Genomic DNA, 57,671 nt, shown 5'->3' on the forward strand with positions numbered 1-57,671 from the left:
TTACTAATATCAACTTCATATAAGCCTTGTACAGCACCCACTAATAGCTGATTGTTTTCACCTAGTGCAAACGACTTTACGTTATTTTGATATATGTGCTCAGCCTCACCTCTAAGATGCTGTAGAGGCCTAACTTGCTCTGTAGCAATATCAAATACATAAGCACCATGGCTTGTGCCTATAAATATGTAGCCATTATAGGCAAATAGTTTTCTTACTAAGGTGTTTTTAAATTTTTCAGGAAGCTCAAAAATAGTGGTAATTTTACCCGTAGCTATATCAAGCTTTGCAAAATCTCGCCCCCGGCCAATCCAAAGCGTTTTTTTATCAACTGCAATCATGCTAAAAACAGACTGATTGATTATCTCTTCTTCACTGGTGGGTTTTTCTAAAAATTGTTGGTAAGAGTCGGTAACGGGATCGTATCTAAATAAGCCCGCTAGTAAGGAGGCTATCCAAATGTGGCCTTGGGGGTCTTGGTAAATACGGTCAATTATGGCTTCTTCTAATTCGCCATTAGGGCCATTAATTGGAATAACTTGATAGCCATCGTAACGATTAAGCCCAGCCTCTGTAGAAAGCCAAAGATAACCGTTATTATCAATGAGCATCGTATTTACGTAGCTTTGTGATAAACCTTCGCTAGGAGATAAACGTTTTACTTGTGCGCCAACTTGGCAACTTAAAATAGTTATTAAAACTATAAAGCAACTAATGATCCCATTAACGCATTTGCTCATGCTTATTCCATATTATTATTTTATTACTATGGGTACTCTAGGGCGATAATATTTCGGTGCTTGTAAGTATCAAAAAGTACTTGTAAAGCAAGAGTATATGTTAACACCTGGTTAAATCCAATAGCACAATATAAATCGGCTACGTTTTTATATGCGAAGGTATAAATTACTTTATTCTGCTGTTTTATAAGAGCAGATATTAATTGCTTAGCCACACCTTTACCGCGGTGCTTTGGAGCGACATAAACGGTAGATAAAAACAAAAAATCAGCCTTGTTTTGTAACCTACATGCCGCGACTATTTCATTATTATAGTAATTAACCCAGAGCTTATCTTGTTTGTTTGCTCGCCCTCTTACGTTATATTTTTTATAAAACTTATTAACGAGTGGGGTTTTTAACTCATCGAGCACATAAACGCTATACATTGCTTAACCTAAACTCTCATTAAGAGATTAACTAAAATAAAATCATTTAAATCTATTATTCTCTAGCTAAGCATTAATGCTAAGTACTGCTCAAACTTTTGCTTTAGTACCATTTGCTCTGCCATCGGGCGGCTATGAATAGTATTGTATACTTGCTCACGTGTTTTTTTATTTCGCTTAATTTGATAAGCCCAAAAAGACGCTTCGTAATCGAGCTGAATTTGGTATTTTTCTTCACGTGGTAATAGGCATAGATTAAAACTCACAATACTTCCTTATTCATATATTAAATTGATAGCTCACCCACTAAACTGGGCAAGCGGTAATCAGCTTGCTATTATACGCGTCTTATTTTATTTATTTCTGTAGTTATTGGAACTGATAATGAACAGATGTTTTAGTGCCTTGTTATTATTGGTAAATTTATTTTTTAGCGCTTCTTGCTTTAGCCATCAATATAGTCTGACCTTCAACCGCCCACAAAGTACTCCTCAAGCCGATTATGCATTAGAACTATTAAAATTAGCGTACGCCGATATTGGCTTTAAAATACATATAATCGATTTTAGCCGTAAGAATGCTTTGTTAGCGGCAAATAATGGCGTATTAGATGGCCAATTAGGAAGAGATATAAGCGTTGAACAAGATTACAAAAATTTAGTTAGGGTTAACTACGAGCTATTTAAATTCGACTTAATTCTTTATAAAACATGCCTACCCAATAAATTAGAACAACTTGAGAGCATTGCTATTGTTGATGCTTACCCTGTTCAAGAGCGCTATTTAGCGAGCACTAAATTTGCAGGCTCTATCATTAAAGTAAAAAGTATAAGCACACAACTAAACTTACTTGCTCAGCAAAAGGTTCAAAGTGCTTTGATGGTTGACTTTCTGCCTGAAAATAACTCTGCGGTTAAACCAAAAAGCTGCTTCGAAAAAGAAGTACTAACCACTTACCCGCTTTATCATTACTTAAATAAAAATAATAAAAACTTGGTAGATAAGCTCGAAAAATCGCTAATTAATTTAACTAATAACGGCACTGTTTACGCACTTAAAGCCAAATACGGATTAAACTTTTAAAAGTCGAACCCTTGCTGCTCAGCCTGTGTGTTTCGAGCTGCAGCTTGCTGCTTTTTCTGCAAATAGCGTTTATAACGCTGCTGACACAAACTAAGCACCTTCTTTTTTTGGGCATTAGTAAGTGTGTTCCATGCAAAGCGCTCATCACGACTTCGATAACACCCCTTACAATATCCCCTGTTATTTACTAAGCAAATGCTTTTGCAAGGGCTTGGAATATCAAATATTTCAATTTGTTGCATGGCATTCGCACCGTTAAATAAGAGGTACTTAGTATAGCGTTATTTTTGCACAAAAAAAAAGCAGCAATTAAATTGCTGCTTTTATCTATTTGATCTGAAGTTAGCTTAAAAAACTGACCAAAATAACAACTATTAATGCTCGCAGCTATTCGTATTTATTTCTGTTTTACGGTGAAATGGCTTAGCGTACATAGCCAGTACTAACGGCTTTAACTCCTCAGGTACCAGTGCTAAACGCTGCTCAAACTTAGCCGTATCTGGGGAGTCAATAACTGCCTTTTTACAGCCACCAGCAATATAGTTACCTGGGTGCAGGTAAAATGAATCCACTATTTGCTGATCAATTGTTTTAGCAAGCTCTTCTGCGCTATCGCACTGCTCTTTGATTGGTTGCCCAAAGGCTAAATGTACATGCCCTTTCGCGGTGCTAAAACCTTCAACAATACTTGCAATGTCTTCACCGGCCGATTTTATATACTCACCATGGTGCTGCTTATGATAAAGCTCTTTGGCTTTAGCAATAGCACATGGTTCATACTGATACGAAATAGACACAGGAACAATTTTAAGCTCTTTAATATATTCGCCAAACTCTTTCTTTTGCTTACGACCATTTAGTTGCAGCATTTTTAAAAGTGCCGGATCAGTTTGATCAAAGCCATCTTTTGCACGCCCTTCTTTTTGCGCAATCCAAATAGAATTACCGCCAACTAAAGAGTCGTAAATATAAGATGAAAGCTGGGTGAGCGCTTTAAGCATTTCTTTTGGCGCTTTTGCTGAGCGTTTAACAATAAAGCTTTTGTTTAGGCGCATTAGCTCAGTGATGTAAGGTATTTGCAATAAATTATCGCCAATAGCAATACGCACTGTTTTCATTTTATGCTGATATAAACCCCAGTTGACTAAAGCAGGGTCGAGCACTATGTCGCGATGATTTGAAATAAATAAATAAGCTTGGTTTGGATCTAATTGATCTAACCCAGAAAAAGTGACTTTAGAAGTCGTACGTTTTACTAATTTATCTAAGTATTGCGCCACTTCGTTTTGTACGTCTTCAACCGTGCTTACTTTGCCCCACTTTTTACGTAACTGACTTTTTACCAGCGGGCGGGTAATAAAAGGCATTGATGATAAAAATCGCGGTAAATTATACTTTGCTATTACATCAATAAACGCATTATCGTTAATTAAACGTGTTAGTGAAGCCGCAACTTCGCTGTCATTGTATGGGCGTATATCTGCGTATTTATCTTCTAATTCACTCATTACTACATCTATAATGTTAAAAAACGGCACGCCAAGGCGCACCGTTTATGTCTAAGTTCGATTATAACTCAGGCGATCTAAAATGCGAAATAACCAAAAAACGATTTTGATCTAATTTATTCTGAGCCTAAATAATAAATCTCTTAACCAAATTTAGCTAAGTAACTACTCTTATGACCATGAGGAGGCTCATAAGTGCAAAAAATCTGATCAGTTAACCAAAATACCATGTTATCAATGTGCTAGTGGGCAGACCACTATAAATAACGCATTAAGGCCTTATAGGCTTTCAGGGCCAGAACTGCTTTAAACAAGAGTGGTTTTATAAAGCAAAGAGCAGCGTATATTTAGCCTCAAAATATAGCCTAGTCATTTGGTAGTAATACCATTTTCAAAGGCTTCCTTTCGTAGTACCTTAACTTCACATTTTCAGTTTCTATAAATCGCTAACACTTTCACGATTGAAACTATTCTAGATCTACTAATTAAAGGCTCATAATGAACATTACTATTCTTGATAACGCCACATTAGCTAACACATCTCTTGCTTGTATTGAGCAACTTGGTAATTTAACAACGTATGAACTTACCAGCCCAGAACAAGTTATTGAGCATTGCCAAGGTGCAGATGTACTTATTACCAATAAAGCAGTATTAAATCGCGATACGATTAGCCAGTTAAAACAACTTAAGCTAATTTGCGTTAGTGCCACTGGCACTAATAATGTTGATTTAGACGCTGCAAAAGAGTTTGGTATTGCAGTTACTAATGTTGCTGGTTACTCAACACCTTCTGTTGTTCAGCATACATTTTCGTTAGTGACTAACTTACTAGGTAATACTCATCGCTATCAAGCCGATTGCCAACAAGGCGCTTGGCAAAAAAGTGAAATGTTTTGCCGACTAGATTACAGTTTTAATGACCTTCAAGGTAAAACATTTGCCATTATAGGTGGTGGAACACTGGGTAAAGGCGTAGCAAAAGTAGCTGAGGCGTTTGGTGCAAAAGTAATTATTGCTGAGCGCAAGGGCGTAAAGTGCAGAGACGGACGCACCCCATTTGAAGAAGTACTAAAAACGGCTGACATAATCAGTGTTCACTGCCCTCTTACTGACGAAACTCGTGATTTAATAGCACTACAAGAGCTTAAAATGATGAAGCCAAGTAGTATTATTATTAATACTGCACGTGGTGGGATTATTAACGAAGCTGACTTAGCCAAAGCACTTGAACAAAACTTAATTGCTGGCGCTGGCGTAGATGTACTAACAAAAGAGCCTGCGGAGCTAACTAATCCCCTCGCTAATTACACTGGTAATAACTTATTACTTACACCACACATTGCATGGGCAAGCACTGAGTCAATCGTACGACTAATCAATGAGGTCAGCCTAAATATTACTGCATTTAATAACGGCGAATCTCGTAACCGCTTGGTATAACTGCATTGCTGACAAATAGTTAAAAAAACTAAAATGTGGCTGTTTTTACTAATTATTTTTGTAAATTATTAGTTAAATACAGCCCTGAAAATCTAACCAACTGAATTTAAATAACTTTTAAACTTGGCCTACTAATTGCCTTATATGATCAAAATATTAAAAACTCATTTAAGGAATATCACAATGAAAAAATCTCTATTAGCAGCGGCTCTTATTGCACCATTTTTAACCGGCTGTGTTATCGCCGTATCTGATGGTGAAGCTGAGACTCATTGGGCAGGGAAAAACTCATCAAGCTGGCAAGCACACCATAAGAATAACCGTGAGGCTATTTCAGAACTGACGATGGATAGCAGCTATCAATCTGTTTTAACGCAATTAAAAACGCCTAATTTCACAGAGCTATTAAAAAAAGATGACGATGTATACCAAGTACTTTTTTATGTCACTCATAGTAAGCATTCTGATTCTAAAACAACGAAAGATGAATGTACGCCGCCTGTATTTAAAAATGATAAGTTGGTAGGTATTGGTGACACTGCTTTAAGTATGATCGCGAACTAAACAGCAAAAAGTCTAACCTCAAAAGTCATTAGATACTAAAAACGCCAATATAAATATTGGCGTTTTGCATTTAAAAATATTCTTTTTAACGCGCTATTATTCTATCTCTACCTTCATCTTTGGCAGCATATAAGCCTAAATCAGCTTCTTCTAATAGGGCTTGCTCAGCGTATATTTGCCCGCTTTCGGTTGTTGCTATACCAATACTAATTGTTATGTGATCCGCATTTAACGATGCTTTATGCTCTATATCCAAAGCATTAACCGCACTACGTATTTTATTGGCAAATTCAATTGCGTCAGCTTTACCCACCCCAGGCAGTACTGCGGCAAATTCTTCACCACCATAACGCGCTATAAAATCACTTCCTCGCTCGCATTGAGCTGCAAGAACTTGAGCAACTTCTTTCAAGCACTCGTCGCCAGCTCGGTGTCCATAGCAGTCGTTGTAACGTTTAAAATGGTCTATATCCATAAGTAATACCGACAATGGCGTTCCACTGCGTTTACTTCTGCGCCATTCGCGAGATAAGTTTTCATCAAGGTAGCGTCTGTTAGGTATTTCAGTTAACCCATCAATAGAGGCCAACATTTCAAGCAAGTCATTTTTTTGCTTTATAAGTAGCTGATTGCGAACTCTTACTCTTACAATAGAGGGACTAAATGGCTTAGTAATATAATCCATTGCGCCTAATTCAAGGCCTTTAGCCTCGTCGTCATGACTACGGTTTGCTGATATAAATATGATAGGCACGGATTGAGTTATAGGGTTTTCTTTAAGCTGCACTAAAACTTCATAGCCATCAATACCAGGCATAATTACATCGAGGATAATTAAATCAACTTGTGTTGTTTTTACAAATGTCAGCGCTTTTTCACCACTATCAACTAAGAACACGTCGTGCTCGTCTTTAAGTGTTTTTTCAAGTACTAATCTGTTTAGCGGATCATCATCCACTATTAATACTTTAGCTCTTTTCGACATCCTTCTCCCCTAAACCATTTATAAAAACAATTACTTGCTCTAATTGCATAATAAGCTCTTTAAGTGTTGTTTCAACTGGCTCGTTAGTCGTTTTAAGGTTTCGCTCGCATACTAATGCACAATGCGATAATCGCCTAAAACCCAAATTACCAGCCACACCTTTTATGCTATGCACTAAGCGTACCAAATCATCTTTACTGGTGGTTTCTGCTATTTGCGCTAATTGAGTTTCGCACAAGTTAGCAAACTTACCAATCATGGTATTAAGCAATGTCTCGTCTAAGCTAAATTGACTAAGTGCAAACGAGCGTTCAAAAAAGCTTGGTTTTACTAAGTTTAAATCAGCTATTGCATCAATAAGTACCTTAGCAACTACAGGCTTTGTTAAATGCTTATTCATGCCGCACTTTAAAGAGCGCTCAATATCAGCGGGTTCACAATGCGCGGTTAACGCAAAAATAGGTAACTGTTTTGCGTCAAACTGTTGACGAATCAAAGTCGTTGCTTGGCAGCCATCTATGTGTGGCATTTGCACATCCATCAATATTAGATCCGGTTTTAATACTTGTAATAGCTCCATACCAATAGATGCGCTTAAAGCTGTTACTACGTTTATGTTAGCTTGACGAAGGACACTACTAATAATCTCTAAATTAAGCTGATTATCATCAATTGCTAATACAAGTAGACCTGATATATCTGCTTTTAGTTCTGGTACATTTTGCAATACCGTATTTATATCTGTTTTAGGCTCAATCAATGAGCTTAAGCTAAATAACCTTTGCCCAAGTGCAGAAGCCTTTACATGCTTAGCAGCTAAATGCTCACTGGTAGGAAGGTTAAGCGTGTGCTGATGATTAACTATAATCACTGATACTTCTTTCGCTGATAGTGAATCGTTAATCACTTCAACTTTTAATAGCTCAGGTAAATCATTTGCATCCACGATTATTTGTTGAGTGTTAGATAGCTTAATTGGGTATTTTAATACCTCATCTAAACTAATATTAGCCAGCTCACTATAAGCATTAGTAACGTGCTCAAGCTCTTTGCTTTGCTCTGATAAAATAGCGAGAGCATTACGTGGTAGCATTTTATTTTTACTGGAATCAACTAATAAGCTAATACTGAAGCTAAATTCACAACCATGACCTTTTTTGCTTTTAAGTGCTATTTCACCGCCCATTAACGACACTGCATGTTTAACAATAGCTAAACCAAGGCCAACTCCTTGGTGTATTCGTGTAGATGACTCATCACCTTGCGTGAAGGCATCAAACAAGCGCCTCTGATCGGCCTCATCTATACCCATACCTGTATCAATGACTTTAAAGCAAATATATTGCTGATCTAGGCTATCGCTCTCTATGAGCTCCATTTTAAGTGTAATCGACCCTGTATGAGTAAATTTAACCGCATTGGTTAATAAGTTACCTAATATTTGCTGAAGGCGGATACTGTCGCAAATTAAATCTGGGGCTATTAGCGGGTCAATATCAATTATAAACTCAATACCTTTGCCTTCACATAATGGTCCCGTTAGGCTTTCGCAAATATCAACGAGTTCAATAACACTAAATGGTGCTAGCTTTAAATCAGTTTGAGCGCTTTCAATACGTGCAAAATCAAGCATTCTGTTTAGCATTAATAATAAGCTTTGTGCTGCGTTTTTAGCCTGGTCAGTATGTTGCAATTGCTTTTGATTTAGCCCTTGCTCAATAAGCATATCGAGTAAACCTAATACAGCGTTAAGAGGGGTGCGAATTTCGTGGCTTAAGTTTGCAATAAAGCGGCTCTTAGCTAATGTTGCACGCTCTGCATCGTGCTTTGCCTTAGTTAAAGCACTAACATCCTGAATGTGAATAACATAATAAGCAGGGTCTCGATTTTCATCCCACACAAGCGACATACTCAACTGCAGCCAGCTAGCCAGCTTTCCTTGAGATAACGTTAAGTGATACACCCTTTTTTTATCATCAAGCAACTGCGCTAAAGCGTCTTTAATTTGCTGCCATTGAGACTCATCAAATAATGTTTTTAATGGCTCGCCCACTAAGGTGTTTTGCTCAGAAAACTGCTTTCTAGTCGCTTTATTTACTTGCACTATTGTATGTTCAAGTGAAAGTAGCACTACACAGTTGGCCGCAAATTCAATAGCGCTTCTAAATTTAGATTCTGAAGCTTTTAATGCATGAAGCGTTTGCTGCTGCTCGGTAATATCTCGTCCAATGCCCATTGTGCCTAACAAATGCTGATGTTCGTTATAAAAAGGTGCAATTGTTAACTGATATGATTTTGTATCAGTGTCTATTCGTTGCTCTACGCTATTTCTATTTTGCAGCACTTGTTTTTCTAATGTATTTATTTGCTGATCGTTTTCACCAAAGTCATCTACACGCATTCCAATGAGTGAAGTTTGGTCTTTACCTATGTAGGCTTCAAATGCCCTGTTACAACCTAAAAATGTGCCATCAATATTTTTAAAGTAAATAAGATCAGGCACGCTATTTAACATGGTATTTAATAGAGCTAAATGGCGCTCTTTTGCCTCGTAACTTCGATTGAGCTTTTCAGACTGACGCTGTACTTGTTCATCAAGCGCTTTGTTGGCATTTTTTAACGAATCTACTAGCTGCTCATTTTTGCTAAATACAGTTTTGACTTTAGAAAACCAAGGTTGCCAACTTAGCGGCACGTTATAATTTAATTTATTATTAAGCTGGGCATTATTACTTTCCAAAAAGTGCATTAAATGCGTCATGGGTTTTACAAAAATACGTTGGCTTAACCAAAAAAATACGGCAAACATCATGCTTAAAAACAGAGTTAAAAATACAAATTCTAATAATATTTCGTATTTAATTGAGCTTACAAATTGAGGTTTTGGTTCGTAATATGCTGCATGAATAGGTAATTCAGCCATTGGTTGCATAAAAAAATTACTGTCGCTGGCTAATACTGTCGCTTCTTTTGTATGCTCTACTAAATTAGGCCAATAAGACTCAAGCTGCACCGCTTTTTCTATTACGTTTTTTGAACTGGCGATAATTTGATGCGACTGATTCATAAATACATATTCACCACTACTTGGTGAAACTTTACTTAGCCATGCAGAAATAGCCTGAACGTCATAAATTAAAATAATATAATCACTTGAGCCTATATATCGTTGCCTACCAATAGCAAAATAGGACTTATCGTTTATTTTAATTATAGGGCTTGAGGTTAGCCTATTTGGAGAAAATTTGGGTTTAAACTTACCGTTTAATATTTCACTAAGCATTAAGCTTTGGCTTTTATTACGTCTACTCACATAAGCAAAATCGTTTTCATCTACATACGCTACAGCCGATAGCGACTGCATAAGTGCAAGCGTTGTATTAAAGGAAGGTCCAAGTGAAAAAACTTGCTGCCACTGTAAAAGTGCCTCAGCAGATAGCGAAAATTCCCCTTTACCTATAATTTCTGTTCCTTGCACATTAAAGTGTCGATAGTAATAACCACTGTACTGATTAATACCTTCTAGTAAAGTTTGATTTATTTGAGCAGATATAGGTCGTTGATATAAATTAAACATAGAGCTGAGTAAGCCATTTACCGAGTCCATGCCATGATTAACTTGAGCTGATACATTAGCAAAATCGGCTTCGCGTTTTTCTACCGCTCGCTCAAGCTTTATATTGTATAAATGCAGGCACAGTAAAAAAGCGACAATTAATGGCACTAACAGCGCAATAAATAATGAGCGGTAATAGTATTTTAGAGGTAAAAAATTCAACGTATTGCCTGTAATTTGGCTCGAAAATCAACAGTTAGACTAACGAGCCAATTTGTTAAGCGCAAGCTATAAATTCTCTTCCGCAAAAGAGGCTAAACGGCTGCGTACTACACCATTTAAATTAATCGTTGCGCTGCCTTCAAAATCTTTAAAACGCTCAACTATATACGTTAAGCCAGAAGTAACAGGGGTTAGGTAATTACTGTCTATTTGCGCTAAGTTACCGCTACAAATAAGCTTTGTGCCTTCTCCGCAACGTGTAATAATTGTTTTTAGCTGAGAAGCCGTTAAATTTTGGCTTTCATCTAAAATTACCACCGCATTTTGAATGCTGCGCCCACGCATAAAGTTAACCGACTTAAATTGTATATTGGCTTTTTCCATAATGTAGTTACGGCTAGAAATTGGGTTTTCATCGCCTTTGTGTAATACCTCAAGCGTATCGGTAATGGCAGCTAACCACGGCGCCATTTTCTCCTCCTCAGTGCCAGGTAAAAAACCAATAGACTCAGCAATTTCTGGAGTGTTACGCGTTACAATTACCTTATCGTAAATACCTTTTTCAATAACCATTTCAAGTGCACTGGCAAGCGCTAGCAATGTTTTACCGCACCCTGCAGGCCCGGTTAAAATAACAAGTTCAATACTTGGATCTAGCAACGCATCAAGCGCCATACCCTGATAAATATTTTTAGGTTTAACACCCCACGCGTGTTGATGCATTAGTCGCTCAACGCTTATGTCTTTTAATGTAATATGTTCATCGTCGTACGATTTTACCCGCGCTGCAAAGTGCTCACCGCCATCGAGCAAATACTCGTTACAAAACACATCCGGTATTAAATTTTTAGAAACATGATGATAGGTATCACGACCGCTTTGCTCGGTATTACATTGCCCCACATGCTGCCAAAAATCCCCTTCTATTTTTTTATAGCCACTAGTTAGTAATGCAATATCGTCAATTAGTTGGTCGGTTCTATAATCTTCAACATATTTAAGGCCAGCCCCTTTAGCTTTAAGGCGCATATTGATGTCTTTTGTTACTAATACAATTTTTGAATCGCTGTGCTGCTTTTGTAAATGTACGGCGCAGTTAATAATACGGTGGTCGTTTTCGTTACCCGGTAGGCCAGAGATTGAATCGGCAAATAAATGATCATTTACAATTATAAGGGTGCCTGTTGAGCTTTCTTTGGCCTTTTTGTTACTTGGTAATGCTACGCCTTGCAGCATTTGTTCGGGAGTTGCGTTTTTTAATACCTCATCTAAGCCTCTAATAGCTACACGTGCATCGCGGCTTACGTCGTGTTTTCTGTCTTTAATGTGGTCGAGCTCTTCAAGTACCGTCATGGGAATTACAACGTTATGTTCTTGAAATGACAAATAAGCGAGGGGTTCGTGCAACAGTACATTGGTGTCTAGCACATACATTTTACTTTCAAGGTTCGAAGCTTTTTCCATAGCACTTTCCTTACGTTTTATGATTTTTATGCTATACCAAAATAACTAAGTAAAACGGGCCAAAACTCAAACCTGCAATACTTAATTGCTAAGGCATAATGTAAGTTTAGTCTATTTGTCATAAAAGTCCGTTTTATTACAAACTAGATATAGTTTTTATTTACCTAAAAAAGAGCCACAAACAAGCGGTTTTAATAGTAATAATTAACACTTACAAAATTAATTAAAAGTGAGCCAAATAGCGCCTTGCAGTGGTGTTATGTAACAGGTAACATAGCCGCCTTTTTCTTCATAGACGAGACATACATGAATTTTTCCTTAGGTCAGCGTTGGATCAGTGATACAGAGTCAGATTTAGGATTAGGCACCGTAGTTGCCATTGAAGGCCGTCAGGTCAGCATTTTATTTCCTGCTAGTGGTGAAAACCGTGTTTATTCTAGTGCAGAAGCACCTGTTACCCGTGTGGCATTTAATCCTGGCGATGTGATCAAAAGCGTTGAAGAATGGGAATTAGAAGTAGAGTCTATTGAAGTTCAGGGGGAACTACTTTGTTACGTAGGGTCGCGTGTTGATACCGGCGAAGAAGCAAAGTTAAAAGAAACCTTTTTAGATCATTTTATTAAGTTTAATAAACCACAAGATCGTTTATTTGCAGGCCAAATAGATCGCTTTGATCGTTATACACTTCGCTACCAAACTTGGCAGCACCAGTTTGAACGCCAGCAATCACCTATTAAGGGCTTAATTGGCCAGCGTGCTAACCTTATTCCGCATCAGCTTTATATTGCACAAGAAGTAGGTAAACGTTTTGCACCACGCGTATTACTGTCTGATGAAGTAGGCCTAGGTAAAACGATTGAAGCAGGCATGATTTTACACCAACAAATCATTAGTGGCCGTGCAAGCCGCGTACTTATTGTTGTGCCTGAAAACCTACAGCACCAATGGTTAGTAGAAATGCTACGTCGCTTTAACTTACGTTTTTCTATTTTTGATGAAGAGCGGTGTGACGAAGCCTTTGCCGATTCGCCAAACGTATTTGATACAGAGCAGCTAGTGCTTACAAGCCTTGAGTTTTTAACTAAGAAAAAACGCTGGTTTGAACAAGCAACACTTGCTGACTGGGACTTATTAGTTGTTGATGAAGCGCACCACTTAAGCATTAATAACGGAAAACCAAGTACTGAATATCAACGAATGGCTGAACTTAGCCAAGATATTCCAGGCCTTATTTTACTTACCGCTACACCTGATCAACTAGGTCATAGCAGTCACTTTGCGCGCTTACAACTACTCGACCCAGACCGTTTTTACGACTACGACGTATTTAAAGAAGAAGAAGCAAATTATAAAGACGTAGCGCAAGCGGCAAATCAGTTATTGCAAGAGCAAGCACTAGACGATACAGCTAAAGCGACACTTATCGAGCTATTAAAAGAAACGGACATTACCGATATTCTTGCAAAAGCACAGCAAGGTGATTTACCAGCACGTAAAGAAATACTCAACATGCTGCTCGATCGTCACGGTACTGGCCGTATATTATTCAGAAACAGCCGTAGTGGCATTGATGGCTACCCTAGCCGTAAACTGCACGCCTACCCAATGGCATTACCAAAGCAGTACAAAACAGCTATGTCGGTACTAGGTAACATGGGTGGTATTCAAAACGCTGAACTAAGTGCACATCGCGCTCTTTTCCCAGAAAAAATATTTCAAGAATTTGAAGGCGAAAGTGCAAGCTGGGGATTATTTGACCCACGTGTAGATTGGTTAATCGAAACACTTAAAACGCTTAAACACGAAAAAGTACTCCTTATTTGTGCCAAAGCCGAAACCGCTATTAGCCTTGAGCAAATACTTCGTGAACGCGAAGCGATTAAAGCCTCGGTTTTCCACGAAGATATGTCGATTATAGAGCGTGACCGCGCGGCTGCATTTTTTGCCGACGAATACGACAATGCACAAATACTATTGTGTTCAGAAATTGGCTCAGAAGGTCGTAACTTCCAGTTCTCGCATCATTTAGTGTTATTTGATTTACCACTAAACCCTGATTTACTTGAGCAACGTATTGGCCGACTTGACCGCATAGGTCAAACACAAGACGTGAATATTCACGTGCCATATTTTGAAAACACAGCTCAAGAAGTATTACTGCGTTGGTACAACGAAGGCCTAGATGCCTTTGAAACTACATCAACCACAGGTCAGTTATTATATAAAGAGTTTCGCGAAGATTTACTTGAATACATTTCAGCACATAACTGTGATGAAGACGAGCTAGATCCAATGCTAGAACAAGTGGCGCAACAAAATGCCGTGCTACGTAAAAAAATGGAAAGTGGACGAGACCGTTTATTAGAGCTACATTCTTCTGGCCAAGGTGCTGCTGACTCTCTGGTTACCGACATTGAAAAGCTCGACAATCAGTTTGAGCTTCCAAGTTACATGATCAACGTATTCGACACCTTCGGCGTAAGCCAAGAAGACAAAGGCGAAAACACGATTATATTAAAGCCAACAGAGCATATGCTAAACGCCTCGTTCCCAAGCTTAAAAGAAGACGGTATGACAGTCACATTCGACCGTGACACTGCACTTTCACAAGAAGATGTACATTTTATTAGCTGGGATCACCCAATGGTGCAAGGCACTATGGACATGATTTGTGACGACGACTTTGGTAGCGCATCGGTTGCACTGCTTAAAAACAAAAAATTACCACCGGGTACCTTTTTTGTTGAGTTGATATTTGTTGCCGAAGCAATGGCCCCAAAAGTATTGCAAGTTGGTCGCTTTTTACCGCCAACACCTATTCGTATATTACTTGATAAAGCAGGTAATAACTTAGGTGAAAACGTAGCGTTTGATGGCTTTAACCAACAACTTTCAGCCGTGGGTCGCCAAACAGCAAGTAAACTTGCTGGTGCACTGCAAAGTGCTATTCACCCAATGATCAACAATGCAAAAGACATGGCGCAAGAAAAACTAGAAGTGATTCGTGAAGCCTCTTTAACTAAAATGCAAAGTACGCTAGGTGAAGAGCAATCTCGTTTAGAAGCCCTTAAACAAATTAACCCGAATATTCGCCAAGAGGAAATTACTTTCTTCGATAAGCAGCGCAGCGAGCTGAGCACGCATATTGAAAAAGCGCAGTTACAACTTGATGCAATTCGCTTAATTGTGGTTTCGCACTAAGGTTTTTTGAGCTTTAAGTTTATAGCTGTCAGTCGTTAGTAAAAAATTAAAAATGACAGCTTAATAAAGCGCGGTATTTATACCGCGCTTTTTTATGCATCAGAAAACTGCATATAAGTTAGGAGCCTTTGTACAGGCTGAGAATGTTTTCCTTGAGCCTTTTCCTTCGCTCCCCTAAAATAGCGCCCTGCAAAATTACTGAGGTCGGCCGTGTTAGTTAATTACAATCCCCCAATGAGTCCGTATTTAACCATACTCTATCAAGATGACGACTTACTCATTGTTAATAAGCCAAGTGAGTTATTAACGGTTCCGGGTAAAGATCCAAAACATGCCGATAGTTTAATTAACCGCGTTAATCGCGTTTTTCCAACAGCTAAAATAGTTCATCGTTTAGATATGGCTACCTCAGGTATATTGTGTTTGGCAATGAATAAGGCGGCGCATAGGCATTTAAGTATGCAGTTTCAAGAACGCGAAACCGCAAAACGTTACATTGCACGCGTCTACGGACTGCTTGAACACCCTAACGGTTCAGTAGATTTACCGCTTATTTGCGACTGGCCTAATCGCCCTAAACAAATGGTTGACCATGAAAGAGGTAAACCTTCGCTTACACATTATAAAATACTCACGCGCGAAGCTAATGCTACCCGCGTAGAGCTCACTCCAATAACAGGGCGTTCGCATCAATTGCGTGTGCATATGTTAAGCCTTGGCCACCCTATTTTAGGTGATAGGTTATACGCCCATAAAGATGCACTCGCTGCTGCACCTCGCTTACAATTGCATGCACAAATGCTTACATTAAAGCACCCAGTTACTGAGCAAGTACTTACTTTTGAAGTTGAGCCTGAATTTTAATAAGCTCAATGACCAGGGCGTGTTGATCTTTGCGGATTGAAATTTGTTCAATCTAGGGGCGATTAAATCGCGGCGCGAGGTTTGTAACCTAGTGGCTCGGTAACTGCTCCTGCGTTACCCTACTGGCTTACATCCATGTAAGAATAAGTAAAAACCGAGTAAAGCTTCCGCGTCCTGCTCACGCCCCTTACCTACATCCATGTAGGCAACAAAGAGTTTATCGCCCCTAGGCAGAACCCGAAGGGCAGCGCATGTTTGGCATTTATGCTGCGTTATCGCCTATTTATGGGGAGTAACCACACTTCATAGGCTCTGCCTTGCCTAAAAACCAAACATACTGCTGTAAATTTAACCATCAAAGATCAACACGCCCTAACTAAATTATTAAACTTTTAGTTAACTAGGCCGATACTTAACTAATGACTATTAGTTGAGTGTGTTATGGTTTTTTTGCAATTATTTAAAAAGATTTTGTGTTGCTTAGCGTTTAGCTACTCAGTTTTTTTAGCTCTACCTGCAACTGCGGTTGAGCATATTGCTCCTCCTGCACTTTCAAGTATTGAAAACAGCGATATCGAACGCCTACTCCCCAACGCTGAAATAAAACCAATTCTTGCTGGCGATACCGAATTTTTGAGCCTTTATAGCGAATATATGAGCAGCAATTTTAGAGGGGTTGTTTTACTTATTCCGGATTGGCATTCAGTCCCTACGAATAACTCAGGTATGAGCTTTCTTCGTAAAGAGCTTAACAACTTAGGTTACACAACCTACGCTATGACTGTGCCAGATATAGATTGGCAAGCAAAAAAAATGAAACCTGTTACGCCAACTGACGCTGTAGAAACCTCAACCAGCGATGAGTCTAAAAGTGATGCTAATGAACCTGAGAAACAAAGCGCAGAGCCACACTATGTTAGTGCAATTGAGCCTGTAAATAATGATGTGCTTGAAGACTACAAAACTAATCTAATACTACGCTACGAAGCGCTCTATCAAACAGCGATGGCTGAGCCCAGTAATATTGTTGTAATAGCCCAAGGAGCGAGTGCAGGCATGTTACTTGAGTATTATGCAGATTTCCCAGAGTCTAAAATTAATGCTTTTGTTAGTTTAAGCAGCTACTTACCGAATGCTCAACGCAATGAAGAGTTAAGCCAAGCAACATCGTTAGTAGCCCCTGCGTTACTTGATATTTACTACACAAACGACAGTACTGACATTTTGCTTAGCCTTAAAAACCGCAAGCGCTGGGTTAACCGAAACGCTAAGTTTGATTACCGTCAGCGCCAGCTTTTTGGTATGCGAAACGCCCCACAGCAGCACGCACGTTTAAGCAAAGAAATAGACGGATTTTTACGCCGCCTTTTTTAAGTACTCGTAAGCTGCCTGTATGTCTTGGCTTTTTTTAACCGCAACTTCCATCATGTGCTTTGGTAACCCTTGCGACACAAGTTTATCAGGATGATGCTGCGCCATTAATTTTCGATATGCGACTTTAATATCTCGCGCAGTAGCGTCGCTATTTAACCCTAGTAACGCAAGTGCTTGTGAGCGGTTCATACTATTATCTGGCGGTACGTGATGCCCAGAACCTTCACGGTAACTACTACTTTGACCTTGTTGCTGTTGCTTGTAACGCTGCTGTTGCTGCCTAAAATTAAACTCAGCTTGGTAACGTTTTAAAACAAATGCAAAATGAGGTTTAGAAATACCTAACTGCTTACTTACCTGTGCTAATAACTGTTTTTCTTGCTCAGCTAATACACCATCAGAAAACGCCATTTGAATTTGTATCTCTAAAAACAGCTGCAATAAATCGTGGCGAGTGGTAAAGCGCTCCTTAAAATCGCTTACGGTTTCTTTTAAAGAGAAATCACTTTCTTTACCCGCTTGAAATGCATGTTGAGCTTCGCGACGTTCATCGCCTTTTAAGCCCATTTCATCCATAAATAAATTAGCTGCTTTTATATGTACTTCGCTTACACGGCCATTCGATTTTGCAATGTGCCCCATAACCGCAAAGCAACTTGAGAAAAATAATGCTTGGCGTTCATGTACATCATCACCTTTAAATAAGCTTGAAAAGCCACCGGCTTTGTCAAAATCGTTTTTAAGGCTTTTATCAAATAAATGACCTAGGTATAAACCTAATATGGCACCAAAAATTTTGCCAAACATAAAGCCAAAACAAAAACCGAGAATTTTTCCCCACATTTATAATACTGCCTTTTTAAAATTAATATTTACTGCGCTTTTAAACGTTTGTTTAATTCATCCAAACGCGCTGGCGTGCCAATGTCATCCCATTGTCCAATATAGAGCTCAGTAGAGACTAAATGTTCATTTAACTTTTCTCGTAATATTGGCCCTAAAGGCCGAACTCCTTGGGCTAACCCTTTAAAAAAGTCAGCGTGGTATCTACTGATCCCTGAAAACGTATATTTTTGGCTCTCATCCGATAAATGACTTAATGTAAAATCGCCATCAAGATTATGTGGCGGGTTTTCTATTAGTACTATATGCGCTTCGCCTGATTGTAAATGTAGCTGCATAAGCGCACTTACATCGTAATCAGTATATACATCGCCATTTATAACAATGAACGAATCACCTAACAGCGGTAACGCTTCAATAATACCGCCAGCAGTTTCAAGGCCGCCTTCAACCTCTTGGCTATAATTGATAGATACGCCAAATTGGCTACCATCTTTAAAATAATCTTTTATTTTATCACCTTGCCACGCGAGGTTTATTACAATATCAGTAATGCCCGCCGCCTTTAGATTATTTATATGATGCTCAATAAGTGGTTTTTCAGCCACTTTTAACATTGGCTTTGGCATATTTTGCGTAAGTGGCATCATTCGCTTGCCGCGCCCTGCAGCTAAAATCATTGCTTTCATGTACGCTCCACAGCAAGTTGCTTTGTAACTTTTAGCACAATTGTGTTCTTTATCCACTCACTTAAATCACTAAGCTCTGAGTAATGTGCGGCTACTTCAACAATGTAATCGAGTGTTGGTAGAATATTATCTAAATAACCTGTTTTTGAATCCCGCAAATATAGCCGACAAAATATGCCCGCGGCTTTTAAATGGCGCTGAATACCGGTTAAATCAAACCAATATTTAAATTCACTAAAAGAGGTATTTTTTACTAACCCTTGAGCGATAAATTCTTTATAAGCAAAATCAAGTAAGCTTGATAACTCACTTTCAGGTAGTTTGTAGTAGCAATCGCGCAATAGCGATACTAGGTCATAGCAAAGTGGGCCTTGTACGGCGTCTTGATAATCAATAATGGCCCACTGGCCGTTGCTATACATAATATTGCGACTGTGATAATCGCGGTGAACTGTCACGGTTGGCTGTAAAAGCATAGCATTTGTAAGTAACTCGCAGCTTGAGTGCCACATTGCTACTTGCTCAGTAGTGAGTGATTCACTTATAAAATCACTCACTAACCATTGGCTAAATATGCCTAGCTCAAGTTGGATGAAATCTTTGCTATAAGCTTGCATGGCTGAAGCTGATGGCGTTTTTGCCCACTGCGCATTTAAGCTGATTAATGCCTTATAATGCTCTATTTTATTTTTGTCATCGAGCATATCGGCTAAGTGAGTAGACCCTAAATCGCTTAATATAAAAAAGCCTTGTTGCTCATCGCTTGCAATTATAGAAGGGAGCAAAAAGCCTTGCTCTGTAAACACCTTATTTAACGAAATATACGGCTCGTTATTTACTTTTTTTGGATCTGAGTCCATCACTATTAAATGCTTATTATCGTGATTTAGACGGTAATAACGACGAAAGCTCGCATCACCCGTAATGGCATTTAGAGTGTGCGATTTGGCATTAAGCTGTACGTTTATAAATTGTTGTAAATTCTCAAAGCGTGTCATTTTATAGTGATATCTATTTTTATAGGTCAATTACTGTATTTGCCATTATTTTCCTTTATTATGTGTAGATTATATTTAATCACACAGCATTAAGGTCAATAAATGAGCAAAACCTGGGGCATATTGATGCTAAGCGTAGTTAGCGCACCATCGCTTGCCGAAACTGAACTTGCACACAACTTGTGTGGCATTTCAATGCAAACCAGAGCTTGGCAACCACTTGAAGGCCTTAACCTCGGTGAAGTTGACATTCAAGCTGATGATGTCGAGCTACTTGGCACCCAAAGCGCTGAATTTACCGGCAATGTTGATATTAACACCCTTAAGATGAGTTTGTCCGCACAAACTGCGTTGATAGACAAACAGCGTGGGTTACTAAATGCAACAGGGCCAATTACTTATCAAGATTATGTTAGTAAGGTAAATAGCACCGGTTTAAACGCCGATTTAAATAATTCAGAAGTAAGTTTGTTAGGCGCCGATTACAGCCTGAGCGAACAACAAGGCAAAGGCGGCGCTGAAAAACTTACTGTTAATCAGTCTGGCTTATTGCTAATGAATGCAAGCTTTACTACCTGCCCAAGTGATACGCCAGTATGGGAAATAGAAGCCGATGAAATTAACCTCTCACGAGAAGAAGGTTGGGGCGAAACCTACAACGCAGTTTTACGTATTTTAGATACACCTGTTTTATATTTACCATATTTCACATTCCCATTAGATGAGCGCCGTAAATCGGGCTTACTTACACCTACTATTTCAAGTTCTGATAAATACGGCGTAGAAACCGTTACACCGTATTATTTAAATATTGCGCCTAACTTTGATGCCACCATCACCCCTCGCTATATGTCTAATAAAGGGCTGCAATTACAAACTGAGTTTAGATACCTAACTGAACAACATGAAGGTTTAGTGGGTGTTGAATATTTAGATAGCGATGACTCAGAGCCTGATTTAGAAGAGCGCTACATATTTCATTGGCAGCAGCAAAGTTACTTAGGTGAAAACTGGCGAGCGAGCGTTGATGTAACTAACGTAAGTGATGATAACTACATAACTGACTTAGGTTCAAGTTACGCCAGTAAAACCGATACTCAGCTTTATCGTACAGGCTCGCTTACTCACTTAGGTGAGACATGGCGCACCGATATAAAAGTACAAAATTTCGAAGTACTCGGCGATCACTTAGAATCATACACGGCGGTACCGCAAATTAACTTTACTCAAACTGCTCCGTGGCGCTTTGACAACTTTGACTTTACGCTATCAGGCGAGATTAGCCATTTTACTAATGGCTCTTCAGAGGTAGATATAGATAGTGCAACACGCGTGCACATTGAGCCTAAAGCTCGCTATAACTATGCAACTCATGCGTGGTCTTTTTTATCTGAAGTGAGCTTATTACAAACAAACTACAAGCAAAATGGTAATTTAACCGGTACGCAATATAGCGATACAGTTTCTCGTACAATTCCTAAAGTACGCTTGTATTCTCAGCTTAATTTTGAGCGTGACGCGTCTTACTTTTTTGAAGACGGTATACAAACACTTGAACCACAAATTCAGTATTTATATACCCCAAATAAAGATCAATCAGACATAGGCTTATTTGATACCACCAAATTACAAGACGATTATTACGGCTTATTCAGAGACGTGCGTTTTTCAGGTGTTGACCGAATAGCGGCAGCTAATCAATTTACCTTAGGTGCAACAACTCGCTTGTTTGATAAAAAACAAGAAGAAGTGTTTAACTTCAGTGCAGGGCAAATCTTTTATTTAAGTGACGATGCAAAGCCTACAGAGCAAGGCTTAAACTCCGATACTAATTATAATGCACTATTTGCAGCACAAACCATGTTACATTGGCATCGCCGCTGGTATCTTGCTGGTGGCATTCAGTACGATACAGATGGCAAGCAAATGGTGCAGTCTAATGTCACTCTTGATTACAAAGGTGATAATAATCAGCTAGTACAATTGAACCATCGCTATGCAAATGATGTCTCAGGAAATACAATCGAGCAAGCAGGTGTATTTACAAGTGTTCCTATTAGTGACGAATGGCAATTCATTGCAAGTTATCACCGAGACCTTGAAAATAATCGAAGCATCGAAGTATTGAGCGGATTTCAGTATGAATCATGCTGTTGGGCAATCCAAATTACTGGCCATCGCCAAATAGAAACTGATTTAAATCAGTTAATAGGGCAAGAACAAGCAACTTTTGATTCAGGTATTAGTTTGAATTTTGTATTAAAAGGACTTGGCAGTAAAAGCCGTTATGATGCACAAAAATTATTACAACAAGGTATTTTTGGCTATCGTAGACCGTATTTTCTTAATAACTAGTATCACAACAGTACTATTAGCAAGAGTAGTAAAAAGAATATGAATTTAACAAAATTATTAACATCAGCAATTTTAAGTGTCAGCCTTTGTCAAAGTGCAATGGCTGCACCAGTAGAAATAGATAAAGTTATAGGCGTTGTAAACCAAGGCGTAATTTTAAAAAGCGAAGTAGACACCATTATTGATCGTGTTAAAAAGCAAGCAGCAGAGCAAGGGCAACAACTTCCAAAAGACGAAACCCTTCGTGTACAAGCTGTAGAACGTTTAGTTAACCAAGCGCTTATGATGCAAATGGCTGAGCGAATGGGTCTACAAATCTCAGACAGCCAACTGGATCAAACACTTGCCAACATGGCTAAAGAGCAAGGCGGTACTATTGCTGATTTACGTCGTACTATTGAAGGTGCTGGTGAAAGCTTTCAAAGCTACCGCGAAGAAATTCGTAAAGAAATAACCACGCAACAAGTAACGCGAGCCAACGTTGATCGCCGTATTTATATTAGTGAGCAAGAAGTTGATAACCTTTTAAAAATTATGGAAACCCAAGGTCAAAGTGCTGAAGAGTACGACATTGGTCATATTTTAATTGATATCCCTAACGATGCTACCGCTGAAGAGATTACGAGTGCTAAAACACGTGCAGATAAAGTTATTGAGCTATTAAACGACGGCCAAGAATTTAAACGTATTGCAATCTCATCATCAAGCGGCTCTCAAGCACTTGAAGGTGGACAGCTTGGTTATATGGGTATTAACGAAATGCCATCGCTTTTTGCTGAAGCTGTAAAAGGTAAAAAAACAGGCGCTATTGTTGGTCCTCTTCGTTCAGGCGCTGGTTTTCATATTATTAAAGTACAAGACGTACGTGGCCTACAAGTAGTCGAAACTACAGAGGTTCGTTCTCGTCACATTCTTATTAAGCCATCAATTATTTTAAGCGAAGAAAAAGCACGCTCTATGCTTGCAGGTTTTGCAAAAGATTTGCGCGCAGGAACAGCTGATTTTGGCGAGCTAGCTAAAGAATACTCTGAAGATCCAGGCTCAGCACTTAAAGGTGGTGAATACGACTGGACTGATCCTACGACCTACGTACCCGCGTTTAAAGATACATTACTTTCTCTTAAGCAAGATGAAATAAGCGAACCGTTCAGAACGCAATTTGGTTGGCACATTGTTCAGCTACTAGGAAAACGCGTAGCTGATAAAACAGAGCTTGCTAAACGTAACCGTGCTCACGGTATGTTATTTAACCGTAAATTTAAGGAAGAAAGTTTCAACTGGCAGCAAGAAATGCGCGAGCAAGCTCACGTTGAAATTTTCCCAACAGAACAATAAATATGACCTTACGAATTGCTATTACCCCGGGTGAACCTGCCGGTATTGGCCCAGATTTGCTTCTCACGCTTGCTCAGCAAGCGTGGGACGCTCAACTAGTAGCCATTGCTGATGGCAAACTATTAAAAGAGCGTGCAGAGCATTTAGGCTTAACAATAAACTTAATTGAATTTGATGAAGAAGCGCCAGCAATGGTAGCGCCTGCGGGCAGTTTATACATTCATCAAGTTGATTTAGGTGTAGATGTAGAACTTGGCGTACTTGATGATGGTAACGGCCAATACGTACTAGATACCTTGCGCATAGCAAGCGAGAAAAACATGGATGGTAGCTTCGACGCCGTTGTTACAGGTCCTGTTCACAAAGGTATTATAAATAAAGCGGGTATTTCGTTCAGTGGCCACACTGAATATTTTGCACAGCAATCAAATACTGCCGATGTAGTAATGATGCTAGCAACTGAGGGATTACGTGTTGCCCTTGTAACTACTCATATTCCACTTGCCTATGTATCTCGCGCTATTACACCAGAGCGTTTAACTAAAGTAGCAGGTATTTTAAACCACGACTTACAAACTAAGTTTGGTATAGAAAAACCACGTATTTTAGTGTGTGGTTTAAACCCACACGCAGGTGAAGATGGACATTTAGGCACTGAGGAAATAGAAACAATTACCCCAACGCTTGAACTGCTCAATAGCCAAGGCATGAACTTAATTGGCCCACTTCCAGCCGATACCCTATTTCAAGATAAATATCTATCTGAAGCCGATGCTGTGCTTGCTATGTATCACGATCAGGGATTACCTGTGCTAAAATACAAGGGATTTGGTAAATCGGTAAATATTACCTTAGGCTTACCATTTATCCGCACCTCAGTTGACCACGGTACTGCGTTAGATTTAGCAGGCACTGGAACCGCTGATGTTGGCAGTTTTGAATTAGCGATCCGCGAAGCAATTAAGCTCGCCCAAGAAAAAGCACAGAATCAATGACCGATAAAGTACATTTAGGACACCGCGCCCGTAAACGTTTTGGACAAAACTTTTTATTTGATGAATCTATCATCGATAAAATAGTCACTGCGATAGATCCTAAACCAGAAGACAACTTAGTAGAAATAGGCCCAGGCCTTGGCGCTATTACTGAGCCTGTGGCTGATTTAAGCGGCCATTTAACGGTTGTTGAACTAGACAAAGATTTAGCACAACGTTTAATTGAGCACCCATTTTTAGGTCCTAAGTTAACGGTAAACCAAGGCGATGCAATGAAGTTTGACTTTGCAAGCCTGGTACGTGATGACAAAAAATTAAAAGTGTTTGGTAACTTACCTTACAACATTTCTACGCCTTTGCTATTCCACCTTTTTGAATTTGCTGATCATATTGAGCACATGCACTTTATGCTTCAAAAAGAAGTCGTTAAGCGTATGGTAGCTGGCCCTGGCAGTAAAACATTTGGCCGCTTAAGTGTTATGACGCAGTATTACTGTAATGCAATGCCTGTAGTTGAAGTACCGCCAGAGTGCTTTAAACCTGCTCCAAAGGTTGATTCGGCAGTTATTCGCTTAATCCCTAAAAAAGCAGAGCAACGTACAGCCAAAAGCGTGAAAATTTTAAACACAGTATGCTTAGAAGCGTTTAACCAACGTCGTAAAACATTACGAAATAGTTTAGGTAATTTACTAACAGCTGATGAGCTTACAAGCATTGGTATAGATATTACTCTTCGTGCTGAAAGCCTATCGTTACAACAATTTATTGATATAGCTAACTGGATTTATGACAACAAGCAGTAATATAGGATCGCCTGTAAAGGTATCTGTAGAAACATTTTACGTAGAAGGTCAATCTCAACCTGAGCTTGAAAAATACGTATTTGCTTACTCAGTAACAATTAAAAATCATAGCCTTTGTAGTGCCAAGCTACTGAGCCGTTATTGGTTAATCACTGATGCAAACGGCAAAGAAGTCGAAGTTGAAGGTGAAGGTGTTGTAGGCGAAATGCCAGATATTGGCCCTGGCGAAAGCTATAAATACACCAGTGGTGCAATTTTAGATACGCCAGTGGGTACAATGCAGGGTCATTACACATTACGTAACGAGTTTGGCTCTGAGTTTCAGGCACCTATTAATGTGTTTCGCCTGGCCTGCCCTAACATTTTACATTAAGTGTATCGATGGCCGATTACGCAATAGGTGATTTACAAGGGTGTTTTAGTGAATTTAACACCCTTTTACAACGCGTTAATTTTAACCCAAGCCAAGATCACTTATATTTAGTTGGCGATGTTGTAGCCCGAGGGCCAGACTCTCTTGCTTGCCTAGATCACATTTACAAACACCAAGATAGTATGACTATCACTTTAGGTAATCACGACCTTCACATGGTTGCCTGTTATTACCTTAACAAATCAATTAATCCTAAAGACAAATTAGGCCCTATATTTGAAAGCCCTCACCTAGCTCGCTACATTTCTTTTTTACAAACTCAGCCATTAGCAATAGAGCTAAAACAATATAATTGTTTTATTTCTCATGCAGGGTTAAACCCTGATTGGACAATAAGCAATGCGCTAAGGTACGCCGAATTTGCAAAAAGCTGCTACCAATCAAGTAATGCTAAACTATTTTTTGAGCGTATGTATCAGCCTCATCCTGATAAATTTTCAAGTGAACTTGATGATTTTGAAAAGTTTAGATACATAGTTAATTACTTTACTCGCATGCGTTTTTTAACTGCTAATAATCAATTAGAGCTTAATGCAAAAGGTGCAATAACTGATAGTCGCGAGCTAACGCCATGGTTTAAACACCCAAATATAGTAAATGCGAAGCACGATATTATTTTTGGCCACTGGGCTGCGCTTGAGGGTAAAACAGCAAACCCATGTATTCATGCCTTAGATACTGGCTGTGTGTGGGGGGGCAGTATGACCCTTATGGAGCTGAGTAATAAAAAATTAATTGTAGAAAAATCCCACCTTTTGTCTAAATAAACTGAAATAAACTAATACATCTGTTAGATTTATCAATTAAAAGTTAAAATTAGTTAAAGTAATTGATTTTAATTGCTTAACTTATTGGTACAAACGCCGATAAGATTTAATTGAAGTATTTTTGAGTGGAAAATTTATGAACCTAACAGTAAGCCAACGTATTTGGGGTGGTTTTATATTTATTACCCTTTTATTACTAATAATTGGTGGTAACTCCTTAATAAAAATAGCAAACATCGATCGCTCTACTCAAAAAGTGAATCAACTATCACTTCCAGCATTAAATAAAAGCTCTGAGTTACAAGCTGAGTTTATTTTAATGAGTAAAGCCGCTCAAGCTAGCTTTTACACTTCATCAGCTAAAGAATTAGAACCAATAAAAAAACAAGTTAATGAACAAAAGCAGCTATTTAATACACTACATCGCGAACTTCAAGAAGTAGTTAAAAACGATACCGCACTTAATCAAAGTAGCCAAAACGTAGAAAAAACTTACTTAAGCTTTTTAAATACAGTAGAAAACTTACTAACAGATAAAAGCAAACAGCTTGCACTAAATAAAGCCTTAACCGCCCAACTTGAAAATATAGAGCTAAGTGCAGAAGACGCTAACTCGGTCGTATTAGATATTATTGATATTGATGGATTTGAGCAAAACCACCCCCGTGCTTATCAAGCTGCAAACAATTTAGAAAACAATTTTATGTCGGTAGTAAGTAACAGCACCGATATGCTAACTGTAAAAACACTCAGTACGCTCGATATTGTTAAAAATGAGCAAACTTATTACCTTGATGAAGTTACCCGCACACTTGCTCTTATAAAACCAGCAATAGAACAAACACATAGTGACTTGTACATAAGCCTTAAAGAGTATGTAGATACGTTAGAGAGCAACATAAAAGGTAACAACGGGTTAGCTGCTAATAAAAAGCGCTTAATTGATGCGATTACACTGACCGAAGCCGAGCTTGCTCAATCAGAACAAGCAACAAGAATGGCACTTAACCAAATTGATGAGCTTGTAAAACAAGCCAGTGATGTTGCGTTTAAATTACAGCAAGGCGTTCGTAGCGACGTTGACTCAGCTAACTTGTGGACATGGGTAGGTATGATAATAGCTACATTAATTGCTATTGCCATAGCTATTATTACAGTAAGCCGCATTACTAAACCACTCGCTGAAGTTAACCGTATTTTAGACACTGTAGCTAGCGGCGATATGACCCAACGCTTAGACGATAGTGCTAAAGATGAGTTTGGCGAACTATCTAAAAGCTGTAATACCTTAATAGACAGCCTACGTAGCTTAATTAAAGGTATTATTTCTCGCTCTACCCAACTTGCTGCGGCATCAGAGCAAACTTCTGCAATTACTGCCGAATCAAGCCAAGCAATTCGCAACCAGCAGGCACAAGTAGAACAAGCAGCTACAGCAACAACTGAAATGAGCAGTACTTCACAAACAGTAAGTGGCAGTGCTCAACAAGCGCTAAGCGAAATTAAAAATGCCGATAAAGAAGCCGAACGCGTTAAAGGTATTTCAAACCAAAATAAAGCAACTATTGAGCAACTAGCTCGCGAAGTTGATGATGCCTCGCAAGTTATAAATAAACTACACCAAGATAGCGCGTCAATTGGTAGTATTTTAGATGTTATACGCGGTATTGCTGACCAAACTAACTTACTTGCACTTAATGCCGCTATTGAAGCTGCACGTGCGGGTGAATACGGCCGAGGCTTTGCGGTTGTAGCAGACGAAGTGCGCTCTTTGGCAAGCAAAACACAAGAGTCGACCCAAGAGATACAATCGATGATTGAATCGCTACAAACAGGCGCAGAGGCTGCGGTAACAGCAATGGGTAAAGGTAAGCAACGTGCGGTATCGTGTGTTGAACAAACAGACCTAGCAAGTAGCGCGCTTGACTCAATTACTTTTGCTGTATCACAAGCGCATGATGTAAGTGAAGAAATATCAACAGCAGCACTAGAGCAACAACAAGTGGCTCAAGAGATTAGCGAACGTTTAGAGTCAATTGTAGCGATTGCAGAGCAAACTGCTGAAGGCGCAAACCAAACGAACATTTCAAGCTCTGAAGTTGCAAAACTTGCTGAAGAGCTACGTTTATCAGTAGACGAATTTAAAGTTTAATATCAATTCACTTAATTAAATGATCTATTTTGAGGCTGGAAAAGCGTGTTGATAGCTAGGCAAAAAATTCGCTATTTAGTTGTTCTCGGCGATTGCTCCTGCATTGCTCTACCTTCTGCATCCATGCAGTCGTAAATGAGAATTTTTTAATGCAGGTAGCGACACCTTTAGCCCCGCAAAATGATTAAGTATTATTGCGGATTGGTATAAAACGCTTTATAGATAATAAAAACCCCGTTAGCACTATGTGTTAACGGGGGTTTTCTTTAGAGCATTAAAAAGTAAAAGTAGTTACTTTTGGCAATTTGAACAAAAAACGGTACTACGCTGCCCCAGCCTTATTTCTTCTAACTCATTATCACACGTTAAACAGGGCTTTCCTTTTCGGCCATACACTAATAACTCTTGTGCAAAATAGCCCGGCTTACCATCACTTTGTGCAAAATCTTTAAGGGTTGTACCACCTTGAGTTATAGCAGCCGCAAGCGTATCTTTTATTATTGGGATAAGCACTTGATAGCGTTTAAGAGAAACCTTCCCAGCTTCGCGTTTTGGATGTATCCCTGCTTTAAACAATGACTCGTTAGCGTAAATATTTCCTACACCAACAACCACTGCGTTATCCATAATAAACTGTTTAACAGGTACTTTTTTATTGCGTGACTGCTCGTACACCCGCTTTGCAAAAAAATCATCAGTAAGAGGCTCAGGCCCAAGCTTTGAAAGCAACTTATGTACTTCGCCAGGCTCTTGCCATAAGCAGCAGCCAAAACGGCGTGGATCGTTTAAGCGCAGCGCCTTATTATTTCCAAATACAAACTCTACATGGTCGTGCTTTTTTAAAGGCTCGCTTTTATCTACAACCCGTAAGTTGCCCGACATACCTAAATGTAAAATAGTGCTACCAAGCTCACAATGCAGTAATAAATATTTTGCACGGCGCTCAATACTAGTAACAGTTAGCCCTTCTAGCTGGTAAACATCATCAGGTACAGGCCAGCGCATACTGGCATTATAAATATTGACCTTAGTTACAACCTGGTTTTTTATATGGGGGGTGATCCCCATACGGCTTACTTCTACCTCTGGTAATTCAGGCATTAATTAGACTCACTTTGTGAAAAATCAAAACTTGGAAACAACTGCTGTGCAGTACTTAAATCAAGAGCGAGTATTCGCTGGCTATTTTTTTCTAGCAAATAATATTGCCCAGCTCCTTTATAAAGCAAGTAAACCCAAGGAAGGCTCTCGCCCGCAAGCTCAAAAGTCGCAACATATAAAGGTGAATTAGGATTAAAAACTACTGATTCATTTACACCCATTAGCTGCGCGTTTTGCCAATAGCTAACTAAATCTTTAAGTTGCTGCTCAGTTGCCTGCCAAATAAGCGGCGCATCTTTTTGTAGTGGTGTTGTACGCCAGCTAGTACCTATACGTTCAATTTTTTGATCAACAAACTTAAGTGTTAATACAAAACTTTGCTCAGGAAGCACTGCTTGTAATGCTGGTTTACCCTCCCCTCCCAAAAATTGCTTATGCCAGCCATTTAAAAAGAAGATCATAATCAACATTGAAAAAATTATAACGTTGTTCCAACCTTTACGGCCCAGTCGCATATTTATACACCTAGTAAATTCAAGATTTTAAAGTGTAACTAAAACTTAATTGCACTGTCTATATGTTAAAGGGCGCAGACTTTGTTAGAATATCGGCAAATTTAAAGGAGTTCCGTCAATGTCTATGTATGTAGTGGGCCATAAAATCCCAGATTCAGATTCTATTTGTGGTGCAATTGCACTGGCTTATTTAAAAAACCAAATCGATGAGCCGGCAATACCAACTCGTCTTGGTGAAGTTTCACCAGAAACTCAATTTATCCTTGATAAATTTGGTTTCGAAGCACCTGAGCTTAAATTAAGCTACGCGGGCGAAGATGTGTATATTGTGGATCACACAGAAAAAACACAAGCACCTGATGATATCGACCAAGCCCGTGTTGTTGGCGTGGTAGATCACCATAAATTAGGTGACTTAACATCATCTACTCCGCTTGAATGTTGGATCCGTCCTGTTGGCTGTTCAAATACCATTATTAAAATGATGTACGATTTTTACAGCGTAGAAATCCCTAAAGACATCGCAGGTATTATGATGTGTGCAATTTTAAGCGACACCGTAATATTTAAATCACCTACATGTACCACTGCCGATATTAAATGTGTTGAAGCACTTGCTGAAATTGCGGGTGTTGAAGACTTTAAAGAACTAGGCATGGATATGTTCCACGTTAAGTCTGCAGTAGAAGATACACCTGCACGTGACTTAGTTATGCGTGACTTTAAAGATTTCAACATGAACGGTAACCTAGTAGGTATTGGCCAACTAGAAGTAATCGACCTTGCTGTGTTTGACGATATTAAAGCTGACCTTGAAGCTGATATTGCAAAACTTAAAACTGAAGGTAATCGTCACTCTGTATTTTTACTGCTTACCGATATCATGAAAGAAGGCTCAGAGATGCTAATTGTATCTGACGATGCAAACCTAGTTGAGCAGGCTTACGGCGTTAAACCAGAAAATGATAAAGTATGGTTAGATGGTGTATTAAGCCGTAAAAAGCAAGTAGTACCACCACTACAAGATGCGTTTGCTAAAGCCTAATAGCTTTAATAAATAACACTAAAAAGCCGATATTGCATATGCATTATCGGCTTTTTGTTTTTAGAGCTATGCAATCTAAGAACCTTGGCAACAATTCTCTACTAGATACAACTACGAATCTCTCGCTAACAGTAAAAAAACTTACACGTAAACTACATAGGACGACATTAAAACTATAATAATAATTGTATATGAGTAATAATCTCTATAATAAAGTATACAATTATGGGGCACTCATTATGCTAAGTTTTTGGTACAAAGAGTTTCCACAGTACCCTAAAGATCACAAGGACTTTTGGCGCACTCGCTTAATAGCCCACTCCTTGCTAATAACTACATGTTACTTTTTAGTTTTAACCCTGCTCAATCTCTTTTATTTTGCAAGCTACGAAATAGCACTTATTGATGCTTTTGGCCTTTTTATATCGCTCGGTATTTGTATTTGGTTTAATAAAACAGCTAATGTAAATGTAGCCTCTTGGGCCGTTACATTGATGATTGTTAGTTTAATTCTAATGTTTGTGATTTCAGTTGGTGGCCATGCCCACTCTTTATTTTGGGCCACGCTTATTCCGCCATTCACATTTTTTTTAGTTGGCAGAAATTGGGGGAGTATATTTAGTGCAGTCGCTTTTGCTATTTGTGCGTATCTTGTGTACTTACAACAACAGCAAACCGTAACAATTGGCTTAGGCTCTTTATTTAATCTTATTGAAGTAGGTCTTGCTCATATTTTGATTTTTAGATTTTACGAAAAAACACGGTTTTCGGCATACACCCGACTATCTATCCGTAATCTAGAAATTCAACACTTAGCAGAAACCGATAAGTTAACTGGGCTTTATAACAGGCAAAAATTTGATTTTGAATTATCACAGTTAATTGCTAAAAACGACGTCTTTAAAACCCCACATTGCTTACTTATTTGCGATATAGACCACTTTAAAAATATAAACGATACCTACGGGCATTTAGTTGGCGATAACGTACTCACTGAATTTGCAAAAATATTAAAAAAACGAATGCGAAATTACGCACTTATTGCGCGATGAGGTGGAGAAGAGTTCACTATTATTTTGTCGAACACCTCTTTAAATGATGGTGCGAAACAAGCTGATGACCTGAGAAAATATATTGCCGAAAATACAATTACAAATATAGCATTTACTATAAGCATTGGCTTAGCAACGATACAAAAAGACGATACAGTGCTAAAACTATTAGAGCGGGCTGATACAGCGCTATATAGGGCTAAAAATAATGGACGAAATAACGTATGTGTTAGCGATAAGGATTCAACCGTTATCGCTCAATCAACTTACTTAAATGGCTCTATAGCCTAAACTTAGGCGTACTGCCCACAAGCGAATCCACAGCTCCAAGCATACTGGAAGTTGTAGCCACCAAGCCAGCCTGTTACATCGGTTACTTCACCTATAAAATATAAGCCTTTAGCTTTTTTAGCTTCAAAGGTTTTAGAGCTCAACTCGTCGGTATCTACACCGCCTAAAGTTACCTCCGCTGTTCGATAGCCTTCAGTCCCATTGGGTTTAATTTGCCAAGCATGAATATAATTTACTAATTCATCTATTTGGGCATGTGTAAGTTGATTAATATTACAATCTGGAATTGCTTTGCTTTCATGCAATATTTCTATAAAGCGCTTTGGTAAAATAGTCGCAAGGCTGTTTTTTAGAGACTTTTGAGCTTGGCTTTCACGCCAGTCCACAAGTTGTTGTTTTAAGTTTATATCTGGTAATAAATTTATAATTACAGCCTGACCAGCTCGCCAAAAAGAGCTTATTTGTAATATTGCAGGTCCCGATAATCCTCTGTGAGTAAAAAGGATATTTTCTTTAAATACGGCGCCGTCTTCGCTTGAAACTTCACAAGGAATACTGATTCCCGAAAGCCCTTCAAAACGTTCTTTATCGTGCTGATGCAAAGTAAAGGGCACGAGCGCGGCCATTGTCGGTAGTACATTTAATCCAAACTGCTTAGCTACTTTATAACCTATTGGAGTTGCACCTAGCTTTGGCATAGTTAAGCCACCAGATGCAATGACAAGCGATTCACAGCTCAAGGTTTCTTGCTCTGTGGTAACGCTATAGCCGATTTCGGTTTTTGATACGCTGATCACTTCGTTGCGTAGCTTTATATTTACCCCGGCCCACTCACATTCGGTCAGTAAAATATCAACAATGTCTTGTGCATTGTTATCGCAAAAAAGTTGGCCTAGGGTTTTGTGGTGATAAGCCAAACCATGGCGGTCCACGAGCTCAACAAAGTCGTGTTGCGTGTAACGGCTTAGGCACGATTTAACAAAGTGAGGGTTACCGCATAGGTAGTTTTCGGGGCTAGCATTTTCGTTTGTAAAATTACAACGCCCTCCACCACTTATTAAAATTTTTCGGCCTGGTTTTTTACCCATATCAAGCACTGTAACGCTTCGGCCTCGGTAGCCTGCTTGTGCAGCACTCATTAACCCGGCTGCACCTGCGCCAATAACAATTACATCTACTTGATTCATTACTTTACCCTACTAAAAAATTTTTCCGATTATAGCAAATATTAACTAAACACCTTGAATAGAATTTATTGTTAGAAATATAGCAACAAATGTAATCGTGGTTAGTTATGTCTTTTCGACAAAAGGACAAACCAACTAATGCTAAAAGCGTATTTTGTTATTTAATCACAAATACTAAAAGACGTTAAAAGCACGGGTACACTAAGTTATAACCAAATGAAATAGGTACATAAGTAATTGGTATTTTAAAGTTATTAACAGATCATTTACCTTTGTTTCTGTTTCGTAATCGCTGATTACGAATTTACTAATAACAACTAGGGATAATTATGACAACAAGTAATAACTTCAAAAAATGTGCTATTGCACTAACGGTAAGTACACTTTTTGCTGCTAGCTCAAGCATGGCTCAATCTGTCTCAACCTCAATGGCAGAAACATCTGCAAAACTACAAACCCAAACCGGTTTTGAGACTCAGTTTATTATTAAATACAAAAACAATAATAATGAAATGGCGAGTATTTCTAGTACAGACGCGAGCCCTTCAAATATGAAGAAGCGTGCACAGAGCTTTGTAAAAAACTTCGCATCTAAAAAAGGAAAAGTAAAAACGAAGTATATCCGTGCTATGGCACTTAATAACCATCACGTTATGCGTGCAGACAAAAAACTAAGCGCTGAAGAAGCACAAGAATTTATGCAAGAAATGGTGGCTTCTGGCAATGTTGAATACATTGAAGTGGATCAAATGTTAAAGCCGTTCGCAACGCCTAACGATCCTCGCTATGGCGATCAATGGCACTACTACGAACAAGCAGGTGGTTTAAATTTACCGACCGCTTGGGATACAGCAACAGGTAGCGGCGTAGTGGTTGCGGTACTTGATACTGGTTACCGACCGCATGCAGACTTAAACGCTAACATTTTACCTGGTTACGATATGATCTCTAACCTGTCAGTAGCAAATGATGGCGGCGGTCGCGATAGTGATGCACGCGATCCAGGCGATGCCGTTGCGGCAAACGAATGTGGTAGTAATGCAGCCCAAGGCTCTAGTTGGCATGGGACTCACGTTGCAGGTACGGTTGCTGCAGTTACTAATAATGGCGAAGGTGTAGCCGGTGTTGCTTACGACGCAAAAGTTGTTCCGGTACGAGTACTGGGTAAATGTGGTGGTTTAACATCAGACATTGCTGATGGCATTATTTGGGCTTCTGGTGGAAGTGTGTCTGGCATTCCGGCAAACTCAAACCCTGCTGACGTAATTAACATGAGTTTAGGTGGCAGCGGCTCGTGTAGCTCTACTACTCAAAATGCGATTAACACAGCACGTAGTAATGGTACTGTGGTTGTTATTGCTGCAGGTAACGATAACGATAACTCAGCAAACTACAACCCTGGTAACTGTAGCGGTGTAGTAAACGTGGCATCGGTAGGCCGTAACGGCGGACGTGCATATTACTCAAACTACGGTAGCAATATTGATGTTGCTGCACCGGGTGGCGCGCAAAGCTTTGCGAATGATTCTGAAGGTGTTCTTTCGACTTATAATTCAGGTTCTTCTACACCGTCAAGCGATAGCTACGCCTTCTCTCAAGGTACATCAATGGCAGCCCCTCATGTTGCCGGTGTAGCAGCTCTTATAAAACAAGCTAAACCTAATGCGACTCCTGATGAAATTGAAAGTATTTTAAAATCAACTACTCGTTCATTCTCAGCAACATGTACTAGTTGTGGTACGGGCATTGTTGATGCCGCAGCAGCAGTTGCAGCTGCCAGTGGCACCACTACTCCACCAACTGGCGGAGATAATGAACTTGTTGATGGCGAAGCTAAAACAGGGTTAAGCGGCGCAGCAAATGCACAAGCATACTACACAATGACCGTTCCAAGTGGCGCGACTAACGTAACGTTCACTATGAGTGGTGGCACGGGCGATGCTGACTTATACGTACGTGCTGGAAGCCAACCAACCACAACTAGTTATGATTGTCGCCCATATGAAGGCGGTAATAGCGAAGAGTGTTCAATCGATAGCCCTGCAGCAGGTACATACCATGTAATGCTTCGTGGCTACTCTGCATACTCAGGCGTAAGCTTAGTGGGTAATATTACAGGTGGCTCTACAGGTGGCGGTTCAAGCACGCCTGAAGCCGGTGGTGGTACAGTAAGCGATGTTAGTGCGACTACTGGTAACTGGAAACATTATACTTTAGATGTGCCAGCAGGTATGAGTACATTTACTGTAACAACCTCTGGTGGTAGTGGTGATGCCGACTTATTTGTTAAGTTTGGCAGCCAGCCTACAGCTTCTAGCTACGATTGTCGTCCGTATAAAAATGGAAATGCTGAAACATGTACGTTTAGCAATCCACAAGCGGGAACTTGGCACTTAAGCGTAAATGCTTACAGCACCTTTTCTGGTTTGACGCTTAGCGGACAATACCAACCATAATATTCCCTTCCCCTGGGAGAAAAGGCCGAGCTAGTTAGCTCGGCCTTATTATTTGTACTTAAATTACAAAAACAAAAAACCCAGCATAAGCTGGGTTTTTACATTCTGAAAGAAAACTAAAATTACTTGATTTTAGCTTCTTTGAAAATCACATGTTTACGAGCCTTAGGATCGAACTTTTTGATTTCCATTTTTTCAGGCATGTTACGCTTGTTTTTGTCGGTAGTGTAGAAGAAACCAGTACCAGCAGTTGAAACTAAACGGATTTTATCGCGCATAATTCAATACCTTAAACTTTTTCGCCGCGAGCACGGATTTCTGTAAGAACCGCGTCGATGCCTTTTTTATCGATAATACGCATACCTTTAGTAGTAGTGCGTAATGTTACAAAACGTTTTTCACTTTCAACCCAAAAACGGTGTGTTTGTAGGTTAGGTAGGAAACGACGTCTAGTCGCGTTTCTCGCGTGTGAACGGTGATTACCAACCGCTGGACGCTTACCTGTAACTTGACATACTTTAGACATGTCTATATATCTCCAATAACTTCGCTCGAGCTTAATTTAACCTAAGGCCATGTATTTGTGCCCTAGATAAATCGAAGGGCGCTCTTTATACAGCTTTTACAGGCAAAGATCAAATACTGATCTATCCAACCAGCTCATATGTAAATTTGATAGCGGCTAATTATAAAGATCGAATGCCCTTAGGGAAAGTAAAAACTGCATTTAAATTAAACTAATTTGCTAAAACGTCCCAAACCGCTCATTTTTAACACACTTCTTCACCAAGCAACATTAAATAAGGCCTCTTTGCGCGAACGAAACACAGGTTTCACCGCCAACAATGATGTGATCAAGCACACTTATGTCGACTAATTGCAGTGCTTGTTGCAATTTATTAGTAATAAGTTTGTCTGCTTGGCTTGGTTCTGCAATTCCACTTGGGTGATTATGTGCAAAAATAACCGCGGCTGCATTATTTTTAAGCGCAGCTTTAACTACTTCTCTTGGGTAAACACTGGCCGAATTAATTGTCCCATAAAAAAGCACCTCGTCTTTGAGTAGCCTATTTTGACTATCGAGGTATAACACCATAAAAACTTCCTGCTGCAAACCACGCATTTGAATTGTTAGGTAATCGTATACTGAATCTGGAGAATTAAATACAGCCCCACGCTGACAGCGCTCTTGCATATAACGCTGACTTAGCTCAAGCACCGCTTGTAATTGTACATATTTGGCAGTACCAAGACCTTTTTGAGCGCAAAACTCTTCTTGGCTGGCATTAAATAAATTATGTAACGTTTGATTTTCGTTAAGCAGATGCTGAGCAAGTTCTATCACGTTCATTCCTGGCAGACCTGTGCGTAAAAATATAGCAAGTAACTCGGCATCACTTAGCGCTTTAGCCCCTTTTGCAATGAGTTTTTCGCGTGGGCGCAGTGAATTTGGTAGCGATGTTAATTGCATTATTCATCCTTGAGGAGCCAAAGTGTCTTATAACTGTAATGCAAATTTTAAAATTCGCCTGATTATTTCAAATTAAAAACTTAGCTGTACGGGTCAAGATTTGTTATTTTAGCCACAATATTAAATAAGACTGATGAACAACCATGATTAACTTAACAAACAAAAAAATTGTACTTGGCATTAGCGGCGGTATTGCAGCTTACAAATGTGCAGAGCTAGTTAGGCGCTTAAAAGACGCAGGCTGTGAAGTAAAAGTAGTCATGAGCGAATCAGCTAAACATTTTATAACGCCACTGACCATGCAAGCAGTAAGTGGAGAAATAGTGTCTGATTCATTACTTGACCCATCAGCAGAGGCTGCAATGGGGCATATTGAATTTGCAAAGTGGGCAGACCTTATTTTGGTGGCACCTGCGACAAGCAATATTATTGCTAAAATGGCGGCAGGTATTGCAGATGACTTACTGACCACACTACTACTTGCCACCCCTGCAAAAGTAGCCGTAGCACCTGCAATGAACCAACAAATGTACGCACACCCAGCTACACAAGCAAATTTAGCCACCTTAAAAGCCCGTAACGTGCTTATTTGGGGGCCAGGTAAAGGCGAACAAGCGTGTGGCGATGTAGGCGCAGGGCGCATGCTAGAGCCTCACGAGTTAGTTGCACTTTGTACAGCTAAAGAACAGCCACAAATACTTGCAGGTAAAACAATAACAATTACTGCAGGCCCAACACGAGAGCCTCTTGATCCAGTGCGTTTTATATCAAACCATAGTTCAGGGAAAATGGGTTACGCTCTAGCACAAGCGGCTCTAGAGCTAGGTGCGCAGGTTAATTTAATTTCAGGGCCGGTAACAATTAAAGCGCCAGCTGGTGTAAATTTAATAAATATTGAAAGTGCTGAGCAACTATTAAACGAAGCATTAAACTATGCACCGCAGTCAGACGTATTTATTGGCTGTGCAGCAGTTGCCGACTACAGAGCCGCAAATGTTGCAGATCAAAAAATGAAAAAACAAGGTGATGAGCTCACCCTTACCCTTGTTAAAAACCCCGATATAATTGCCGCTGTTGCTGCTATTAAAAACAACCGACCTTACACTGTAGGCTTTGCAGCCGAAACTCAAAACGTTGAAAGCTACGCTAAAAGTAAGCTTAAAAATAAAAACTTAGATATGATTTGCGCGAATGACGTATCAAAAAGTGGCCTGGGATTTAACTCTGATCATAATGCTTTAACATTATACTGGCACGATGAAAGCGTAGAATTACCAGCAACGAGTAAAACACAAATCGCACATCAAGTGATCGAACAGCTCGCTAAACATCTATAAAAATGCTGGAAACAAACTGAATAAAACATTAACATAAGCGACTCATTTGAACAAAAAATGACTGGCCCCAGCTAAGAATAACTAATAAAAAAGGAAGGTTCATGCCTGCGACAAAAAGAAGTAATCGCAAAGAGCAGATACTGCAAGCACTCGCACAAATGTTAGAAACCAGCCCAGGACAACGAATTACCACAGCAAAGCTTGCTGCTGAAGTAGGTGTTTCTGAAGCAGCGCTTTACCGTCATTTTCCTAGTAAAGCACGTATGTTTGAAGGCCTAATTGAGTTTATTGAAGACACACTTTTGTCGCGCATTAACCTTATTTTAGAAAACGAAAAAGAAAGCCAGACACGTATTTACAACATTTTATTATTACTCCTCACCTTTGCTGAGAAAAATCCGGGGATTACTCGCATATTGACCGGCGATGCATTACAAGGTGAACAAGAGCGCCTACGTGAACGTGTACAAGGTTTGTTTGAAAAACTAGAAACTCAGTTTAAACAAGTACTACGCGAGCGAAAACTGCGCGAAGGCAAAACCTTCCAAAGCGATGAGCTTACGCTTGCTAACTTTTTGCTTGCGTACGTTGAGGGCAAAATGAATCAATTTGTACGAAGCGACTTTAAAGCAAAGCCTAGTGTACAATTTGAAAAACAATGGCCCGAATTACAAAAAATCTGGCTTTAGTTTTACTCAATTAAACACAAAAAAACGACCTTCGGGTCGTTTTGTCGTATTGAGCTGCCATTTATCTGATCCGCTCGAATTGTGAGCCAAACTCGTTACAATGAAATAATGTCACAATACGAGAACCTATAATGAAAAAAAAGCTCACTTTACTAAGTTCAGCACTTGTTGCTAGCTTAGCCAGCACTGGTATTTACGCAAAAGAATCACTGCAATTTAAAGATGTATTTGATTTTAAATCGGCTAAAAACACGCAGCTATCTGACGATGGCCGTGTACTTACTTTTAGTGCAACGCCATATAGAGGTAATGCTACCGGCGAAGTTTATTCACTTCAAAAAAATAAACTTATTGCACAAATAGAACGCGGCACAAAGCCCTACATCAATAAGGCAGCAAACTGGGTAGCCTTTACTCAAGTACCTACACTCCTTGAAAAAGAAACCACTAAGAAAAAAGAAACGCTAAAAAATAACTTAATACTCGTTAATACTCAAACAGCTGAGCAGCAAAATTTTGATGATATAAAAGATTATAAATTATCTGATGACGGCACTTGGCTTGCCTATCGCTTAAATAAAGAAGACGATGAGCCAAAGGTAGAGCAAAGCGATAATGAAGATAAAAGTGCTATAACGCCTGATAAAAAAGATAAAACCTATCCGCTCGTTATTGTTAATTTAGCCGATAAACGCAGCCACACTATAGATAACGTATTCAGCTACGCCATTAACTCTATGGGTAATCAACTACTCGTTAGCCAAAGCTACAGCGACGGTAATGATAACCAAGTTGCACTCGTTGAGTTAAATAACTTTACTATCAGCACACTAATTGATGAGCCCGGTGTTATTGCTAATACCATAGCGTGGCACCCTACAAAAAATATTGCTGCATTTACATTGGGCAATTATATAAATGATGATACTCGCCGTCGCAATTATAGCTTGCAGCTATATAAAAATGAGCAGCTATCAACAATAGATTCACCAAATAAAGAATGGGTTATTGGTAAAACGGCATCGCTAGTGTGGTCAGAAAACGGCGAACGCTTATATTTTGAAAACCACCCTAAGCTTGCAGTTAAAGTAAAAGCTAAAGAATACACAGATGAAGCCTCACTTTACGACTTTGACACGATTCGTGAGCATAAAGGGCTGAATGTTTGGCATAACAACGATGCACAAATAAAGCCACGCGAAGAGCAGCAGTGGAATGCAGTTAATAAAAACCGCCATTACAGTGGTGTGTATCATGTTAACTCGCAAAAAGTTGTGCAGCTTAGTAACGAAACAATGCCAGAGCTTGCACTTAACCCTGAGCGAAGTGAATCGCTACTGGGCTCATCTAATATTCCTTACTTAAAAAAAATAATGTACGGAGGCTTCTTTGCTGATTACTTTGCTGTAAATATAAGTACAGGTAAACAAACACCTATTATTAGCAACTCTCCTTTTAGGCCAAGCCTTGCACCTAGCGGTGAATTTGCAGCTTACTTTAGTGATAGCCAAATACAGCTAAAAGATTTAAAAAATAACAAAGTAACCGCGCTTACCAAAGCCATTCAGGCAACTTTTGCCGATGATAAACACGACTACCCTTCTACACAACCTGGGTATGGTTTTGCAGGTTGGATGAACGACAGCAGTAAAGTGCTCGCTTATAGCAAATATGATATTTGGGCATTTGATGTGGACACTCAACAGGCTGAGCGTTTGACCAATGGCAAGCAAAGTAATACTCAATACCGAGTTATTAAACTTGATAAAAACCAAGTCGGCTTTGAACAAAACGATACATTACTCGTATCCGCTATTAATTTACAAACAAAGCAAAGTGAAGTTGCTAAACTCGATTTAGGCTCAAATACAATTACCAACGTTCTTAATGGCCAGAAGCGCTTTGATATTGTAAAAAAAGCAAAACATGCCGATAAATATGTATTTACTGAGCAAAGCTACCAACAATACCCTGATTACTACCAAACTGATTTTAGCTTTTCAGCGCCTAAAAAGGTGACTAACTTAAACCCACAAACAGCTGGTTTTGCATGGGGCGAAAAGCCAGAGCTAATAAGCTATAAAGGCTTTGATGGCGAAGATTTACAAGGCGTGTTAATCAAACCTGCTGGCTATAAAAAAGGCGATAAAGTACCGGTTGTTGTGTACTTTTATCGCTACATGAGCCAGCGTATGTATGATTTTCCTAAAATGGAGCTAAACCATCGCCCTAATTTCCCTATGTTTACCTCAAACGGTTACGCTGTATTTTTACCTGATATTCGCTTTGAAATAGGCCACCCGGGTAAATCGTCAACGCAAACCATGATTAACGCCACCCAAAAATTAATAGATTTAGGTATAGCCGACCCTGATAAAATAGGCCTACAAGGGCATTCATGGGCGGGTTATCAAAGTGCATTTATGATCACTCAAACAGATATGTTTAAAGCGGTTGTATCCGGTGCGCCAGTATCAAATATGACCAGTGCCTACAGTGGCATACGTTTAAAGTCGGGCCTTGCGCGTCAATTTCAATATGAAACAGGGCAAAGCCGTATAGGTAAAAACTTATTTGAAGCACCCGAGCTGTACATAGAAAACTCACCAGTATTTTTTGCTGATAAAGTAAATACTCCTATTTTAATTATGTTTGGCGATAAAGACGATGCAGTGCCTTGGCACGAAGGCGTACAGTACTACTTAGCACTAAGAAGAGCAGGTAAAGACGCTACGTTTTTACAGTATGAAGGTGAACCACATCACCTGAAAAAATTTCCTAATCAGGTCGATTTTTCAGTACGTATGATGCAGTACTTTGATCATTACTTAAAAGGCAAACCAGCTGCAAAGTGGATGAAAGAAGGCGAACCATTCATTGAAGAGTAAATAATAGCAATCTGCAATAAGACTTAATCAATTTGAGAGATTAAATCTGTCGCTAACTACGTTAAAAATTTCTCATTGACGACTGCATGGATGCAGAAGGTAGAGCGATGCAGGAGTAATTGCCGAGAACAACTAAATAACGAAATTTTTGCCTTGTTACCGACACGATTTTCTTACCTAAAATAGATCACTTAATTAAGCTGACTGGTAAAAACCACACTAAAAAGCCGATATTGCATGAGCAATATCGGCTTTTAATATTTTGGCAATAAAAAACCGCGTACTAAACACGGCTTTTAAAAATAGTTTATTAAAGTCCTGCGCGGTCTTTAATTACAGCTATAAGGGGTGAACCAGCGTGATTGCCTTCAGCCCATGAGATGTCTGCACCATCAGAAAGCGAGCTCTTAGATAGGTTTTTAACTATATACTCACCAGTATCAACTGCGTTACTAGCAACAGCATGGCGAAGCAAGTTATTACCATTACACTGTACTGCATCATAAATGTTACGAATTTTTACGCGAGAGCTTTTAAGCTTACTACGTAATCGGTTTTTATCATCTGCAGCAATGTACTCACAAATAGATACCGCTAATTGATCTTCAGCGTTTACAGGTGCTGTATACGAAAACGAACTTACAGCTACAACAGCAGTAAGTACAGCTAGCTTTGGTAATTTAAACATGACAAACCCTTTATGGTACTTTTTTCTTATATCGACTGTTTAATATTGTACCAACTCACCAAAATTTACGCAATAATGTTAACGTTTTTTGTATAAAGTTACGAATTTATAACTAGATTTATTCTTCTCATCAGGAAGATTTTTCACTTCTTCTTCGATATGCCAATTAGCTCTTTTATTATAATCAGGAAACTGAGTATCCCCTTTTACATCCAAATCTATAAAGGTTAAATATAGGCGATCAGCTTTTTCTAAAAACTGTTGATAAATATTTCCACCGCCGATAATCATTACTTCTTCAACGTCACTAACCAGCTTTAATGCAGCCTCTGGCGTAGTTACTGTTTCAATGCCTGGTGCGCTATATTCGTTATTACGCGTAATAATAATATTTCGACGACCCGGTAAAGGACGCCCAATTGACTCAAACGTTTTACGCCCCATGATCACAGGTTTTCCCGTTGTCACTTTTTTAAAGTGCTGTAAATCAGCAGGCAAATGCCATGGCATTTTATTATCGAGGCCAATTACACGATTGTTTGCCATTGCAGCGATCATAGAAATTATCATATTAAATACCTAGTACTTTATTCTTAAACAAAGAAAAAGGAGCATAAGCTCCTTTTTAATAAATTCAGTTTTATTAGCGCTCGTAGACAACTTCTACGTCGTAATCATCTTCATCCCAGTCGTCCCAATCATCATCATTGCCTTTACCTTTGGTGGCTTTTTCATGATAGGTATCCCACTTAAATTCAACTTCTTCATCTTCAACCTGTACAAACTTCTCTTTAGGCATACTATCTAGAAGTGTCATGATGTCGTGAATTAATGGCTGAGTATGTAGCTTATTAATTGCTGAAATATTATAAATATTTTCAGTTTCGCCTAGCTCTTCTGCAATAGCTGTACATAACGCTTGTGCTTCGTCTTCTGGTAATAAGTCAATTTTATTGAATACTAACCAGCGCGGCTTCTCTGCGAGTTTAGGGCTGTATTGGTGTAACTCATTAATAATGGCAAATGCATTATCTACAGGGTTGGAACCGTCCACTGGCATTACATCAATAATATGCAATAGCACGCGACAACGCTCTAAATGCTTTAAGAAACGAATACCTAAGCCAGCACCATCAGATGCCCCTTCAATTAATCCAGGTATATCTGCTATAACAAATGACTTGTTAGCTTCTGGACGCACAACACCTAAATTAGGAATAAGCGTCGTAAATGGATAATCAGCTACTTTAGGGCGTGCTGCAGATACACTACGAATAAACGTAGATTTACCGGCATTTGGCAAGCCAAGTAGGCCTACATCGGCTAATAGTAGTAACTCTAGTTTTAAGTTACGTACTTCACCCGGTGTACCTAATGTTTTTTGACGAGGAGCACGATTAGTACTTGATTTAAAACGTGCATTCCCCAAGCCGTGGAAACCACCTTTTGCAACCAATATTCTTTGACCATGTTGAGTTAAATCACCTAGTCCCTCTTGGGTGTCAACATCCATGATTCGTGTACCAACCGGTACCATAACAAATAAATCGTCGGCTTTTTTACCTGTACAGTTACGGCTTCGACCATTTGTGCCACGTTCAGCTCTATGAAAACGCTCAAATTGATAATCAATAAGGGTATTTAAGTTTTCATCAGCTTGTAGATAAACACTACCACCGTCTCCACCGTCACCGCCATCAGGTCCACCATCTGGTACATATTTTTCACGACGGAAAGACACAATGCCGCTGCCACCGTCTCCAGCTTCTGCGCGGATTTCTACTTCATCTACAAACTTCATGATTACTCACTTTAGGGATTGGCTTGTTTAATAACTCTATTATATACCCAAGCCAACGCAAATGCAGGCTTGGGTATATATTTGACTGGACTACAAAACAAAAAACCCCGCAAAGGCGGGGTTTTTAACTACCTTACTGATTACTCAGCTACGATAGTTACGTATTTACGGTTTAAAGGACCTTTTTGTTCAAATTGAACTTTACCATCTGCTTTTGCGAAGATAGTGTGGTCTTTACCGATACCTACGTTTGCGCCAGGGTGGAAACGAGTTCCACGTTGACGAACAATGATGCTACCCGCTAGAACTGATTCGCCACCAAAACGCTTAACACCTAGGCGTTTGCTTTCTGAATCGCGACCGTTACGAGTACTACCAGCTGCTTTTTTATGTGCCATTTCTAAGTACCTCTAATTAAGCGCTAATGCCAGTGATTTTAACTTCAGTGAACCATTGACGATGGCCCATTTGCTTACGAGAATGCTTACGGCGTCTAAATTTAACAACCTTAATCTTCTCACCGCGACCATGTGAAACAACCTCAGCTGTTACTTTACCACCGTTTACGAACGGTACACCGATCTCGATTTTCTCACCATCAGCAACTAAAAGTACTGAATCAAATTCTACTGCCGCACCAGTTTCAACGTCTAATTTTTCAAGACGAATCGTTTGACCTTCAGTCACACGATGCTGTTTACCACCACTTTGGAAAACCGCGTACATAATTAACTCCGTCTGTGCGCCCTCAAATCGACGCAACTAAAATATTCTTCGATAGGGCGCGAAGTTTACGCTAACGCGAAATAACTAGCAAGCCTATTTTGTAATTAAAATGAATAAAAAGTAGCTGCATTGAGAGCAATTCAATATTTCCCCCATTTTATATTAATTAGGCCTTTTGCCAAGCGCTTTTTAGCCCTTGCTTAAAATTATTTTATGTAGGCAAACAACCCGTCAACAGTACAATAACTAATCGTAACTGACACTGCGATTTGGTTATCAATTAAACAGTTATCTTGGCTAATTCAGTCTAAATTAAGTACTTTAATAGTGTTTTTTCAATCAATCGTCACAAAATATCGAGCTAGTGCATTTTTTGTTGTACAATCTGCGCCGTTCACACATAAAAATTGGCTCGGAGATCAATGGATATAAAAGCTATCCAGGCGTTAATCGAAAGCGATATGAATGACGTCAATCAACTTATACATGCGCAAATGCGCTCAGATGTGGCGTTAGTTAACCAACTAGGTTTATACATTGTAAACAGCGGTGGTAAGCGCGTGCGTCCAATGCTGGCTATATTAGCTGCCAGAGCTTTAGGCTATCAGGGCAAAGATCATATTACGCTTGCAACAATTGTTGAGTTTATTCATACCGCAACGCTATTACACGATGACGTTGTAGATGAGTCTAACTTACGCCGAGGCACACCTACAGCAAATGCTGAATTTGGTAATGCAGCTAGCGTGCTTGTGGGTGACTTTATTTATACTCGCTCTTTTCAGCTAATGGTTGGCCTGGGTAAAATGCAGGTTATGCAGGTCTTAGCGGATGCAACTAACATTATAGCTGAGGGCGAAGTACTGCAATTAATGAACTGCAACGATCCCGATACTACCGAAGCTAGCTACATGCAGGTTATTTATTCTAAAACAGCTAAATTATTTGAAGCGGCTACAGGCCTAGCTGCAATTATTACTGAGCAAGATAAATCAACACTTGAGGCACTTAATTTATACGGTATGCATTTAGGTACCGCTTTTCAGCTTGTTGATGACGTACTCGATTACAATGCAGATGCTGATCAATTGGGTAAAAATATAGGTGATGATTTAGCCGAAGGTAAGCCAACTTTGCCACTTATATATGCAATGCAACATGGCAATACACATCAAACACAATTAATTCGTGATGCTATTGAACACAGTAATGGTATGGAGCATTTAGAAGAGATTTTATCTACGCTCAAACAAACCAATGCGCTTGAGTTTACAATGCAAAAAGCAGAGCTTGAAGCCGATAAAGCGATTGCTTGCTTAGACTTTTTACCTGAATCTAAATACAAACAAGCATTAGTCAGCTTAGCCCGTATAGCCGTTGACCGGGATCACTAACCTTAGTATGCCTCTTAATTTTGATTAAGAGTAAACAAATCTCGAGCAACAAAAAAGCCTGCAAATGCAGGCTTTTTTAATACTCAATTGGCTATTACGCCATGAAATCAACACCTTCTTTGATGTCTTTTTTCAGTGTTTCAAGCATATCGTTTTTAGCTTTTTCTTCAAATGCGCTTAGCTCGCCGTAAGAAAGAATTTCTTCTACGCCGTTTTTACCTAAACGTACTGGGTGAGCAAAGTACTCTGCATCGCCATTTTCAACAGCAACATATGCGTAATCTACTACGTCTTCACCTTGTAGGCCTTTAACTAAAGACATACAAAAACGCGCAGCAGCAGCACCCATAGATAATGTAGCAGAACCACCACCCGCTTTAGCATTTACAACTTCAGTACCTGCGTTTTGGATACGTGGAGTAAGTGCAGCTACTTCTTCATCAGTAAAGCTTACGCCTTCAACTTGAGAAAGTAGAGGAAGAATAGTTGTGCCTGAGTGACCGCCAATTACTGGTACTTTAACAGTTGCTACGTCTACACCTTTAAGTTCAGCAACAAAAGCTTCTGAACGAATCACGTCAAGTGTAGTAATACCAAATACGCGTTTAGCGTCGTAAGTACCTGCTTTTTTAAATACTTCAGCAACAATTGGCACAGTGCCATTTACTGGGTTTGTAATAATACCTACAAACGCTTTTGGACAGCTTGCAACAATGCCTTCAGCTAATGTTTTGATGATGCCGGCATTTACGTTGAATAAATCCGCACGATCCATACCTGGCTTACGTGGCATACCCGCTGGGATAAGTACGATATCAGAACCTTCAAGCGCTTTATTTAAATCGTCTGCGCCAAAGCCTGCAACTTTAACATCTGTTGGGATGTGAGAAAGATCAACAGCAACACCTGGTACTACTGGTGCAACATCGTAAAGTGATAATTCAGAGCCAGCTGGTAAGCCTGTTTTTAATAATAAAGACAACGCTTGACCGATACCGCCTGCAGCACCTAATACAGCAACTTTCATTGGAATTCTCCGTAATTTGAGGTAGGAAATATTTGTGGCTCTTAAGATAATGAAATTAGCGACTAAAAACAAATTTATCCTGCTTATTTCAAGTATATTTTCGACCATAGTTGTAAACTTTGCTCGTTTATCGCATCAAACTGGCAAGTTAACTAAACAACTGCTGCATAATTATTCATTTTTGTGTAGAATTTGCATTATAAATAACAAAAATGAATAAAGACTATGCAACCACAAGATAAACAAGAAGCGTTAGTTAAAGCGTTTAAATCCCTTTTAAAAGAAGAAAACTTTGGCTCTCAAGGCGAAATAGTCGATGCTCTAAAAGAACAAGGCTTTGACAATATAAGCCAAAGTAAAGTGTCGCGTATGTTAAGCAAGTTTGGTGCTGTACGTACACGTAACGCAAAGCAAGAAATGGTTTACTGCTTACCGGCCGAAATGGGTGTACCAACAGCTAAAAGCCCGCTGCGTCAGCTTGTAATTGATATTATGCATAATGAAATGATGATTATCATCACGACAAGCCCTGGGGCTGCACAATTAATTGCACGTTTACTGGACTCATTAGGTAAAGCGGATGGTGTTTTAGGAACTATTGCAGGTGATGACACCATATTTATTGCTCCAGCAAAAATATCAGAAATAGACATTACGCTGGAGCGCGTTCGTATTTTATTTGATACGGTTTAAAGCTGCTTTAAAAAACCAATTGAGGGTGCAAAAAACGCAGACCCCATATCGGCTTGAGTAAAATCAAGCCAATGGTCATAACACTCCCCTGTCCCTAAGCGACTCGTAAGTACCTTTTCAAACGCACCACCCGATGCAGAACAAGTAATACTTAGCATTCCTTGCTCATAAACATCGCCATAAGGCATGCTTTGATTGAGTAATAACGCATGACCATTTTCATCTTTTAATTCACTTCGCGATGCATGACTAGTGCTAATAGCTGGCTCAATGAGTGTATTATCTAAACGCGTACGCCCCATAATTTGCTCTTGCTCGCTCAGTGATAAGTGCTGCCATACAGTTAGGTCGTGTTTAAAACGCTGCACATGAATATAACTGCCCTGATCTTCAAAACTATTTGGCTTATTAACTAAAGCAGTTGCACGCTTTTGCCTGCCATGTGGCGTGTTGCCTCCATAAATAAAACCATTAAAGTCACGACCATCTAAAAAGCGAAAGTTACGAATTTGCTCCACCAGCTCAACATCAGGGGCAAATAACTTTAAAATTTGTAGCGCAAATAAATGGTTAACGTCTTCTCGGTCTGAGCGTATTTGAATAAATAAATCACATGGCTGGGCACTCATAACAAAATCGCTATGGTTTATATTAGGAAAGCTTTGTAGTTCGCTAGGGATATATTCAGGCAAAATATGCGGCCAATACTGGGCGCCAATAGCAACCATGCACGAAAGCATAGACTCCGAGAACTGATCGCTAAACTCCTCCTCAATAGCGCTAACTCGTTTGAGTTTTGCACGCAACGATTCGTCCTGAGCGTCAAATACATTAAAAAATAGGTGCAAACCATGTAAGTTTGCTTCAGCACAAATCCCAGACTGCGCTTGCGCCATTGTTATTCCTTAGCTTTTTATATAACACAGCGAATAACACATTGATTATGATTCGAAAAAATTCACTGTGTGGGGTTTTATTTTTATAATAACCTGTTCATTTTTCTCAAATGACTGGCCATATTGTGCAGCAACTTCAATCTCTTGTTCTGCAATTACAACACTATAAACATAAGCAGAGCCAATAAATCGGCGACTTAAAATAGTAATAGCTTGGCTGTTTTCATCGCAATTTTTACACGCTAATTCTATTTGATGAGGGCGAATATATAATTGCCCATTTTTAGTTTTGTGCGTATGCGCAACTTGCGATTTAACGACACCAAACGCCGTATTATATTCAGTTGCTGTTAATGCTTGTGCGTCTAAGTATATGCCCTGACCCAGAAACTCTGCAACCTCCTTTGACTTTGGCATAGCAAAAAGCGCTTCTGGTGAGCCCTGCTGAGCTATTTTACCTCTATGCATAATGGCAAGCGTGTCTGAAAAAGCAAAGGCCTCTTCTTTTGAGTGCGTAACGAATACAGCTGACACTTGCTGTGTTTTAATAATGCGACGGATATCAGCAATAAGCTCAAAACGCACTTGCGTATCAATATTAGAAAAGGGCTCATCGAGCAATAATAAACTAGGTTTATAAGCCAGTGCCCGCGCTATAGCTACACGTTGCTGCTGCCCACCAGAGAGCTGATGTGGAAAACGTTTTGCACAGCCGGTTAAGTGCACCAACTTAAGCATTTCATCAACACGCGCGCGCTTTTGCTCTTTATTTGTTTTGTTTAGCCCAAACGCAATATTATCGGCCACTGTAAGGTGCGGAAACAACGCATAATCTTGAAACATCATTCCTATATTACGATGCTCTGGTGAGACAAATGATTGCTCGTCACTTACAAGCTTACCATCTATAAATATACTACCTTGATTAGTCTCTATTAACCCTGCAATTGCTTTTAATGTTGTTGTTTTGCCACAACCACTGGCACCAAGTAAGCACACTATTTCGTCCTTACCAACCGTTAAATCTAAATTATGTAGCACTTGCATGGCACTGTAGTGATAGCTCACGCCTTGTAAAATTAAACTACTCATTTAACTGCGCTGCTCCATAGAACGGTTAATAAAATACAAAGGTATAAACCCAACAATAACAATAAATAATGCAGATATAGACGCAAGCTCTAATTGCTCATCACTCACGTACTGAAAAACATGTGTCGCTAAACTTTCAAAGTTAAAAGGTCGCAACAGCAAAGCTGCAGGCAGTTCTTTCATGCATTCAATAAACACTAATAACGCAGCGGTCAGTAACCCTCTTCGTAGTAAAGGTAAATGCACTAAACGCAGTGTTTGCCCTAAGCTTTTACCCATAGATTGGCTGGCCATATCGAGCGAGGGGCTGATCCGTACAAAGCTTGACTCTATTGCACCATGAGCAATGGCATAAAAACGCACAACATAAGCGAGTATGATGGTTAAAATACTGCCTGTAAGTAATAAACCTATATCTAAGTTATAGGGCTCTAGCGCTGTATTAATAGAGTTTTCTACTAAAGTAAGCGGCAGTAACACCGCAATTGCAAGCACAGTACCTGGTAGCGCATAACCTGTACTTGCTAACCGACCTGGTATTAAAGGATATGTTTGTTTTGCTACGCGTTGATAAAACACCACAAAGATACTCAATACAATAGTTGCAACACTCACGATTGCTGCCACTTTTAAGCTTTGCCACGCGTAGCTAAAAAATGCGGCATTCCATGCCTTATCAAAGTAAGTAATTGCATAACTCAAAAGCACAGTAATAGGAATAATAAACGCAAGGATTAAAATAGCACTACAAAATAATGTAGCTAACCATGCTGACTTACCTTTTAGAATATATAACGACTCACTATTTACACCTGATTGGCGCTCAAACACGGCTTGCTTGCGGCGACTAAAGCGTTCGGCCATTAATGCTAAAAATAGAAGTAGCAGCATGACACCCGATATTTTGGCAGCCGCTGTTAACGAGTAATAACCAAACCACGTATCGTAAACTGCAGTCGTTAATGTACTTACGGCAAAATAACTAACGGTTGCAAAGTCAGCCATGGTTTCCATACTAATCAGTGCAAGTGCCGCGACTATAGCCCCACGCGAAAGCACTAAACTCACCCTAAAAAAGCTCTGCCAAGGAGACAAGCCCATTAGTTGGCTGGCTTGCACTAACTTAAATGACTGTTCACGAAGAGCCGTTTTAAAGATTAAAAACAAATATGGGTAAAGCACTAAGGCAATCATGACTATTGCACCAGGTAAAGTGCGTATATCAAAAAACCAATAATCGTTAGGGGATTGCCAGCCAAACCACTCTCTGAGGGCTATTTGAACAGGGCCTGCGTAATCAAGTAAGTCGGTATAAACATAAGCAATTATGTAGGTCGGCATGGCAAGTGGCAGCATAAGTGCCCATTCAAATTGCTTTTTACCAGGAAAGTGACAATACGCAGTGAGCCAGCCAAGCGGTAACGCAATAACGCAGCTAAGCACAGACACACCAACAACAAGCAGTACCGTATTTAAAATATAATCCCACAGCACTGTATCCCAAAGGTGAGAAAACACCTCAGAGTCGCCTTGTAAGGATTCAAGTAATAGAAAAAACAACGGGGCCGACAGTATTAAGCCTGTTGCCCACGAAAATAGCTGCCATTTCGACAGCTTAAATTGAGAATTCATTAAAGATCGAATTTCACCTCATCAATTAACTTAAGTGCTAACGGACGATATTTACTAATTTCATCAAGTGGTAAACTGTCTTCTTTGAAGCTTCCCCAAGAGGCAACCAAACTTGATAACTCAACACCTAGTTTAACCGGATATTCCATATTAACCGAAGCGTACATATTTTGTGCTTTATTATCGGTCATGTATTCTATGAGTTTTAAAGCGTTTTTAGGGTTTTTAGCATACTTAGTAATAACCGCACCCGACACATTAATATGTGAACCTCGGTTAGTTTGGTTAGGAAAGTTAATACTAACAGACTCAGCCCATGCTTTTTGTACATCATCTTCCAACATTTTACCAAGGTAGTAACTGTTACCCAGCGCTAAATTACACAAGCCTTCTTTAACCGCCTTTACTTGCGCTCTATCGTTACCTTGTGGCTTACGAGCTAAGTTAGCCTTAACACCTTCTAGCCATGATTTTGTGTTTTCTTCACCATGGTGTGCAATCATCGAAGCCACTAAACCCAAATTATACGGATGCTTACCAGAGCGTGTACAAATTTGTCCTTGGTATTTAGGGTCTGCTAAATCTTCGTAAGTGAGCTCAGGTAATGCTCCAAGTCGCTCTTTAGATGAATATACATTACGCACACGCTTGGTAAGTGCAACCCATTGGCCATCGCCATCACGAAACGCCGCTGGTACATTTGTATTAATGCGGTCACTTTTAATCGTTTGCGTTAGCTTTAAATCCTCAAGCTGAATAAGCGCACTAAAGTTAGATGTTAAAACTAAATCGGCTTTACTATGCTTTCCCTCACGCTTTACACGTTCAATTAGCCCTTTTTTAGCAAAAACAACATTGGTTTTAATACCTGTTTGCTTTGTAAAATCGTCTAAAATTGGCTGGATTAAAAATGGCTGACGAAAAGAATAAATATTAACCACATCGCTTGCCAAGGCTGGCATAGACGTGACTAACCCCAAACACAGTGCTAAAGCTTTCTTCATTACTTCACCTAAATAGTAATTATTATCAAAGAATTCTACCGTGATCAGCTAAAAAGTGCACACTTTAAATAAATGTAAATATGTAAATAACGCCCAAAAAGGAAATTGCGCGTAAGACATATCTCACGGATATGGCAGCTAATGAGTAAAAAACGTTATAAAAAAACAGTAGTTAAAGCTTAACGCTTTGTTTTAAATGTATTTTTAAAAACTTACAATTGTATTAAAGGAAGTTTAATGTAGTTTATATCCTACTTTACTTAGGGTTAGCCATTATAATTACTACATCAACCAAGCAGTGATGCTTATCGAGTAAAAGGAAATGGACTGCTTACTCGAACAACCAATGATTAGGTTACTACGGACAACACGGAAATTAGGACAGGCTCAGGATGAGTATCGCAATGGATTGTTGCACAAAGGATAGTATCAGGATGGTACGTAAAGGAAGCAACTGAGGATTAAGTTGTTTAACAGGATGTAGGAATAAATGGACAGGCCTTTTAGGTAACACAACGGATTGATTAACACATGGAAGCACAAGTAAGTGCAAAGAAGGACCGGTAATAGTTTTTACCATACAGGATGTTTTAGGATTTAAAGGATACAGGCCCGGATAGCCTAAATTACATAGAACTAAAAAGTAATATAGTAATAAACATGGATTAGTGAAAATTGGAGTTGATTAAGTTCAATTGCAGGATGCAAAAAAATTAGAAGATTCCGCAAGCGCGCCTAGAGATAGAGCGCGCTTTTCTTTGCCCAAAATTCAGTAATTATACCAATTAGCTTAATTAAGTGATCTACTTTGAGACTGGAAAAACGTGTTGATAGCTAGGCAAAAAATTCGTTATTTAGTTGTTCTCGGCAATTGCTCCTGCATTGCTCTACCTTCTGCATCCATGCAATCGTAAATGAGGATTTTTTAATGCAGGTAGCGACACCTTTAGCCCTGCAAAATGATTAAGTATTATTGCGTATTGGTATTATACTGCTGGCCTGCCTTTATTTCGCTTACCTAATAAGTATGCATCGCGAAACTTTATAAAGTGATTTTCTAATTTTTTAGATGCTTCAGCTTCACCAGCCAGAGCAAGCACCATAATGCCTACTTCAGCAGTACCAAGTTGATGCGCATGAGGCGCTACACGTAAGCGATAATCAGATAGTTTATCAGCAGTAACAGACAATACAGGCAAGTTATCTAGATAAGGGCTTTTACGGATCATTTTTTTAGCTTCGCGCCACGTACCATCTAAAAATATAAAAAGTGGCTTTTTACCTGATTCAATATTCACTTCAGTAATCGCTCTACCTTCTTCTACGTCTTCAGCAGGAAACACGACCATCGGTTGATATTGAGGATCGTTTATTAAAGCTAAAAAAGCAGAATCGGGATCTGTTCTATCCCATCTAAATGCATAGTTATCAGGAACAATCTCAGCAATTAATCGTCCTGTATTAGACGGCTTAAAACTTTCGTTATGGTACATTAGTAAACATACAGCAGCACCGCACTGAGCGTACTCAACACCTTTACAAATACAGTAATGTTTGGCTATTAGGCACTGCTCACAGCGATCTAATTTACCGCCTCGCGCATTGAATTCACGGCGAGACTCACTTATTTGCTGAGCGCGTAATGCCAGAACTGAGTTTTTAAAAGAGTTGGCCACAGTGATTAATTACCTTAAATTTGATCGGCGCGTATTGTAGCTAAAATTAAAGGGAATAGATATCAGCTATCAGCTATCAGCTATCAGCTATCAGCTATCAGCTATCAGCTATCAGCTATCAGCTATCAGCTCAAAATAAAAAACGATACCAACAAAAGCTAGTTTTGTTTTATTTATTTTTAATTGGCGGCTATAAAAACAAAAACCCAGCAAAAGCTGGGTTTTTAAAAACGAAATTAAAAAGTTAAATTACTTTTTCTTTTTAACCGCTTTTTTGTTTGGTAAATCAGTGATTGAACCTTCAAAAATTTCAGCTGCAAGGCCAATAGACTCGTTCAATGTTGGGTGAGCATGAATAGTAAGTGCTAAATCTTCACCGTCTGCGCCCATTTCAACTGCTAAGCCGATTTCGCCAAGCATTTCGCCTGCGTTAATACCCACCATAGCACCACCGATTACACGGCCACTGTCTTTATCAAAGATAAGCTTAGTAGAACCTTCAGTACGAGCAGATGCAATTGCGCGACCTGATGCTGCCCACGGGAATACTGCAGTTTCAATGCTTAAGCCTTGCTCTTTTGCTTCTTTCTCAGTAACACCTACCCAAGCGATTTCTGGGTCAGTGTACGCAATTGAAGGAATACATTTAGGATCGAAGAAATGCTTCTGACCAGAAATAACTTCAGCAGCAACATGGCCTTCATGTACCGCTTTATGCGCAAGCATAGGCTGGCCAACTAAGTCACCAATCGCAAAAATGTGGTCTACGTTTGTTTTAAGTTGCTTATCAACATTAATAAAGCCACGCTCATCAACATTAACACCTGCTTTATCAGCATCAAGCAAGTTACCGTTAGGCGTACGGCCTACTGCAACAAGTACTTTGTCGTAACGTACTGGTTCAGCTGGTGCGTTTTTGCCTTCAAAAGTAACGTATAAGCCATCATCTTTAGCTTCAACGCCAACAACTTTAGTTGAAAGCATAACATTGAATTTTTTGCTTACGTATTTTTGGTAAATCTTGATGATATCTTTATCAGCAGCCGGAACTAACTGGTCTGCAAACTCAACAACATCAATGTCAGAACCCAATGCGCGGTATACAGTACCCATTTCAAGACCGATGATACCACCACCTAAAACAAGTAGTTTCTCTGGAATGTCTTTAAGCTCTAATGCACCCGTTGAATCAATTACACGCTCATCTTCTGGGATGAACGGTAAGCTTACAGGTTTAGAACCCGCAGCAATAATTGCATTATCAAATGTAATAGTTGTTGTGCCGTCAGCACCTTCAACGTCTAAAGTGTTGCTGCCAGTAAACTTACCGTAACCTGGTACAACTTTAACTTTACGCATCTTAGCCATGCCGTCTAAGCCACCAGTAAGCTGGCCAACAACCGACTCTTTCCAAGAGCGAATTTTGTCTAAATCAATTTGCGGAGCGCCAAAAGTAACACCGTGAGATGACATTTCTGCAGCGTCATCAATCACTTTAGCTACGTGTAAAAGTGCTTTTGAAGGAATACAACCAACATTAAGACATACACCACCTAATGTTTCACGAGATTCTACTAATGTAACTTCTAAGCCCAAGTCAGCAGCACGGAAAGCCGCAGAGTAACCACCAGGACCACCGCCTAGTACAACAACTTGAGTTTTTAATTCGTTGCTCATGCTATTACCTTAATTGTTTGAACGGGACACTGCCCTAAAATTTAACTGCCATGTTTCTGCATGGGCAGAAAATCAGAGCAATTCACAAATAGTGCAAAGATTGTATCATTGCATATAGTAAAAATCCCAGCTAAAAACAACTGGCTGGGATTTGATTTTATTCATATTGTAGCGATTACATCACTAATTGACGTATGTCGCTCATGTAGCTAGCAAGCGTTGCTGTAAAGCGTGCTGCTAGTGCTCCGTCAATCACACGGTGATCGTACGACATAGATAGCGGAACCATTAGTTTTGGTTCAAAGTCTTTACCATTCCACTTAGGTTTCATTTCAGATTTAGATACACCTAAAATAGCCACCTCTGGTGCATTAACAATCGGCGTAAATGCCGTACCGCCAATACCGCCTAAGCTTGAAATAGTGAAACAGCCGCCCTGCATATCAGATGACGTTAGCTTACCTTCACGTGCCTTTTTAGAAATATCCATTAGCTCGCGAGATAGCTCCATTATGCCTTTTTTGTCCACGT

50 protein-coding genes and 1 pseudogene (2 of these 51 running past the window's edge) are annotated in these 57,671 nt (G+C 39.4%); 21 read left to right on the forward strand and 30 right to left on the reverse strand.

Going from position 1 to position 57,671, the window contains the following annotated elements; genetic code table 11:
* From ALFOR1_RS14100 to ALFOR1_RS14110, 3 genes are all read right to left on the reverse strand, one after another.
* Positions 1-740, reverse strand: the 5' portion of a protein-coding gene (locus ALFOR1_RS14100; protein WP_104643326.1) for an EAL domain-containing protein. 3,769 nt of this gene lie to the left of the window's left edge; the window shows 740 of its 4,509 coding nt (coding positions 1-740); it begins with the start codon at positions 738-740; the stop codon falls past the left edge of the window.
* Positions 741-766: 26 nt separating this feature from the next.
* On the reverse strand, positions 767-1,168 hold the full coding sequence (locus ALFOR1_RS14105) for a GNAT family N-acetyltransferase (RefSeq protein WP_104643327.1): 402 nt from the start codon (positions 1,166-1,168) through the stop codon (positions 767-769).
* Positions 1,169-1,230: 62 nt separating this feature from the next.
* Positions 1,231-1,434 carry a DUF3283 family protein gene (locus ALFOR1_RS14110; protein WP_002962585.1) on the reverse strand — a complete coding sequence of 68 codons (204 nt, stop codon included), beginning with the start codon at positions 1,432-1,434 and terminating at the stop codon, positions 1,231-1,233.
* A 118-nt stretch (positions 1,435-1,552) separates the two neighbouring features.
* Here ALFOR1_RS14110 and ALFOR1_RS14115 point away from each other — a divergent pair, with 118 nt between their 5' ends.
* Positions 1,553-2,251 carry a type 2 periplasmic-binding domain-containing protein gene (locus tag ALFOR1_RS14115; RefSeq protein ID WP_104643328.1) on the forward strand — a complete coding sequence of 233 codons (699 nt, stop codon included), beginning with the start codon at positions 1,553-1,555 and terminating at the stop codon, positions 2,249-2,251.
* Here ALFOR1_RS14115 and ALFOR1_RS14120 read toward each other — a convergent pair.
* Positions 2,248-2,493 carry a DUF1289 domain-containing protein gene (locus ALFOR1_RS14120; protein ID WP_104643329.1) on the reverse strand — a complete coding sequence of 82 codons (246 nt, stop codon included), beginning with the start codon at positions 2,491-2,493 and terminating at the stop codon, positions 2,248-2,250. The genes ALFOR1_RS14115 and ALFOR1_RS14120 overlap by 4 nt on opposite strands.
* Before the next feature lie 132 nt (positions 2,494-2,625).
* Positions 2,626-3,759, reverse strand: a complete 1,134-nt coding sequence (locus ALFOR1_RS14125) for a 1-acyl-sn-glycerol-3-phosphate acyltransferase (RefSeq protein ID WP_104643677.1) — start codon at positions 3,757-3,759, stop codon at positions 2,626-2,628.
* Positions 3,760-4,257: 498 nt separating this feature from the next.
* Between ALFOR1_RS14125 and ALFOR1_RS14130 the strand changes: the two genes are divergently transcribed.
* Positions 4,258-5,202, forward strand: coding sequence for a D-2-hydroxyacid dehydrogenase (locus ALFOR1_RS14130; protein ID WP_104643330.1), 945 nt, complete (start codon positions 4,258-4,260; stop codon positions 5,200-5,202).
* A gap of 183 nt (positions 5,203-5,385) precedes the next feature.
* Positions 5,386-5,766, forward strand: a complete 381-nt coding sequence (locus tag ALFOR1_RS14135) for a DUF3192 domain-containing protein (RefSeq protein ID WP_104643331.1) — start codon at positions 5,386-5,388, stop codon at positions 5,764-5,766.
* Positions 5,767-5,851: 85 nt separating this feature from the next.
* Here the strand turns inward: ALFOR1_RS14135 and ALFOR1_RS14140 are convergent, their stop codons facing one another.
* From ALFOR1_RS14140 to ALFOR1_RS14150, 3 genes are all read right to left on the reverse strand, one after another.
* Positions 5,852-6,751 (reverse strand): diguanylate cyclase, encoded by a 900-nt coding sequence (locus ALFOR1_RS14140; RefSeq protein WP_104643332.1) that lies wholly within the window; start codon positions 6,749-6,751, stop codon positions 5,852-5,854.
* A complete protein-coding gene (locus ALFOR1_RS14145; protein ID WP_104643333.1) occupies positions 6,735-10,529 on the reverse strand; it encodes a PAS domain-containing hybrid sensor histidine kinase/response regulator in 3,795 nt (1,264 codons plus the stop codon). Before ALFOR1_RS14145 ends, ALFOR1_RS14140 begins: the two co-directional genes overlap by 17 nt.
* Before the next feature lie 66 nt (positions 10,530-10,595).
* Complete coding sequence (locus ALFOR1_RS14150; protein WP_104643334.1) at positions 10,596-11,993, reverse strand: PhoH family protein; 1,398 nt, start codon at positions 11,991-11,993, stop codon at positions 10,596-10,598.
* 306 nt (positions 11,994-12,299) lie between these two features.
* Between ALFOR1_RS14150 and rapA the strand changes: the two genes are divergently transcribed.
* The 3 genes from rapA (at position 12,300) to ALFOR1_RS14165 (ending at position 17,432) form a co-directional block, all read left to right on the forward strand.
* Entirely contained in the window at positions 12,300-15,194 is a 2,895-nt protein-coding gene (gene rapA / locus ALFOR1_RS14155) for an RNA polymerase-associated protein RapA (RefSeq protein WP_104643335.1), read from the forward strand.
* 210 nt (positions 15,195-15,404) lie between these two features.
* The gene (gene rluA, locus ALFOR1_RS14160; protein WP_104643336.1) at positions 15,405-16,058 is read left to right on the forward strand and encodes a bifunctional tRNA pseudouridine(32) synthase/23S rRNA pseudouridine(746) synthase RluA; all 654 of its coding nucleotides are present in this window, start codon (positions 15,405-15,407) and stop codon (positions 16,056-16,058) included.
* Positions 16,059-16,499: 441 nt separating this feature from the next.
* On the forward strand, positions 16,500-17,432 hold the full coding sequence (locus tag ALFOR1_RS14165; protein WP_104643337.1) for a DUF3530 family protein: 933 nt from the start codon (positions 16,500-16,502) through the stop codon (positions 17,430-17,432).
* Here ALFOR1_RS14165 and djlA read toward each other — a convergent pair.
* From djlA to ALFOR1_RS14180, 3 genes are read right to left on the reverse strand one after another with little or no spacing between them, the layout of a single operon-like run.
* Positions 17,415-18,275 carry a co-chaperone DjlA gene (gene djlA / locus ALFOR1_RS14170; RefSeq protein ID WP_058549440.1) on the reverse strand — a complete coding sequence of 287 codons (861 nt, stop codon included), beginning with the start codon at positions 18,273-18,275 and terminating at the stop codon, positions 17,415-17,417. The genes ALFOR1_RS14165 and djlA overlap by 18 nt on opposite strands.
* A 29-nt stretch (positions 18,276-18,304) precedes the next feature.
* The gene (murU, locus tag ALFOR1_RS14175; RefSeq protein ID WP_104643338.1) at positions 18,305-18,964 is read right to left on the reverse strand and encodes an N-acetylmuramate alpha-1-phosphate uridylyltransferase MurU; all 660 of its coding nucleotides are present in this window, start codon (positions 18,962-18,964) and stop codon (positions 18,305-18,307) included.
* The gene (locus ALFOR1_RS14180) at positions 18,961-19,962 is read right to left on the reverse strand and encodes an aminoglycoside phosphotransferase family protein (RefSeq protein ID WP_104643339.1); all 1,002 of its coding nucleotides are present in this window, start codon (positions 19,960-19,962) and stop codon (positions 18,961-18,963) included. The genes murU and ALFOR1_RS14180 overlap by 4 nt, the downstream gene beginning before the upstream one ends.
* A gap of 102 nt (positions 19,963-20,064) precedes the next feature.
* Between ALFOR1_RS14180 and lptD the strand changes: the two genes are divergently transcribed.
* The 7 genes from lptD (at position 20,065) to ALFOR1_RS14215 (ending at position 28,802) form a co-directional block, all read left to right on the forward strand.
* Positions 20,065-22,317 carry an LPS assembly protein LptD gene (lptD, locus tag ALFOR1_RS14185; RefSeq protein WP_104643340.1) on the forward strand — a complete coding sequence of 751 codons (2,253 nt, stop codon included), beginning with the start codon at positions 20,065-20,067 and terminating at the stop codon, positions 22,315-22,317.
* Positions 22,318-22,356: 39 nt separating this feature from the next.
* Positions 22,357-23,652, forward strand: coding sequence for a peptidylprolyl isomerase SurA (gene surA / locus ALFOR1_RS14190; RefSeq protein ID WP_104643341.1), 1,296 nt, complete (start codon positions 22,357-22,359; stop codon positions 23,650-23,652).
* Between the two features lie 2 nt (positions 23,653-23,654).
* Complete coding sequence (gene pdxA, locus ALFOR1_RS14195) at positions 23,655-24,647, forward strand: 4-hydroxythreonine-4-phosphate dehydrogenase PdxA (protein ID WP_058549435.1); 993 nt, start codon at positions 23,655-23,657, stop codon at positions 24,645-24,647.
* Positions 24,644-25,450: a 16S rRNA (adenine(1518)-N(6)/adenine(1519)-N(6))-dimethyltransferase RsmA gene (gene rsmA / locus ALFOR1_RS14200; protein ID WP_058549434.1), complete on the forward strand. Its 807-nt coding sequence runs from the start codon at positions 24,644-24,646 to the stop codon at positions 25,448-25,450. Before pdxA ends, rsmA begins: the two co-directional genes overlap by 4 nt.
* Positions 25,434-25,823 (forward strand): Co2+/Mg2+ efflux protein ApaG, encoded by a 390-nt coding sequence (gene apaG / locus ALFOR1_RS14205; RefSeq protein ID WP_058549433.1) that lies wholly within the window; start codon positions 25,434-25,436, stop codon positions 25,821-25,823. Before rsmA ends, apaG begins: the two co-directional genes overlap by 17 nt.
* A gap of 8 nt (positions 25,824-25,831) precedes the next feature.
* On the forward strand, positions 25,832-26,650 hold the full coding sequence (locus tag ALFOR1_RS14210) for a symmetrical bis(5'-nucleosyl)-tetraphosphatase (protein ID WP_104643342.1): 819 nt from the start codon (positions 25,832-25,834) through the stop codon (positions 26,648-26,650).
* 136 nt (positions 26,651-26,786) lie between these two features.
* Positions 26,787-28,802: a methyl-accepting chemotaxis protein gene (locus ALFOR1_RS14215; RefSeq protein ID WP_104643343.1), complete on the forward strand. Its 2,016-nt coding sequence runs from the start codon at positions 26,787-26,789 to the stop codon at positions 28,800-28,802.
* A gap of 291 nt (positions 28,803-29,093) precedes the next feature.
* Here ALFOR1_RS14215 and mutM read toward each other — a convergent pair whose 3' ends face one another.
* Together mutM and ALFOR1_RS14225 are read right to left on the reverse strand one after the other, a co-directional pair.
* On the reverse strand, positions 29,094-29,903 hold the full coding sequence (gene mutM, locus ALFOR1_RS14220; protein ID WP_104643344.1) for a bifunctional DNA-formamidopyrimidine glycosylase/DNA-(apurinic or apyrimidinic site) lyase: 810 nt from the start codon (positions 29,901-29,903) through the stop codon (positions 29,094-29,096).
* Positions 29,903-30,418, reverse strand: coding sequence for a hypothetical protein (locus ALFOR1_RS14225; protein WP_104643345.1), 516 nt, complete (start codon positions 30,416-30,418; stop codon positions 29,903-29,905). The genes mutM and ALFOR1_RS14225 overlap by 1 nt, the downstream gene beginning before the upstream one ends.
* A gap of 118 nt (positions 30,419-30,536) precedes the next feature.
* On the opposite strand from ALFOR1_RS14225, the gene ALFOR1_RS14230 reads away from it, so the two are divergent.
* Together ALFOR1_RS14230 and ALFOR1_RS14235 are read left to right on the forward strand one after the other, a co-directional pair.
* The gene (locus tag ALFOR1_RS14230; RefSeq protein ID WP_104643346.1) at positions 30,537-31,463 is read left to right on the forward strand and encodes a manganese-dependent inorganic pyrophosphatase; all 927 of its coding nucleotides are present in this window, start codon (positions 30,537-30,539) and stop codon (positions 31,461-31,463) included.
* 239 nt (positions 31,464-31,702) lie between these two features.
* A pseudogene (locus ALFOR1_RS14235) lies at positions 31,703-32,806 on the forward strand (GGDEF domain-containing protein).
* A gap of 2 nt (positions 32,807-32,808) precedes the next feature.
* On the opposite strand, the gene ALFOR1_RS14240 reads toward ALFOR1_RS14235, so the two are convergent.
* The gene (locus ALFOR1_RS14240; RefSeq protein ID WP_104643347.1) at positions 32,809-33,993 is read right to left on the reverse strand and encodes a BaiN/RdsA family NAD(P)/FAD-dependent oxidoreductase; all 1,185 of its coding nucleotides are present in this window, start codon (positions 33,991-33,993) and stop codon (positions 32,809-32,811) included.
* A gap of 329 nt (positions 33,994-34,322) precedes the next feature.
* Between ALFOR1_RS14240 and ALFOR1_RS14245 the strand changes: the two genes are divergently transcribed.
* On the forward strand, positions 34,323-36,449 hold the full coding sequence (locus ALFOR1_RS14245) for a S8 family peptidase (protein WP_104643348.1): 2,127 nt from the start codon (positions 34,323-34,325) through the stop codon (positions 36,447-36,449).
* A 122-nt stretch (positions 36,450-36,571) separates the two neighbouring features.
* Here the strand turns inward: ALFOR1_RS14245 and rpmG are convergent, their stop codons facing one another.
* The 3 genes from rpmG to radC all read right to left on the reverse strand — a co-directional run bounded on the left by rpmG (position 36,572) and on the right by radC (position 37,920).
* A complete protein-coding gene (rpmG, locus tag ALFOR1_RS14250) occupies positions 36,572-36,727 on the reverse strand; it encodes a 50S ribosomal protein L33 (RefSeq protein ID WP_004587947.1) in 156 nt (51 codons plus the stop codon).
* 11 nt (positions 36,728-36,738) lie between these two features.
* Entirely contained in the window at positions 36,739-36,975 is a 237-nt protein-coding gene (rpmB, locus tag ALFOR1_RS14255) for a 50S ribosomal protein L28 (protein ID WP_006793236.1), read from the reverse strand.
* A gap of 270 nt (positions 36,976-37,245) precedes the next feature.
* Positions 37,246-37,920: a RadC family protein gene (radC, locus tag ALFOR1_RS14260; protein WP_104643349.1), complete on the reverse strand. Its 675-nt coding sequence runs from the start codon at positions 37,918-37,920 to the stop codon at positions 37,246-37,248.
* A gap of 143 nt (positions 37,921-38,063) precedes the next feature.
* Here radC and coaBC point away from each other — a divergent pair, with 143 nt between their 5' ends.
* The 3 genes from coaBC to ALFOR1_RS14275 all read left to right on the forward strand — a co-directional run bounded on the left by coaBC (position 38,064) and on the right by ALFOR1_RS14275 (position 42,834).
* The gene (gene coaBC, locus ALFOR1_RS14265) at positions 38,064-39,257 is read left to right on the forward strand and encodes a bifunctional phosphopantothenoylcysteine decarboxylase/phosphopantothenate--cysteine ligase CoaBC (protein WP_104643350.1); all 1,194 of its coding nucleotides are present in this window, start codon (positions 38,064-38,066) and stop codon (positions 39,255-39,257) included.
* 101 nt (positions 39,258-39,358) lie between these two features.
* Entirely contained in the window at positions 39,359-39,946 is a 588-nt protein-coding gene (slmA, locus tag ALFOR1_RS14270) for a nucleoid occlusion factor SlmA (RefSeq protein ID WP_058549423.1), read from the forward strand.
* Between the two features lie 131 nt (positions 39,947-40,077).
* Positions 40,078-42,834 (forward strand): S9 family peptidase, encoded by a 2,757-nt coding sequence (locus ALFOR1_RS14275; RefSeq protein ID WP_104643351.1) that lies wholly within the window; start codon positions 40,078-40,080, stop codon positions 42,832-42,834.
* Positions 42,835-43,144: 310 nt separating this feature from the next.
* Here the strand turns inward: ALFOR1_RS14275 and ALFOR1_RS14280 are convergent, their stop codons facing one another.
* The 5 genes from ALFOR1_RS14280 to rplU form a co-directional block, all read right to left on the reverse strand.
* Entirely contained in the window at positions 43,145-43,522 is a 378-nt protein-coding gene (locus ALFOR1_RS14280) for a DUF3718 domain-containing protein (RefSeq protein ID WP_058549421.1), read from the reverse strand.
* 78 nt (positions 43,523-43,600) lie between these two features.
* The gene (gene folA / locus ALFOR1_RS14285; RefSeq protein WP_104643352.1) at positions 43,601-44,092 is read right to left on the reverse strand and encodes a type 3 dihydrofolate reductase; all 492 of its coding nucleotides are present in this window, start codon (positions 44,090-44,092) and stop codon (positions 43,601-43,603) included.
* 73 nt (positions 44,093-44,165) lie between these two features.
* Positions 44,166-45,323, reverse strand: coding sequence for an Obg family GTPase CgtA (gene cgtA, locus ALFOR1_RS14290; RefSeq protein ID WP_104643353.1), 1,158 nt, complete (start codon positions 45,321-45,323; stop codon positions 44,166-44,168).
* A gap of 140 nt (positions 45,324-45,463) precedes the next feature.
* Entirely contained in the window at positions 45,464-45,721 is a 258-nt protein-coding gene (rpmA, locus tag ALFOR1_RS14295; RefSeq protein ID WP_008114963.1) for a 50S ribosomal protein L27, read from the reverse strand.
* A gap of 16 nt (positions 45,722-45,737) precedes the next feature.
* Positions 45,738-46,049 (reverse strand): 50S ribosomal protein L21, encoded by a 312-nt coding sequence (gene rplU, locus ALFOR1_RS14300; protein ID WP_004587921.1) that lies wholly within the window; start codon positions 46,047-46,049, stop codon positions 45,738-45,740.
* Between the two features lie 422 nt (positions 46,050-46,471).
* Here rplU and ispB point away from each other — a divergent pair, with 422 nt between their 5' ends.
* Entirely contained in the window at positions 46,472-47,443 is a 972-nt protein-coding gene (ispB, locus tag ALFOR1_RS14305; protein ID WP_104643354.1) for an octaprenyl diphosphate synthase, read from the forward strand.
* Positions 47,444-47,537: 94 nt separating this feature from the next.
* Here the strand turns inward: ispB and mdh are convergent, their stop codons facing one another.
* Positions 47,538-48,470, reverse strand: coding sequence for a malate dehydrogenase (gene mdh, locus ALFOR1_RS14310; protein WP_058549417.1), 933 nt, complete (start codon positions 48,468-48,470; stop codon positions 47,538-47,540).
* Positions 48,471-48,695: 225 nt separating this feature from the next.
* On the opposite strand from mdh, the gene argR reads away from it, so the two are divergent.
* A complete protein-coding gene (gene argR / locus ALFOR1_RS14315; protein ID WP_058549416.1) occupies positions 48,696-49,163 on the forward strand; it encodes a transcriptional regulator ArgR in 468 nt (155 codons plus the stop codon).
* Here argR and ALFOR1_RS14320 read toward each other — a convergent pair.
* From ALFOR1_RS14320 to aceF, 7 genes are all read right to left on the reverse strand, one after another.
* A complete protein-coding gene (locus ALFOR1_RS14320; RefSeq protein WP_058549415.1) occupies positions 49,160-50,059 on the reverse strand; it encodes a Dyp-type peroxidase in 900 nt (299 codons plus the stop codon). The two genes, argR and ALFOR1_RS14320, sit on opposite strands and share 4 nt — an antisense overlap.
* A gap of 45 nt (positions 50,060-50,104) precedes the next feature.
* On the reverse strand, positions 50,105-51,151 hold the full coding sequence (locus ALFOR1_RS14325) for an ABC transporter ATP-binding protein (RefSeq protein WP_104643355.1): 1,047 nt from the start codon (positions 51,149-51,151) through the stop codon (positions 50,105-50,107).
* Complete coding sequence (locus ALFOR1_RS14330) at positions 51,152-52,783, reverse strand: ABC transporter permease (protein WP_104643356.1); 1,632 nt, start codon at positions 52,781-52,783, stop codon at positions 51,152-51,154.
* Positions 52,783-53,787 (reverse strand): Fe(3+) ABC transporter substrate-binding protein, encoded by a 1,005-nt coding sequence (locus ALFOR1_RS14335; RefSeq protein ID WP_104643357.1) that lies wholly within the window; start codon positions 53,785-53,787, stop codon positions 52,783-52,785. The genes ALFOR1_RS14330 and ALFOR1_RS14335 overlap by 1 nt, the downstream gene beginning before the upstream one ends.
* Before the next feature lie 986 nt (positions 53,788-54,773).
* Complete coding sequence (locus ALFOR1_RS14340) at positions 54,774-55,463, reverse strand: tRNA-uridine aminocarboxypropyltransferase (protein WP_058549411.1); 690 nt, start codon at positions 55,461-55,463, stop codon at positions 54,774-54,776.
* A gap of 249 nt (positions 55,464-55,712) precedes the next feature.
* Entirely contained in the window at positions 55,713-57,140 is a 1,428-nt protein-coding gene (gene lpdA / locus ALFOR1_RS14345) for a dihydrolipoyl dehydrogenase (RefSeq protein ID WP_104643358.1), read from the reverse strand.
* Between the two features lie 175 nt (positions 57,141-57,315).
* A protein-coding gene (aceF, locus tag ALFOR1_RS14350) for a pyruvate dehydrogenase complex dihydrolipoyllysine-residue acetyltransferase (protein WP_104643359.1) crosses the window boundary here: on the reverse strand, positions 57,316-57,671 show its 3' end. Its footprint extends 1,555 nt past the window's final position; the window shows 356 of its 1,911 coding nt (coding positions 1,556-1,911); its start codon lies beyond the right edge, outside the window; its stop codon occupies positions 57,316-57,318.

Source organism: Pseudoalteromonas carrageenovora IAM 12662 (assembly GCF_900239935.1).
GTDB classification, from domain to species: domain Bacteria; phylum Pseudomonadota; class Gammaproteobacteria; order Enterobacterales; family Alteromonadaceae; genus Pseudoalteromonas; species Pseudoalteromonas carrageenovora.

Coding starts and splice junctions, on each gene's coding strand:
- ispB (WP_104643354.1), top strand. CDS start 46,472: ATGGATATAAAAGCTATCCAGGCGTTAATCGAAAGCGATATGAATGAC.
- ALFOR1_RS14115 (WP_104643328.1), top strand. CDS start 1,553: ATGAACAGATGTTTTAGTGCCTTGTTATTATTGGTAAATTTATTTTTT.
- ALFOR1_RS14130 (WP_104643330.1), top strand. CDS start 4,258: ATGAACATTACTATTCTTGATAACGCCACATTAGCTAACACATCTCTT.
- ALFOR1_RS14320 (WP_058549415.1), bottom strand. CDS start 50,059: ATGGCGCAAGCGCAGTCTGGGATTTGTGCTGAAGCAAACTTACATGGT.
- ALFOR1_RS14245 (WP_104643348.1), top strand. CDS start 34,323: ATGACAACAAGTAATAACTTCAAAAAATGTGCTATTGCACTAACGGTA.
- surA (WP_104643341.1), top strand. CDS start 22,357: ATGAATTTAACAAAATTATTAACATCAGCAATTTTAAGTGTCAGCCTT.
- ALFOR1_RS14335 (WP_104643357.1), bottom strand. CDS start 53,787: ATGAAGAAAGCTTTAGCACTGTGTTTGGGGTTAGTCACGTCTATGCCA.
- rapA (WP_104643335.1), top strand. CDS start 12,300: ATGAATTTTTCCTTAGGTCAGCGTTGGATCAGTGATACAGAGTCAGAT.
- coaBC (WP_104643350.1), top strand. CDS start 38,064: ATGATTAACTTAACAAACAAAAAAATTGTACTTGGCATTAGCGGCGGT.
- radC (WP_104643349.1), bottom strand. CDS start 37,920: ATGCAATTAACATCGCTACCAAATTCACTGCGCCCACGCGAAAAACTC.
- cgtA (WP_104643353.1), bottom strand. CDS start 45,323: ATGAAGTTTGTAGATGAAGTAGAAATCCGCGCAGAAGCTGGAGACGGT.
- rsmA (WP_058549434.1), top strand. CDS start 24,644: ATGACCGATAAAGTACATTTAGGACACCGCGCCCGTAAACGTTTTGGA.
- ALFOR1_RS14325 (WP_104643355.1), bottom strand. CDS start 51,151: ATGAGTAGTTTAATTTTACAAGGCGTGAGCTATCACTACAGTGCCATG.
- ALFOR1_RS14330 (WP_104643356.1), bottom strand. CDS start 52,783: ATGAATTCTCAATTTAAGCTGTCGAAATGGCAGCTATTTTCGTGGGCA.
- ALFOR1_RS14225 (WP_104643345.1), bottom strand. CDS start 30,418: ATGCGACTGGGCCGTAAAGGTTGGAACAACGTTATAATTTTTTCAATG.
- ALFOR1_RS14125 (WP_104643677.1), bottom strand. CDS start 3,759: ATGAGTGAATTAGAAGATAAATACGCAGATATACGCCCATACAATGAC.
- folA (WP_104643352.1), bottom strand. CDS start 44,092: ATGATAATTTCTATGATCGCTGCAATGGCAAACAATCGTGTAATTGGC.
- lptD (WP_104643340.1), top strand. CDS start 20,065: ATGAGCAAAACCTGGGGCATATTGATGCTAAGCGTAGTTAGCGCACCA.
- mutM (WP_104643344.1), bottom strand. CDS start 29,903: ATGCCTGAATTACCAGAGGTAGAAGTAAGCCGTATGGGGATCACCCCC.
- lpdA (WP_104643358.1), bottom strand. CDS start 57,140: ATGAGCAACGAATTAAAAACTCAAGTTGTTGTACTAGGCGGTGGTCCT.
- mdh (WP_058549417.1), bottom strand. CDS start 48,470: ATGAAAGTTGCTGTATTAGGTGCTGCAGGCGGTATCGGTCAAGCGTTG.
- rpmG (WP_004587947.1), bottom strand. CDS start 36,727: ATGCGCGATAAAATCCGTTTAGTTTCAACTGCTGGTACTGGTTTCTTC.
- rpmB (WP_006793236.1), bottom strand. CDS start 36,975: ATGTCTAAAGTATGTCAAGTTACAGGTAAGCGTCCAGCGGTTGGTAAT.
- ALFOR1_RS14275 (WP_104643351.1), top strand. CDS start 40,078: ATGAAAAAAAAGCTCACTTTACTAAGTTCAGCACTTGTTGCTAGCTTA.
- ALFOR1_RS14230 (WP_104643346.1), top strand. CDS start 30,537: ATGTCTATGTATGTAGTGGGCCATAAAATCCCAGATTCAGATTCTATT.
- ALFOR1_RS14120 (WP_104643329.1), bottom strand. CDS start 2,493: ATGCAACAAATTGAAATATTTGATATTCCAAGCCCTTGCAAAAGCATT.
- ALFOR1_RS14215 (WP_104643343.1), top strand. CDS start 26,787: ATGAACCTAACAGTAAGCCAACGTATTTGGGGTGGTTTTATATTTATT.
- djlA (WP_058549440.1), bottom strand. CDS start 18,275: ATGTGGGGAAAAATTCTCGGTTTTTGTTTTGGCTTTATGTTTGGCAAA.
- ALFOR1_RS14240 (WP_104643347.1), bottom strand. CDS start 33,993: ATGAATCAAGTAGATGTAATTGTTATTGGCGCAGGTGCAGCCGGGTTA.
- ALFOR1_RS14180 (WP_104643339.1), bottom strand. CDS start 19,962: ATGACACGCTTTGAGAATTTACAACAATTTATAAACGTACAGCTTAAT.
- apaG (WP_058549433.1), top strand. CDS start 25,434: ATGACAACAAGCAGTAATATAGGATCGCCTGTAAAGGTATCTGTAGAA.
- pdxA (WP_058549435.1), top strand. CDS start 23,655: ATGACCTTACGAATTGCTATTACCCCGGGTGAACCTGCCGGTATTGGC.
- ALFOR1_RS14280 (WP_058549421.1), bottom strand. CDS start 43,522: ATGTTTAAATTACCAAAGCTAGCTGTACTTACTGCTGTTGTAGCTGTA.
- murU (WP_104643338.1), bottom strand. CDS start 18,964: ATGAAAGCAATGATTTTAGCTGCAGGGCGCGGCAAGCGAATGATGCCA.
- ALFOR1_RS14105 (WP_104643327.1), bottom strand. CDS start 1,168: ATGTATAGCGTTTATGTGCTCGATGAGTTAAAAACCCCACTCGTTAAT.
- ALFOR1_RS14140 (WP_104643332.1), bottom strand. CDS start 6,751: ATGTCGAAAAGAGCTAAAGTATTAATAGTGGATGATGATCCGCTAAAC.
- rplU (WP_004587921.1), bottom strand. CDS start 46,049: ATGTACGCGGTTTTCCAAAGTGGTGGTAAACAGCATCGTGTGACTGAA.
- ALFOR1_RS14135 (WP_104643331.1), top strand. CDS start 5,386: ATGAAAAAATCTCTATTAGCAGCGGCTCTTATTGCACCATTTTTAACC.
- rpmA (WP_008114963.1), bottom strand. CDS start 45,721: ATGGCACATAAAAAAGCAGCTGGTAGTACTCGTAACGGTCGCGATTCA.
- ALFOR1_RS14165 (WP_104643337.1), top strand. CDS start 16,500: ATGGTTTTTTTGCAATTATTTAAAAAGATTTTGTGTTGCTTAGCGTTT.
- ALFOR1_RS14150 (WP_104643334.1), bottom strand. CDS start 11,993: ATGGAAAAAGCTTCGAACCTTGAAAGTAAAATGTATGTGCTAGACACC.
- argR (WP_058549416.1), top strand. CDS start 48,696: ATGCAACCACAAGATAAACAAGAAGCGTTAGTTAAAGCGTTTAAATCC.
- slmA (WP_058549423.1), top strand. CDS start 39,359: ATGCCTGCGACAAAAAGAAGTAATCGCAAAGAGCAGATACTGCAAGCA.
- ALFOR1_RS14210 (WP_104643342.1), top strand. CDS start 25,832: ATGGCCGATTACGCAATAGGTGATTTACAAGGGTGTTTTAGTGAATTT.